The following is a 40,834-nucleotide window of genomic DNA, read 5'->3' as shown; positions in this document are numbered from 1 at the left end:
TCCGGGGCGCGCCCGAGCTCTCTCGCGCCCCCCCCCCCCCCTGCGTCGGAGATCAGGACAGGTTCGGCAGCTGACCCACATTGAGGGTGGCGACGATGCTGGTGAGCGCGGTGCGCATGTCCGGCTCCTCGATGCGCATGAGCACATCGTCGTCGACCTCGGCCAGGTCGATCCCCTCGGTGTTGGCCAGCCGGAACTCGCGTTCCTCCTCGGCCGCCTCGATCACATTGCGGATGAACCGGCCGTTACCGGCCAGGTCGACACCGCGGCGCGGCTGCCCGCTCTGATCGGTGCTCTCCATGTTGTAGAGGTGCCCGCAGGTCTCGATCAGGGTCGACAGCGCCTCCGGTGCCAGCTGCGAATCCCGTCCACCCGCGACGATCTCACCGATTCGGCCGAGCTCCTCCGCGGTGTAGGACGGGAACTGCAGACGCTTGGCGAAGCGGGACGCCAGACCGTCGTTGGCGGCGAGCAACCGGTCGATCTCGCCGTCGTAGCCCGCGATGATCACCACCAGCCGGTCGCGGTCGTTCTCCATGCGGGCCAGCAGAGTGTCCACCGCCTCGCGGCCGAACGCGTCACCGCCGGAGAGACCGGTCTGGATCAGCGTGTACGCCTCGTCGATGAACAGCACGCCGTCCATGGCGCTGTCGATCAGCTTCTCGGACTTGATCGCGGTGCCACCGAGGTTCTGGCTCACGAAGTCGACACGCTTGGCCTCGATCACCTTGTCGGTCTTCAACAGCCCGACACCGCAGTAGATCTTGGCGACCACGCGCGCGATGGTGGTCTTACCGGTACCGGGCGGACCCGTGAAGGCCAGGTGCTGGCCGCGCGACTGGCTCGACAGGCCCTTGCCCGCGCGGATCTTGGCCAGCTGCGCCGAGGACTGCAGCTTGGCCACCTGGTTCTTCACCGACGCCAGACCGACCTGCTTGTCGAGCTGCGCGCGCGCCTCGGCGAGCACGGTCTTGGCGCGGTCCTCGGCGGCGGCCTCGTCCATCGCGGCCAGTGACGGCGCCGAGGTGGGATCCCACTTGTCGGTGCGCGCGTCGATCACCTCGCGGCTGGTGATCACGATCCGGAAGGTGCGGTCGCGCATCGCCGTCGTATTGGCGGTGAAGTCGGGCAGCTGCGAGTAGACCTGCTCGAACAGCTTCTGCGCCTCGGCCTCGTTGCCCGACTCGCGCAGGCACAGGCCGCGGTTGTACATGGCGGTGAACTTGGCCGACGGAATCGGGCCCGCCTCAGCCTGTTCCATCCGCCGGATCGCCTCACCGAACAGCCCGAGCTGCGCGCAGGCGGTGCCGACCATCACATTCGCGCCGGTGGCCAGGTACGGGTCCTTCCAGTCCGCCGAACCGGCGAGCACGGTCATCACATCGGGCCAGCGCTGGGTGTTGTAGTGCAGGATGCCGCGGATGTAGGCGCTGATCCGATCGTCGATCGCCTTGTCCGGATCGTCGAGGCGCCCCGCGCGCAGCTTGGTCAGCTCGTCGAGCACCTGCTCGGCCTGGTCGTAGTCCTTGTCTGCGATCAGCTGCGCGGCCCACGCCAGCCAGATCTCGGTGAGCCCGGCCAGTGGGTAGTCGATGTAGAGCCCGGGCAGGAAGCGCCCCGCCATGGCCCGCGGCGCCAGGCCGAGCCTGCGCTGCTCCCGGCCGAGCGAATCGAGGCTGGTGCGGTGCAGATTGAACAGCACCTCCTTGGTCACCTCGCCTGCCGCCGCGCGGCCCAGCCACGCGTCACACATCGACGAATCCCATTCCGTCGCGCGCTGGAAGGCCAGCTTCGCGTACTCGTCGTCCCGCGCGGACTCCTGACCGTCGATGGACAGACCGAGCGAGAGGACGCCCGCGTCGAAGGCGCGCTGAGCCTGGCGAATATCTGGCATGTGGTGTCGGACCCCGAAATCTTCGTCTGGTGGACAGCTGGTGTTCAATCCGGCGGAAGCACTTCGATCGCGCCGGTTTGCCCTGTCCGTTAGATTAGGTAACGCTGCCGTGTGGTCGCAACGGAAGTAGTCAGCTACGACTGAGAGTTCATCACTGGTGTCGACGTTGTTAGGCAATGAGCCCGAACTATGCCGAGTTTCAGTGATCGGGGGTGATACGCAGCTCGACATCGGCCTGCCCGCCACGGTCCCGATCGCCGGATTCATCGGTGATCTGGTGGCGCTGATCCGATCTCGGGATCCGCAGCTGCCCGCGGGCGACGAGGACTCGGCCCCGGTCCGTGCCCAGCACTGGACCCTGGCCCGGCTCGGGCAGGACCCGCTCGCGCCCAGCCGCACCCTCACCGAGGCCGAGGTCTACGACGGCGAGCTGCTGGTCTTGAGCCCGGTGACCCGCAAGGAGTCGCCCGCGCTGTTCGACGACGTGATCGACGCCGTATCCCGGCTCACCGCAGGCGAGTTCCGCGGGTGGTCCGGCTCGGCGGCGCGCTGGACCGGGCTGGTCCTCGCGACCGTCTCGATCATCGCCGCGCTCGCGCTGCTGGCCGTCTCCCGCGCCGACAGCGATCCGCTGATCCCGGCGTTCGCACTGCTCGGCACCGGCATCGCGGCGTCGGCCGCGGCCGGGATCGCCGTCCGCAAATTCACGGATCCGATTACCGCGAACTGGCTTTCGCTGGACGCGCTGCTGCTGATGTTCGGCGGCGGCGCGCTGGTGGTGCCGGGTCAGCTCGGTGCGGGAAATCTGTTGCTCGGCAGTGTGGTGCTGCTGGTCGCCGCGGTGCTCGGGTATCGGGTCACCGGGATCGGGGCCGGATTGTTCGCCGCCGCGATCACCCTCAGCGTGTTCGGCGCGGTGTCCGGGACGATCTACCTGATCTGGCATCCAGGTCTGGCCAAGCTGTTCGCCGGGGTGCTCGTCGCCGCGGTGATCCTGCTGTCGTCGGTGCCGCGCGTGGCCGCGGTGACGGCCTGGCTGCCGATTCCACCGGTGCCGACCGCGGGCGGGGCGATCGACCCCACCGACCACGAACAGCGCCCGACCATCGAGGGTGTCGGCGCGGTCGGCGCGATCGCGCTGCCGTCGGCGGCCGGGCTCGGTGAACGGGCTCGGATCGCCAACCAGATCCAGACCGGTCTCGTCGTCGCCTGCGCACTGGCCGCGCTGATCGGCGCCGTCGGGGCGGCCGACCCGTTCGGCCCGTTCCACTCCGGTGGTGTCGCCCTCGCCGCGGTCACGGCCATCGTGCTGTGCCTGCGCGGCCGCTCCTACGCCGATCTGGTGCAGGCGGCCACGCTGATCACCGCGGGTGCGCTCACCGTGCTGGCGCTGCTGTCCGGCTTGGGCCTGGGCCACGACGCGCTCGAATTCGTCGCGGTGGCACTGCTGTTGGTGGCGGCGGGTGGTGTCATCGGGTTCGGCGTCATCGGCCCGCACGTCGAGGTGACCCCGGTGACCAGGCGGATGATCGAGATCTTCGAGTACCTGCTGATCATCACGATGGTCCCGCTCGCGCTGTGGGTCATGGATGTGTACTCGACCGCCCGCAACATATGACCCGCGCACCCATGCGACGCGCGCTGCTCCGGCTGACCTGCGCGGCGGCCGTGCTCGGCGCGGCCGCCGGATTCCCGGCGCCGGCCGGGGCCATCGCCCCGCCGCGCATCGATCCCGGCGCGCTCGACGCCGCGCTCGCGCTGAGCGGTAGGCCTGCTCCGCTCGAGCCGACCGAACAGCGCGAACTCTGTGCCGAACCGGTGCTGCGCGGCAGCCCGCCCAGCGAGCCGCCGATGGCGCAACGGGTCCTCGATCTGCCCTCGGCCTGGCAGTTCAGCCGCGGTGCCGGGCAGAAGGTGGCGGTGATCGATACCGGCGTCAACCGGCATCCGCGCCTGCCCGCGCTGCAGGCCGGGGGCGATTACGTCAGCGATACCGACGGCACCGTCGACTGCGACGGGCACGGCACCCTGGTGGCAGGCATCATCGCCGCCCGGCCATCGCCCGACGACGCGTTCGTCGGCGTCGCCCCCGAGGCGGAGATCCTGGCCATCCGTCAGCTCAGCCTCGCCTACGACCGCAAGGACCGGCAGGGTTCGGTCAAGGAGGACGGCGTGCTGCGCGCCGACGGCTACGGCAGTGTGCTGACGCTCGCCGGTGCGGTCGTGCGCGCGGTCGACATGGGCGCGACCGTGATCAACATCTCCGAAGTCGCCTGCACCGCGGCCGGTTCCAATACCGCCGACGGATCGCTCGGCGCCGCCGTGAAGTACGCCTACGACCGCAATGTGGTGGTCGTCGCGGCGGCGGGCAATGTGGAGCAGGGCGGGCCGTGCCAGAACCAGAACGAGGGCAGCGGGTGGAGTTCGGTGACCACCGTCCCGTCGCCGGCGTGGTTCACCCCGTACGTGCTCTCGGTCGGCTCGGTCGACGCCGACGGCAAACCCTCGGCGCTGTCGCTGCGCGGGCCGTGGGTCGGGGCGGCCGCGATCGGCCGCAATATCGTGTCGCTGGACAGCAAGCCCGGCGGCACCGGACTGGTCGACGGCGTGCAGACGATGGACGGCGTGCAGCCGGTCGACGGAACCAGTTTCGCCGCACCGTATGTCGCCGGCTTGGCCGCGCTGATCCGGTCGCGCTATCCGGAACTGACCGCGCAGCAGGTGATCGACCGGATCACCCGCACCGCGCACGCGCCGGGCCGGGGACGTGACGACGCCATCGGCGCCGGTCTGATCGACCCGTTGGCCGCGCTCACCGCGCCGTTGTCCGACGAACCGCCGAGCAAGGGCGCCGATGTCGGCCATCCGATCGCCGCGCCGTACGAGGCGCCGGAACCGGATCCCCGTCCGCGTCAGGTCGCGATCGCCGGATCGCTGACCCTGTTGGCCGCCTTGGGAATCGGCGCCGCGTTCGGTTTTCCGTTCCGCAGGCGCGGTGCCGACCTGAACCAGGAATTCGAGTAGTAGAGGGATCGATGGCAACCGAAGGTTTCGTCCGTCGCCCCCGGATCGCGCCGCCGCGCGCACCGGGCGGTGAAGTCGCGCTCACCCCGCCGCCGGAGATCCAGCGTGCCATTCCGTCACCGCTGATGATGAAGCTGATGCCCGTCATCATGGTGGTCGCGGTGGTCGGCATGATCGCGATGATGGTCTCGATGGGCCGCAATCTGCTGGCCAATCCGATGATGATGATGTTCCCGATGATGATGCTCATGTCGATGGTCGGCATGATGGCGGGCATGCGCGGCGGCGGCCCCAAGCGCGCCGTCGAGCTCAACGAGGAACGCAAGGACTACTTCCGGTATCTCGACCAGGTGCGCAAGGACGTGCGCGGCACCGGCATCAAACAGCTCGAGACCCTCGGCTGGAGCCATCCCGAACCCGCCGACCTGCACTCGCTGATCGGCAGCAGGCGCATGTGGGAGCGTCGCCCCAACGACCCCGACTTCGGGCATGTGCGGGTCGGCGTCGGCAGCCACCGCCTGGCAACCAAGCTGGCCCGGCCCGAAACCGGCCCACTCGAGGATCTGGAGCCGGTCTCGACCGTGGCGCTGCGCCGCTTCGTGCGCACGCATTCGGTGGTGCACGAGTTGCCGACCGCGGTCTCGCTGCGCGCGTTTCCCGCGATCAATATCGGCGGTGACCTCGACGAGGGTCGCGAACTCGTGCGGGCCATGCTGATGGAGCTGACCACCTTCCACGGCCCCGACAATCTCGTCGTCGCCATCGTCTGCGCCGATCCCGACACGAACTGGGCCTGGGCGAAATGGCTTCCGCACGTGCAGCATCCGTCGGTGCGCGACGGACTCGGCTCGGCGCGGATGATGTACACTTCGCTCGGCGAGCTTGAGTCGGCGCTGCAGGCCGAGCTGATGGAACGCGGCCGGTTCATGCGCAACCCGCAGCCGACCCAGGGCAGGCTGCACCTCGTCGTGGTGATCGACGACGGCTACATCAGCGGCAACGAACGCATCATCAGCGAATCCGGCCTCGACTCGGTGACCGTGCTCGACCTGACCGCCCCGGAGAACGGCCTCGCGGCGCGCCGCGGCCTGCAACTGGTGGTCGCCGACGGCGCGGTGTCCGCGCGCAGCGCCGCCGGCGTGGAACGGTTCGCCACCGCCGACGAGGTCAGCGTGGCCGAGGCGGAGGCCTTCGCGCGCGGGCTGGCCCGCTATCGGCTCGCGACGGCCGCGCAGATCGTCAGCCTGGGCGAGGGCACCACCAGCGACCCCGGCCTGATGGCCCTGCTGCGCATTCCCGACGCGGCCCAGATCGACCCGGCCAGGGTGTGGCGCCCGCGCACCGCGCGCGAGCGGCTGCGCGTGCCGATCGGCATCACCCCCGACGGAACGCCGGTCGAGATCGATATCAAGGAGTCGGCCGAGAACGGCATGGGCCCGCACGGCCTGTGCATCGGCGCGACCGGTTCCGGTAAGTCGGAATTCCTGCGCACCCTGGTGCTTTCGCTGGTCACCACGCACTCGCCGGACGCGCTGAACCTGGTCCTCGTCGACTTCAAGGGTGGCGCGACCTTCCTCGGTCTCGACTCCCTGCCGCACGTCGCGGCGACCATCACCAACCTCGAAGACGAGCTCTCGCTGGTCGACCGCATGAAGGACGCGCTGGCCGGTGAGATGAACCGCCGCCAGGAGCTGTTGCGCTCGGCGGGCAACTACGCCAACGTCACCGACTACGAGAAGGCAAGGGCGGCAGGCGTTCCGCTCGATCCGCTGCCCGCGTTGTTCGTCATCGTCGACGAGTTCTCCGAATTGCTCTCGCAGAAGCCGGATTTCGCCGAGTTGTTCGTGATGATCGGCCGCCTGGGCCGCTCGTTGCACGTGCACCTGCTGCTGGCCTCGCAGCGGCTGGAGGAGAACAAGCTGCGCGGCCTGGAGTCGCACCTGTCCTACCGGATCGGTTTGCGAACCTTCTCGGCCAACGAATCCCGCGCTGTCCTCGGCATCACCGATGCCTACCATCTGCCCAGCGTGCCGGGTGCGGGCTACCTGAAAAGCGATGCGTCCGAACCGCTCCGGTTCAACGCCAGCTATGTCTCCGGTTCGTATGTGGCGCCGGTCGGCACGGTCGTCGACGACGACGGCGCGCCGGTGGGCGGCCAGCGACCCGTGGTGTTCACCGCGGCGCCGGTCGAGGTCACCGAGGCCGAGCCCGACCAGGCTGAGGAGGACCCGATTCTGCGCGGCCGGCCGGAGCTGCCGCCGCCACCGCCGAGCGGCCCGGCCAGCGAGGAGGGCATTCCGGATTCGCTGCTCGACGTGGTCGTCAAACGACTGACCGGGCACGGCAGGCCCGCCCATGAGGTGTGGCTGCCGCCGCTGGAGGAGTCGCCGACCGCCGACATGCTGCTGCCCGACCCGGACTGGCGTTCGCCGGTGAACCGGCACGGTCAGCTGTGGATGCCGATCGGTGTCATCGACAAGCCCTACGAGCAGCGCCGCGACGTGCTCACCATCAATCTCGCTGGCGCGCAAGGCAATGTCGCCGTGGTCGGCGGTCCGCAGTCGGGTAAATCCACGACGCTGCGCACGATCATCCTGGCCGCGGCCGCCACGCACACCCCCGAACAGGTCCAGTTCTACTGCCTGGACTTCGGTGGCGGCAGCATGGCCGGTCTGGTCGGTATTCCGCACGTCGGCTCGGTGGCCGGTCGGCTCGACGGCGACCGGGTGCGGCGCACGATCGCCGAACTCACCAGCCTGATGCGCCAGCGTGAGGAGCGATTCGCCGAGCTCGGTATCGAATCGATGGCCGAGTTCCGCAGGCGCAAGTTCTCCGCGCTGGAGGCTCGCCAGATCAACGGCACCACCGCGGCGCCCGGTGACCTGCTCGCCGCCGACCAGTTCGGCGACGTGTTCCTCGTGATCGACGGCTGGGGCGCCATCCGCGAGGAGTTCGACATGCTCGAGCCGCTGATCAACGCCATTGCCACCCAGGGTCTCTCGTTCGGCGTCCACCTGATGATCGGCGCCTCCCGCTGGGCCGAGATCCGGCCCGTGGTCAAGGATCAGATCGGTACCAGGCTCGAGCTGCGCCTCGGCGATCCCGGCGATTCGGAGATGAATCGCAGGACCGCGCACCAGGTTCCGGTCGGCAGGCCCGGCCGCGGTCTGACGGCCGAGCAACTGCACATGCTGATCGCGTTGCCGCGGTTGGATTCCGACTCGGATCCGGCCACCATCGCCGACGGCGTCACCCGAGCCAGGGAAGAGCTCGTCGCGCTCTACCACGGCAGGCGCGCGCCCGAGGTGCGCATGCTGCCGCTGAGCTTCCCGCGCGACCAGGTCGTCGCCACGGCGCGGCAACAGGGTGTCACGCTCGATCGGACCAAGGTCGTCGTCGGACTCGGCGAGTCCGAATTGCAGCCGCTGGTACTGGATTTCGGCGTCGAGCCGCACTTCATGGCCTTCGCCGACGTGGAATGCGGCAAGACCACCCTGCTGCGCAATATCGTGATGAGCATCGCCGAACAGTCCAACGCGTCCGAGGCGCGCGTCATCCTGATCGACTACCGGCGCACCATGCTCGGTGTGCTCGAGGGCGATCAGCTGGCCGGATACTCGACCTCGTCGCAGACGTGCGGGCCGATGATCCAGGAGGTCGCGGCATACCTGGCCAAGCGGATCCCCGGCTCCGACATCACCCAGCAGCAGTTGCGGGAACGCAGCTGGTGGTCGGGCCCGGAGATCTATGTCGTCGTCGACGACTACGACATGGTGGTCACCGGCTCGAGCAACCCGTTCGCCCCGCTGCTGGAGTACCTGCCGCAGGCTCGCGACATCGGCCTGCACCTGGTCGTCACCCGCCGCATCGGCGGTGCGTCGCGCGCGCTCTACGACCCGGTGCTCGGCGCGATGAAGAACCTGTCGGTGCAGACGCTGATCATGAGCGGTTCCCGCGACGAGGGAAAGCTGATCGGCGACGTGCGCCCGAGCAAGATGCCGCCCGGCCGTGGCACCCTGGTTTCCCGCAGCCAGGGCATCGAGCTCGTCCACATCGCCGATCTGCCGCAGTTGTAGGTCAATCCAGCACCGAGGCCGCCGAGACCGGCCGCACGACGCTGGTGACCCGGCCCTGGTGCGGTGGGCACCGGCTCGTGCGGCGCTCGAACAGCGCGCGGGAGGGTCCGGTGGCGGCCGGGCCCGCGATGCGGGTCAGGGTGAAACCGGCCCTGCGGTAGTAGTCGTGCAGTTCGGTGTTGGTCGTCCAGGCGTCTAGACGGACCCATGGACGCTGCTGGTGCAGCGCCACTTCGGTGGCGTGGGCGAGCATGTGGTGGCCGACCTGCCTACCCGCGAAACGCAGGTCGACGATCATGAAATGCACGATGACCGCCTCGGCCAGCTCCCACGGCGACCACAGGCCCGGATCGGCACGCTGGTTGACGGTGATAGTGCCCGCCGGTTCCCCGTCGACCTCGGCGATCCAGGTCTCGCCCGCGTCCAGCGCCCGGCCGACAGCGCCGGCGAAGATCTCGATCGGACGGCCGCGCCCCGCCACAGTCCACTGGTCGGAGCCTCGCGCGGTCAGCCAGGCGGTGCGTTGCACCCGCAGGCGGCAGATCAGCGGTAGGTCGCCCAGGGCGGCCGGACGCATCCGCACGGTCATGGCAATGCGACGGCAGGTCCGGGTGCGATGCCGAGGGTGCGGGCGATGACGGCGGTGCCCGCCGCGTCGCCGAGTTGGTAGGCCAGCCGGTTGCGGCCGGCCAGACAACGATGCCGGGTCGCCCGGGTGACCCGTTCGTGGTTGGCGCCGATGCGCAGGTGGTCGAGCAGGACGGTGCCGGTGGCGACGCCGAGCACGGCCGCCTCCTCGGCGCTGGCCGGTCGTGCTGTCAAGGTGTCTCGATGGGCGGTCTCGCCGTAGCCGCGATCGGCGAGGCGACGGGTCGTGCCTTCGGGAATGTCATGGGGTGAGTCGATACTCGCCGCTTCGGCGAGATCGCGTGGGTAGAAACTCACCTCCCACGACCACGGTTCGTTGTCCAGGTGCTGCACCACGGTGCGGGCCAGCACCCAGGAGTCGACCGGGACGCCGAGCCAGTGCGCGACCTGATCGTCGGCGGGCTCCATCCTGGTGCTGAATTCCTTGGCCGGTTCGCGGTTGGCCGCGCGCGCGATCTCCTCGAAGATGTCGTGCGCCGACCGCGGCCGATCAGGGCGAATGTGGTCGGTGACCACGTTTTCCAGCACTTCCTGGTTTCGCACGATGGTGCCGCGGGAAGTAGCTGTGTAGACGAGGTTTTCAGCGACGAGCACCTGGATCGCGTTGCGCGAGGTGGTGATCGAGACCTGCATCTGCTCGGCCAGTTCGGAATGGCTGGGCAGCCGGTCGCCCGGTTTCCACATGCCCGCGCGGATCTCCTCGCGGAGGAGGTCTGCGATCCGGAGGTAGGTCGGACCGTCCGCCATCATGCTCCTCGGTAGGTCGTGCAGGTAACGAAGTGTACTCGTCAGGGTTACCTACGGCCGAGTAATGCTTGACAGGAAGCTTGCGAGGTTTATTGTAATGAACGTCCTGATCCGGTGCTGTGCGGCGACGACGGCGAGGCAACGTGGCTGGTTCGGAGAGTTCTACGGTCGTAATGGCTTTCCCCGACACATTGCGGTGTGTCGATACCGCCGGGCCGCCGGCGACTACCGGTCTGCTTCCCCTCTCCGACATTCTTGTCCGGGCGTGTCGCGGACATCGGGTGGTGGGAGGACCGCTGCTGTGGTTCGCGCGCGATCTGGCGGTGCTGCACGAGAAGCGGATCGTCGGGCGCGGCGGATTCGTCGACACCGATCCGGTGGTGATGCGTGAGATCGATTGCCGCCGAGCTGAACTGGTGCTCGCCATCGACGACTGGGTGCACCGCGGCGTCCCGCAGCACCGCCTCGGCGCCACCCTGCACACCGAGACGATCGGCGCGGTCATCGACCGCATGGCCGAGTCCTCGGTCCGCGCGCACCACGCCCTGATGACCATGCCCGCCAACGACGAGATGCTGCACTGCGCATGGCATCACCTCGCCGAACTGGCCGACGCCTACGACGACCTGGTCCGCGATGTGATCGCAGGTCGCCGTAGGCTGCCGGAGTGGTGACCGCGGCCTGGTTCAGCCGAAGCGGTGGTGATCGACGCCGAACTCGTCGGCCACCGTCGCCGCCAGCTCCACATACGCCCGCTTGGTCGTCTTGTGCAGGCGGTGCAGGTCGATCTCGGCGCCCTCGGACAGGTGCTCGTCGAACGGGATGATGTGGACAGCGCGGCAGCGGGAGAGGAAGTACTCACGCAGTTGTTGCACACCGACATTCGGGGAACCCTCGCGCGGCAGGTTGATCACCACGACGGCGTTGCGGACCAGGTGGTCGTGCCCGTGCAGCGAGAGCCAGTCCAGCGTCGCCGCCGCACTGCGCGCGCCGTCGATCGCGGCCGAGGAGATCAGCACCAGTGAGTGCGCCAGGTCGAGCACGCCGCTCATCGCCGAGTGCATCAGGCCGGTGCCGCAGTCGGTGAGGATGATGTTGTAGAACCGCTGCAGGATCCGGGCCACCGCCCGGTACTCCTCGTCGTTGAACGACTCCGACGCGGCCGGATCCCGTTCGCTGGCAAGCACTTCCAGCCTGCTCGAACTCTGCGAGGTGTGCCTGCGGACATCGGAGTAGCGCTCGATCGATGGATCGAGGAGCAGGTCGCGCACGGTCGACCGAGTCTGCAGCGCCACCCGCTGGGACAGGGTGCCGAAGTCGGGGTTGGCGTCGACCGCGATCACCCGGTCGCCTCGGATCGAGGCGAAGATCGACCCGAGGCCGGTGGTGGTCGTCGTCTTGCCGACACCACCCTTGAGCGAGAGCACCGCGATCCGGTAGTCACCGCGCACGGGCTGACGGATACGCGCCACCAGCTCCTGCAGGCGCCGCTCCTCGGCGGACATACCCGGGTTGATCGCGCCACCCGAAACATGGTGCACCGCTTTACGCCAGCCACTGCCCGGGGCCTTCTTGACGCGCTTGACGGGCACGTTGTCCAGTGACGGTGGCTGGTAGCCCTGCTGTGGGTTGGTGCCCCAGCCGGGCTGCTGGTACTGGCCGGGCTGCTGGTACTGCCCCGGGGCCTGCTGCTGGTACGGCTGCGCAGTGGGTCCGCCCTGGAACTGCTGGGGCGCAACGTCACCCGGCTGGTACTGCTGGGCGCCGTCGGGGCGCTGGTACTGTGGCGCGGGCGTGCCATCGGGCAGGTACTGCGGCGCGGGGGAACCGTCCGGTTGGTACTGCGGCGCAGGGGAACCATCCGGCTGGTACAGCGGGGAACCGCCGGACTGGAACTGTTGCGGTGCGGCGCCGTCCGGCCGCTGGTGCGCCTGGACGGGAGCGCCATCGGCCTGCTGGTAGTGCCGCGTGGCCGCGCTGTCCGGGCTTTGGTGTGGCGGCGCGGGCGAGCCGTCGGGCTGCGAATAGTGCTGTGGCGGTGTGCCGTCCGGACGGGGGTACCCGGCCTGCTGGTTCAGCGGCGTCGCGGAGCCGTCCGGCTGCTGGTGGAACTGCTGCGCGGAATCACCCGGCTGGAACTGCGCCGGGGCCTGCTGGTACGGCGGAACCGGAGTGCCCGGCAGTGCGAATTCGCCCGAGCGGTAACCGGATTGCTGCGAGTGCGACTGCTGCTCGGGTGTGCCCTGCCAGGTCGGCTGCGCGGAATCGCCACCGGGTGCCTGGTTCCGTGCGGCCTGCACGCGCGGGTCGTCGGGCCGGAACATCTCGGTCTGCGCATCCGGGGCGGACTGGGTGCTAGGGGAGGGATCCCCAGGGATCGAGTTGTATTGCGCCGCATCGTACGTCGGCGTCTGCGAAAAATACGGCGAGTTGTCGGGACCCGGCGCTTGCTGCGGCGGCGCGACCGGCTCACCGGACCGGTAGGGCGAGCCCCGGCCGGTGGATCCCCCTGCGGTGTAAGCAGATCCGGAATCGGTGGACGGCAGCGGAGACGCGTCAGGCGCGTTCGCGGTATCCGGACGGGTACCGCCGGTGGGATCCGTCGGCAGAGCCATACGTGTGGTCGCCTCGGCCGGAGCCTGGGCGGTAGGCGCGGAGCCGTCAGGTGACGGCACGTCCGCGGACGGTCCACTCGTGGGCACGCCGCTATCGGCAGGCGACGGGATGTGCGTCGCCGTGCTCGACGGGGCCGCGGTGTCGGAGGTGGACGGGTTGCTCAGGCGCGCAGGCGGTTCCGGCAGACGCGGGGGAGTCCGCGTGGCGTCCGGTGTGGCCGGGCGGGGGTCTTGGTCGCCGATGATCGCGGGGCCGGTCGCCGCAGGTGCTGCGGACTCGGGCTCATCGAGACTGTGGCGGCCGCTGGCGCCCGCTTGTTCGCGGGACTCCAACGGGTCCGTCGGCGGTTGTGTCTCGGTAGCCGGGGCGGTGGACACGGCGGCGCTGTCGGCCGGGTCCGGCAACCGCCGGGTGGCGCGGCCTTCGGACGGGCGGGCTTCAGCGTCGGGCTGGATCGCCGAGGGTGCGTCGGTGGCGGGATCGCGCAGCTCGGCGGCTGCCTCGTCCGGCATCGACCATGCACCGGCCGACGAGCCGGCGCCGGTCGCAGGGGCATTCGTGCCGGTCGAGAGGTCCGCGCCCGCGGATGCCGGGCCGACGCCGGTCGACGGCGCTGTCGGCTCGACGGGAGAGGTCGGCAGCGGGCCGAGGAGCGGGTCCGCGGCGCCGATCGACGAACTAGCACCGGTCGACGGTGCGGGAGAGTCGATGGCGGCGGTCGGGCCGAGCGGGTCCGCGACGCCGACCGGCGGCTCGGTCGGTGCCGTCAGGCGCGGCGGGGCTTCCGTCGGCCGGGGACGGGCGGGCGGATCCGGCAGCGGTGGGGGAGGGGGGAGGTCGGGGAGCTGTCGCTGGCCGGGGCCGAGCGGGGTGAATCCGTTCGATGGCGGCGCGGGTGTGCGGGTCGGCAGGGCCGGGCCCGAGCGGTCGCCACCCTGGGCGGCGTGCGGGTCGGCGTAGGCAGCGGGGCCGTCGGTCTGGCCGACATACGGCGATGCGCTACTCGGGCCGCCGTGTGGAGCCGGAGCGGCGGTCGGGTCGGCGTAGGCGCCGTCGGGTGAGCCGGTGTGGCCGATGTGCGGTGTCGCGCTGTTCGGGCCGCCGTGCTGAGGGGGCGCGGTGTGCGTGAAAGGAGCGCCGGTCGGGCCCGTGTGGGTCGGCGCTGGGGTGGACGGCCCGGGAATGGGCGACTGAGAAACCGCGGGACCGCTCTCGCTGTACGGCGGCCTGCCCTGCTCCTGCGGCCAGGGTGCCGACGTGCCGGGGCCAACCGACGGTGAGTCGGGCGTCAGCGGGTTCGGGGCGGCCTGCCACCCGGTGTTCGGCTGCTCGCCGTGGATCGGCGGATTCGCCGTCTCGGCACCCCAGCCGGACTGCTGCTGCTCGGCGGGGCGCTGATTCGCGCGTTCGGGCTGCGCCTGCGGTGCCTGCTGCTCGGGCTGCTGGTCCTCGCCCCTGCGGCGGCGGCCGCGCTTGTCCTTCTTGGCATCGTCGTTGCCGCCGCGGCCCATGAAGCGGCGGCGTTTGGGTGCCTCGTCGATCAGATCGTCCTGGGGCAGGTTCTCGACAGGTGCCTCGTAACCGACCTGTGTGACGTCGCTCTCCGACAGCCACGGCGGCAACATGGGGAGGCTGTCGTTGTTGCGGCTCACCGGCGCGCCTCGCTCACCAGGGTCCCCCGATCTGCTCGACCCACATCTGGACGCCGGTGAGTTTACGCGACAACCCGGGAGTCATGGCGGGCGGTCTGGGCGGGCGGTACGCCGGTTCCGGGTGTACGGTTCGGGGCATTTTTGCCTCTGGACACCCGGCCCGGTAAGCTTGAGCGGCGGTGCACCTATGCGCCGACTGTTCGCATGCCAGCGAGCAGCTACGAGGCAATCCAAACTCAGGTTAGAAGCATAACCGGGATCGCGGAGGATATGGCGAAGAAAGACGGGGCCATCGAGGTCGAGGGTCGAGTTGTCGAGCCGCTGCCCAATGCGATGTTCCGGATCGAGCTCGAGAACGGTCACAAGGTTCTCGCGCACATCAGCGGAAAGATGCGGCAGCACTACATTCGCATCCTTCCGGAAGACCGCGTTGTCGTCGAGCTGTCGCCGTACGACCTCTCACGCGGCCGGATTGTCTACCGCTACAAGTGATGCCTGCCTGACGCCGCGAGCCTGACGGCACGCGGCGTCGCATGGTGTTCCGGCCCAGGCCGGAGCGCGCTACAAGACTTCCCCAGTCGTCGGCTGGGGAAAAACTGTGTTCACAGACCCTTGTGGACCAAGGAAAGATTGGACGGACGTGAAGGTTCAGCCGAGCGTCAAGAAGATCTGCGAGAAGTGCAAGGTGATCCGCCGTCACGGCCGGGTCATGGTGATCTGCGACAACCTGCGCCACAAGCAGCGTCAGGGCTGATCCAGCAGCACCGCCGGGCACCGATCGTCTGATCGGACTGACCGAAAAGAAGAACTCCCAGCTCCAGCACGCACGCACGTGTGCGCGCCAACCACCGGTACGGAGGCCGGTGCCCCCACTGTCAAGACGGGGGGACGGACAGGGAGCAGACCTCCGCAACCATTAAGGAACCTGCCACATGGCACGTCTGATGGGCGTCGATCTCCCGCGCGAAAAGCGCATGGAGATCGCGCTGACCTACATTTTCGGAATCGGGCGCACCCGCGCCACCGAGATCCTGGCTCAGACCGGCGTCAGCCCGGACCTGCGCTCGAAGGATCTCAGCGACGACGACCTGACCAAGCTTCGTGACTACATCGAAGCCTCTGACATGAAGGTCGAAGGTGACCTGCGCCGCGAGGTTCAGGCCGATATTCGCCGCAAGATCGAGATCGGCTGCTACCAGGGCATCCGCCACCGTCGTGGCCTGCCCGTTCGTGGTCAGCGCACCAAGACCAACGCGCGTACGCGCAAGGGTCCGAAGAAGACCGTCGCCGGCAAGAAGAAGTAGGGATAGCGTATGCCTCCGAAGAGCCGGGCCGCTGGCCCGAAGAAGACTCAGAAGTCGCGTCGCCGGGATAAGAAGAACATCCCGCACGGCCACGCGCACATCAAGAGCACGTTCAACAACACGATCGTCTCGATCACCGACCCCGAGGGCAATGTCATCTCGTGGGCGTCGTCGGGTCACGTCGGCTTCAAGGGTTCGCGTAAGAGCACCCCGTTCGCCGCGCAGCTCGCCGCCGAGAACGCTGCCCGCAAGGCGCAGGAGAACGGCGTCAAGAAGGTCGACGTGTTCGTGAAGGGCCCGGGTTCGGGCCGCGAGACCGCGATCCGTTCGCTTCAGGCCGCTGGCCTCGAGGTCGGCTCGATCTCCGATGTCACCCCCCAGCCGCACAACGGCTGCCGGCCGCCCAAGCGCCGTCGCGTCTAGCGGGAAAGGAAACAGCTAAAAAATGGCTCGTTATACAGGCCCCATCACCCGCAAGTCGCGTCGTCTGCGCGTCGACCTCGTCGGAGGCGACCAGGCGTTCGAGCGTCGTCCTTACCCGCCCGGCCAGCACGGCCGCGCGCGGATCAAGGAATCCGAGTACCTGATGCAGCTGCAGGAGAAGCAGAAGGCTCGCTTCTCCTACGGCGTCATGGAGAAGCAGTTCCGTCGCTACTACGAAGAGGCCAACCGCCTCAAGGGTAAGACCGGCGACAACCTGCTCCGTCTGCTCGAGTCGCGTCTGGACAACGTCGTGTACCGCGCCGGTCTGGCGCGTACCCGTCGCCAGGCTCGTCAGCTGGTCAGCCACGGTCACTTCACCGTCAACGGTGTCAAGGTGAACGTGCCCAGCTACCAGGTCTCCCAGTACGACATCATCGATGTCAAGGAGAAGTCGCTGCCGACCCTGCCGTTCCAGGTGGCGCGTGAGACCGTCGGCGACCGTCCGGTCCCGGGTTGGCTGCAGGTCGTCCCCGGCCGTCTGCGCATCCTGGTGCACCAGCTGCCCGAGCGCGCGCAGATCGATGTGCCGCTGCAGGAACAGCTCATCGTCGAGTACTACTCGAAGTAAGCGCTTTAGGTGGGTGGCCGCAACAAGCGGCCACCCGCAATCACTGATTAGGCGTCAAATAGCGGACGCCCTGAACAGGAAGTAGATCCTCATGCTGATTTCCCAGCGTCCGACACTGACCGAAGAGGTTGTGGCGGAGAACCGCTCGAAGTTCACCATCGAACCCCTCGAGCCGGGCTTCGGTTACACCCTCGGCAACTCGCTGCGTCGTACCCTGCTGTCCTCCATCCCGGGGGCCGCGGTCACGAGCATCCGCATCGACGGTGTCCTGCACGAGTTCACCACCGTTCCCGGCGTGAAGGAAGATGTCACCGACATCATCCTGAACCTCAAGGGTCTGGTCGTGTCCTCCGAAGAGGACGAGCCGGTCACCATGTACGTGCGTAAGCAGGGCCCCGGCACCGTCACCGCTGGTGACATCGTGCCGCCCGCCGGCGTCGTCGTGCACAACCCGGACATGCACATCGCCACCCTGAACGACAAGGGCAAGCTCGAGATCGAGCTCGTCGTCGAGCGGGGCCGCGGTTACGTGCCCGCCGTGCAGAACAAGGCGACCGGTGCGGAAATCGGCCGGATCCCGGTGGATTCGATCTACTCCCCGGTGCTCAAGGTGACCTACAAGGTCGAGGCCACCCGTGTCGAGCAGCGCACCGACTTCGACCGTCTCATCCTCGACGTGGAGACCAAGAACTCCATCACGGCCCGGGACGCGCTCGCTTCGGCGGGTAAGACCCTGGTCGAGCTCTTCGGCCTGGCCCGTGAGCTCAACGTCGAAGCCGAGGGCATCGAGATCGGCCCCAGCCCGGCCGAGGCGGATCACATCGCCTCCTTCGGTCTGCCGATCGAGGACCTGGACCTCACCGTCCGGTCCTACAACTGCCTCAAGCGCGAGGGTGTGCACACGGTGGGCGAGCTTGTCGCCCGTACCGAGTCGGACCTGCTCGACATCCGCAACTTCGGCCAGAAGTCCATCGACGAGGTCAAGGTCAAGCTGCACGCGCTCGGCCTCTCGCTGAAGGACTCGCCCGCTTCGTTCGACCCGTCCTCCGTGGTGGGTTACGACGCGAGCACCGGCACCTGGAGCGATTCCGGCACCTTCAGTGACACCGACGGCGGCGAGCAGGACTACGCCGAGACCGAACAGCTCTAGATCTTCGGGGGGCACCCCGGACGATCTTTCCCAAGGAGAATCCAATGCCTAAGCCCAAGAAGGGTGCCCGCTTCGGCGGGTCGGCGTCGCACCAGAAGGCGATCTTCGCCAACCTGGCCACGGCGCTTTTCGAGCACGGTCGTATCACGACCACCGAGTCGAAGGCCAAGGCGGTTCGCCCCTACGCCGAGAAGCTCATCACCAAGGCGAAGGGCGGCACGCTGGCCGACCGTCGCGAGGTCATGAAGGTCATCCGCAACAAGGACATCGTGCACGCGCTGTTCGCGGAGATCGGCCCCTCGTTCGAGGGTCGCGAGGGTGGCTACACCCGCATCACCAAGGCGCTGCCGCGCAAGGGTGACAACGCGCCGATGGCCGTCATCGAGCTGGTCCGCGAGAAGACCGTGACCAACGAGGCCGACCGGGCCCGTCGCGTCGCCGCTTCGCAGAAGGCCGAGGCGCCCGCTGCCGAGGAGACCACCGAAGAGGTTGTCGCCGAGGCTCCGGCCGCCGACGAGGCCGCCGAGGACAAGAAGGACGCCTGATTCTCAGGAGTTCGGCCGAGCCCGTCACCCTTCGTGGGTGACGGGCTCGTTCTTTTGCCAGTGACATCAGGTGCGGAGGAAGCGATGGACGACACCGAGCGGGAATCGATCCGGGTGCGGCTCGGGATCAGCTACGACGGCACCGATTTCACCGGCTGGGCGCGTCAGCCCGGCTTGCGCACGGTGCAGGGCACGCTGGAGGACTCGCTGTCGAAGGTGTTCCGTGAGCCGATCCAGCTCACCGTCGCCGGGCGCACCGATGCCGGGGTGCACGCCGAGGGGCAGGTCGCGCACTTCGACACCACCGGCGAACTCGACGCCGACAAGCTGCTGTACCGGATGGCGCGTTTCCTGCCCAAGGACGTGCGCATCACCGAAGTCGCCCCCGCGCCGGCGGATTTCGATGCCCGCTTCTCCGCGATCCGCCGTCACTACGTCTACCGGCTGACCACCGCGCGCTATGGCGCCGCACCGCTGCACGCCCGCAGCGTGGTCGCCGCGAAGCCCGGACTCGACCTCGACGCGATGCGCGCCGCCTCCACGACACTGCTCGGCCTGCACGATTTCGCCGCCTTCTGCCGTCGCCGCGAAGGCGCGACGACCGTGCGTGAGCTGCAACGATTCGACTGGGAACGCGACGGCGAGCTGCTCAACGCCTCGGTCAGCGCCGATGCCTTCTGCTGGTCGATGGTACGCAGTCTGGTCGGTGCGATTCTCGCCGTCGGTGAGGGCCGCCGGACACCCGAGTGGGTCGCGAGCCTGCTGACCGAGACCGAGCGCTCCAGCTCGGTGACGGTCGCGCCCGCCCACGGCCTGAGCCTGGTCGCCGTCGACTACCCAGCCGACGCCGACCTCGCCGCGCGCAATGCCCAGACCAGGGAGACCAGGACACTGCCCGCCGCGGGAGGCTGCTGCGGCGATTAGTCGCTGCGTGGTTGCCGTCCGCGCCGCCCCGGCGGGGATACGATGGCCCGACTCGACGTCAGCGAGAAAGCCGGGCAGATGACAGGTGATTCTGGTGGCCGGGTTCGCCTTGTCCGGCGGATAGCCGTTGTCTTGCTGGTTGTCGCCACGGGGCTGTTCACGCTGACCGCCGTCGTCGCCGGTTACCTGCGCACCGAGGTGCTCGATACCGACCGCTATGTCGACACGATGGCGCCGCTGGCCGATGATCCGGTGGTCCAGAATGCCATCGCTGACGCGTTGACCAGGACCGTCATGGCTCGCATCGATGTCGAGAGCGCGGCGTCCGATCTGCTCGAGTCGATCGGTGACGCCGAGAACCGCGGACCGCTCGCCGCGGCGCTGGTGCGTAGCCTGCCCTCGATGCTGGTGGCCCGATCCGAGGAGCTGGTCAGGGACGCGGCGACCGTCCTCGTGCGTAGCGACGCTTTTCCGCGGCTGTGGAACGCGGCGAACCGGCAGGCGCATCGCGGGCTGGTCGCGGCGCTGACCGGAGTGGACTCCGGTCTCGTTCACGTGGATACCGGCGGCGTCGTGACGATCTCGCTGGATCAGATGCTGGACGAGGTCGGCGACGAGCTGGACAGTCGCGGATTCGCCCTGGCGGACCGGGTCGTCGACCTGCGGTCCGAATTCGTGATCCTCGATTCCGACGAGCTGGCCAAGGCTCAGCGTGCCGTGCGCCTGCTCGACCGAGCGGCGATCGCGCTCGAGATCACCGCGCTCGCCTGCGCGATCGGTGCGGTTTTGTTGGCGGGCAGCGGTTTTCGGCGGCGCGCGATCCTCGGCGTCGCCGCGAGCGTGCTGGTGGCCATGGTCGTGCTCGCGGTGGCGCTGATGATCGCGCGCGGTGTGTATCTGGATCATGTTCCGGCGCAGGTCATCTCGGAGGACGTCGCGCGTACTGTCTTCGACACGCTGCTGCTTCCGTTGCGGGTGAGCATGCGGGTGCTCGCGGTGCTGGGTGCGTTGGTCGCGCTCGGGGCCTTCCTGGCCGGCCCGTCGGCGCCGGCCACCTGGGTGCGCACGACCGCCGACCGGGTGCTGGACCGGCTCCGCCGAGGCGAGCGCGGCCCGGTGTCCGGCTGTGTCGCGGCGAATACCGGCTGGTTGCGGTACGCGGTGCTGATCGTCGCCGCGACGGTGCTCGTGTTCTGGGACTACCCGACCGCGCGGGTGGCGGTGCTGATCGCGGTAGTCGCGGGCGTGGCATTGCTCGCGCTGGAGATCGTCGCCGGACCAGGACGGGTGTTGTCACCGGATCGCTGACTATGGCGTCACCCACGTATGCGCTCGGTACAGCGTGGTTATTTAGGCATCTGCGGCTAAAGTGCGCACTTGAGTTACATAAACTGGTCGACCGTCCAGATGGATGGTCGACCAGCTCGGAAAGGCCGGGGGAGATGCCCGAGGAAACAGCCGATTCGTTCGATGAGTGGGAAGCCGTGATGTCGAACGCATACGTCCCGGTCGCGGTCGAACCGCCGACGGGCATGCGTCGGTTTCGCGGGACGCTCACCTACGGCGCGGTCGACGGCGTCGAGTTCACAATCTTACGGTCCACCGGGCAGCGGGTGAAGCGCACGGAACGGCTGATCTCCCGGTCTGGTGCCGAGATGGTGTACGCCGGGATCTGCCTGGCGGGCACGGGCCGGATACAGCAGGACGGCAGGCTGGCGGAACTACGGCAGGGAGAGATGGTGTTCGTCGACTCCAGGCGCCCGAACTGGTGGGAGTCCGACGGTCACTTCGAGCAGATCGTCGTCCAGGTGCCGGTCCCGGTGCTGGCCGAGCGGGGCGGCTGGTCCGAGCCCGGCACGCCGGCGGCGCTCACCGTCACGTCGGCGTCGGCGGCGAGCGTGGTCACCGAGTACCTGCGCAATGTGACGACCTTGCAGCGGACCCATCCGGAGCAGGCGGCCGAACTGGCCGGGCACAGCATCGGGCTGATCGCCTCGGCGATGGCGCTGACGGCGGGGCAACTGCCCGGTGAACTGGGTGCGAAGCCGCTCGCGCGACAACGGGTGCTGGGATTCATGCGGCGGCGATGTGGCGATCCGGCGCTGACGGTGGACGACATCGCCCGCGGATGTCAGCTCTCTCGCAGCGCGCTCTATCGGGTTTTCGGCGGCGACGACATCGGGGTGCAGGCGCGATTGTGGCGGATGCGGGTGGAGCAGGCCAAGCGTTTGCTGCTCGCGGATCGGTCCCGGTCGCTCACCGTGGTGGCGGCGCAGGCAGGGTTTGCTTCCGAACGGCAGTTTTTTCGGGTCTTTCGCGCGTCGACCGGGATGACGCCCGGCGAATTCCGGATGGATTCGCAAGCTAGACAAGGTAATTAGATATGTGAACAGTGATGTTCGTTATATTTGCCGACATGATGCCGGGCCTGGTGCAACGATCGGGCGATGACGGCGTTCGATGGCTTCCCCGAGGTTTGCTCGACGGAGCAGACCTCGTCGCCGGGAGCGTTCGAATACTGGGAGGAACTGGTCGGCAGGGCGATCACCGAGGTATCGATCGCGCCGACGGTCGACGGCCCGTTCGAGGGGCGTATCAGGTCGGCCGACTTCGGTGAGGTCGCCGTCGGCACCGTGCGGGTGCAGGGGCATGAACTGCGACGCACCCGGCGCCACATTGCCAGGGCCGACGAACTGCACGTCATCGGCAGTGTCGTGCTCGGTGGCGTCGCCGAGGTGGAACACGCGGGCAACCGGGTCGTCCTGACGCCGGGCTCGATGATCTTCTACGACACCGCCCGCCCGATCCTGTGGCGGTCGGACGCCACGATCGAGGACCTGACGATCCGGGTGCCGCGTCAGCGCGTCGTCGATTACCTCGGCGTTCGCGCCGACGCGCTGCCCGCGGGAATGGTGATCGGCGAGGGCGGCGTCGGCTTCACCCTGGCCAGGTACTTCCAGCGGGTCGCCGAATTGCATTGCACCGATCCGCAAGCGGCGGCCGTGCTCACGGGCAGCGGAATTGATCTGGTCGGCGCCGCCGCCGCGATCGCCGTCGGTGCGCGGCCAGGGGATTCGCAAGCGCTGGCCCTGAGTGGTCAGCAGGTCCTGGACTATCTGCGCGCCAACTTCACCGACCCAGGGCTCACGGTCGACCGGATCGCGCAGGCCTGCCGGGTCTCGCGCCGCACGCTGTATCGCCTTGTCGAGGAGTTCGAGGGCGGACTCGGGGCGATGTTGCGCGGCCTGCGGGTGGAGCGGGCGCGGAAGTTGCTGGAATCCGCCGATATCGGATCGATCGCGATGGTCGCCACCGCGTCCGGATTCGCGTCCGAACGTCAGTTCTATCGCGTGTTCCGGGAGGCGACGGGCATGACGCCGGGGGAATACCGGATTGTTGCCCGGCACCAGCCGGTCGCCCGCTGAGCGCGACACGGCGCGGATCGGGCATGCGTGATAAGCATCACAAACGGGCCGAACGCGACCGAATGGTGCGGCCCATATCTCCTGCAAAGGCCGGGGTCGGTTGAATATTTTATGAACGTCGAATATTCCATTCTGAATCATACGGTGGCGATGTATCCACGAATCTGGCAGGCTCTGGCAGCAGGCAACAGGTGATTCGTTGTGACGCCAGTGGTTTGCTGGCCGGTTGGCATGAGAGCGGGGTGGGTGGCGTGGAGTCGTCGGAGCCTCTCGTCGAGCTGCGACTGAACGACGGTCCGGACTTACCGGCGGGCGAGGCCTTCGCGCAGTGGGAGGCGTCGCTGTCGGAAAGTTATGTGCCACTGGCGGTCGACCCCGAACGTGATCAGGCATTCCACGGGTGGATCCTGCGCGGCAGTATGCCCGGCTTCGAATTGTCCACGGTCGGCGCCAGCGGCCAGTGCATCCGGCGCACCAAGAGCGGCATCGCCCGTACCGATGGCGAGTTCCTGTTCGTCAGCATTCTCACCGCGGGTTTCGGCAGGATGTACCAGGACGGGCGCATCGCGGTGGTGCGACCGGGTGACATGGTCTTCTACGACACCACCCGGCCCTATCACTGGGACCTGGACGGCTCGTGGGCGCAGGTCGTGGCCAGGGTTCCGTTGGCTTTGCTCGGCGAACACGTCCCCACCGATCGCAGCGCGCTGCCCACCGCCGTGACGGTGCAGGCCGACAGCCCCGGCGGTATCGTGGCTGGTTTCTTCCGTGACCTGGCCCGGATCCAGCAGAGCGCACCCGAACAGGCCGCGGTGCTGGCCGCGAACGGGGTGAAACTGCTGGCCTCGGCGATCACGCTCGCCGGTGGCTCGGTTCCGTCAGGGACGTCGGCACAAGCGCTGTCGCGGGAACAGGTGCTGTCGTTCATGCGCGCGCGGTGTATCGACGCGGGCCTGACCGTCGACGAGATCGCCCGCGCGTGCCTGGTGTCGCGGCGCAGCCTGTACCGGCTTTTCGACGAGACCGGCGGCGGGCTGAGCACCGTGCTGCGCCGCATGCGCGTGGAATGCGCGCAGGTGCTGCTGATCCGCGATACCAGCCGGTCGACGGCGTCGATCGCACAGGCCTCCGGCTTCGCCTCCGAACGCCATTTCTTCCGTGCTTTCCGGGTGGAGACCGGGATGACTCCCGGCGAATACCGGCTGGTCACGGCAGCAAATTCCGATCGCGGCGAAGCCGGCCGCCATACCGCGTGACCCGACATTACATGGGCGATATGTCCGAATTGGCGTGGCGTACTGTGCGCACGCGGGCTGGATGGCGATCGAGGGAGGGCGCGGGGTGGTGCTGAATCGACGGACGACGGTCAGCGTTCGCACCGGACCCGATCAGCCGGCCCACCGCGTGGTCGAACGGTGGGAACAGCTGATGAGCGAGACCTACATCCCGCTCGCGGTGACGCCCCACGCCACCGAGCGCTTCGGCGGCCGGATCGCCGCAACGGAGTTCGACGGGCTGCTGGTCACCTCGGTGCAGGCCGGCGCGCAGACGGTGCGACGGACGCCGCGGCTGATCGGCGCGGCCGAGGATCGCTACATCCTGGCCAGCATCTACCTGGGCGGGCGCGGTGTCATGCAGCAGGACGGCAGGACCGCGCACGTCGAGGCGGGCAGCATGGTGTTCTATGACAGCGCCCGGCCCTACCGCTGGGAGATCGACGAGGAGTTCGACAAGGTCGTCGTGCAGGTGCCGGTCTCCGCGCTCGACACCGCGGGCGCCCCGCTCGGCACGGTGCCCTCGGCGATCGCGCTCGGCCCCGACCATCCGGCATCGGCGGTCGGCGCGTATTTCCGCGGCCTGGCGCGGGTGCAGCACAACGACTCCGAGGTGGTCGCCGAACTGGCCAGGCACGGCGTCGGGATGATGGCGTCGGCGCTGGCGCTCGCCGCCGGTTCGATACCGCGCGGGCCGTCGGCCGCCGAGCTCACCCGGGCCAGGGTCATCGCGTTCATGCGGCGCCGCTTCGCCGATGCCGACCTCACCGTCGATGCGGTCGCACACCGCTTCGCCATTTCGCGCCGCACCCTCTACCGCCTGTTCGAGGGCGAGGAGAGCCCGGCCCGCCGCTTGCTGCGAATGCGGCTCGAACATGCCTGCGAACTGTTGTGCGATGGGCGGATGCGCTCGATCGAGGAAGTGGCCGCGGCCGCCGGATTCGCCGCGGAACGGCACTTCTACCGCGTATTCCATGCGGAATTCGGCATGGCTCCCGGTGAATACCGCGCCGGTTACCGACTTTGTTCCGGCCTGTGACGGCACAGAACCGAAGATATCCCTTTTCAGACTTCCGTTAGCGGTGCGTGGTTCGGCGTGCGTGTGGAATGCTTAGTACCGGACACGACCTGATGTTCCCGGGAAATTGGTTCTTCCGGGCCTTTGGACAGGAAACAGGCCGGACTTCCGGGGGGATTGGCCGGTTTGGCACGGACGGTCAGTCGAGTGGCACGCTATGACAGTTTATGTCGCCGCCATCTGCGAGAGAGTGAATCGAACACCTTTCACGGAGTGAGCGACAAGGGGTCACGATGGTTGGTCGGGTACGCGTGGCTGCGGTGCAAGCCGAGCCGAAGTGGTTGAACTTGTCTGCCGGAGTCGAACAGGCTATCGAGCTGATCGACGAGGCCGCCGATGGTGGCGCGCGGCTGGTCGCGTTCCCCGAGACATTCCTGCCCGGTTTCCCATGGTGGATGTGGCTCAATTCGGTCGACTGGGGCGAGGAGTTCATCGCGCGCTATCTGGCCAACGCGCTGACCGCCGAAGGGCCGGAGCTGCGGGCGATCGCCTACGCCGCCCGTCGAAAGGGTATTCACGTCTCGATCGGTTTCGCCGAGCGCGCTGGCCGTGAGGTGTTCATGTCCCAGGCGCTCATCGACGTGAAAGGCGAGATCGCGATCGCCCGCAAGGCGGAGCCGACCGGGCTGGAGCGCACCGTCTTCAGCGCCGCCGACGGCAAGCTGCTGGTGCGCGACACCGAACTCGGCCGGATCGGTGTGCTCGGCGGGGCCGACCACATGCGGCCCGCGGTGCGCGCCCGGATGCACGACGAGCGCGAGCAGATCCACATCGCCGCGTGGTCGGGCTTCACCGTGTACTACGGCGAGGGCAAGGAGTGGGGCCCGGAACTCAACACCGCGGCCAGCGTGCGCTATGCGATGGACGGGTCGGCCTATGTGATCGCGCCGGTCGCCGTGGTGCCGGTCGCGGGCTGGGAAGTCGTCGACGCGCGACTGCCGGATCGGCGGCTGTTGCGCGGCGGCGGTGCTGTCTCCCGGATCTTCGGTCCCGGCGGCCTCGAGCTGGCCCCGCCGCTGGTCGAGGGGGAGGAAGGTCTGCTGTTCGCCGATCTGGACATCACCCGTGCGGTGCGGCCGGTCGCGCACAGTGAGTGCACCGAGAACTTCCGGGTGCCGAGTGGCCGTGTCGCGCGGCGGGAACCGGTGCGGGCCGAACTCGCGGGGGCCTGAGGAACCGGGCCGACAGGGTCAGGAACGGACCAGCCGCGCGATCGCGTCGGTCGCCTCTTTGATCTTGGCTTCGGCCTCGGGCCCACCGGCCACCGCCGCGTCGACGACGCAGTGCGAGATGTGGTCCTCGAGCAGGCCCATCGCGACCGCCTGCAGTGCCTTGGTCATCGCGGAGACCTGCGTCAGGATGTCGATGCAGTACTTCTCCTCCTCGACCATCCGCTGCAGGCCGCGGGCCTGGCCCTCGATGCGGCGCAGTCGCTTGAGGTAGTCGTCCTTGGCGGTGATGTAGCCGTGGCCGCCGTGGCCCGCGTGCTCGCCGCCGGTAGCGGTGTCGGGGGTGGGTGCAGTCACCGAAGGTCTCCTCGCCGGCCGGGATGCTCGCCTGCGCGAGCTGATACCCCCCTAGGGTACAGTTTCGGGCCGGAATTGTCAGATAGGACCGTCTGCGCGATCCCGGTGATGCGCGCGACCTGCCCGGACGGGAGAATCACCGGTATGAGTTCGCTTCCCCGGCCCGCCCTCGCCGTCATCGGCGGCAGCGGTTTCTATGACTTCTTCGACAACGACGCCACCCACGTCGAGGTCGACACACCGTACGGCGCGCCGAGCGCGCCCGTCGCGGTCGGCGAGGTCGACGGTCGCGCCGTCGCGTTCCTGCCGCGCCACGGCAAGCAGCACGAGTTCGCGCCGCACACCCTGCCGTACCAGGCCAACATGTGGGCGCTGCGCTCGCTCGGCGTGCGCCGGATCTTCGCGCCGTGTGCCGTCGGCAGCCTGCGCGCCGACTGGGGTCCGGGCACCGTGGCCGTGCCCGAACAGCTGGTCGACCGGACCTCGGGCCGTCCGCAGACCTTCTTCGACGGCGGCGGCGTCCACGTCTCCTTCGCCGACCCCTACTGCAACGAACTGCGCACCGCCGCGGTGAAGTCCGCCGGTCACGACCTGCGGATGGAGGACTCCGGCACGATGGTCGTCGTGCAGGGTCCGCGCTTCTCCACCAGGGCCGAGAGCCGCTGGTTCGCCGGACAGGGCTGGGACCTGGTCAACATGACCGGTCACCCCGAAGCGGTGCTCGCCCGGGAACTCGAGATGTGCTATGCCGCAGTCGCTCTCGTCACCGACCTGGACGCGGGTCTCGGGGAGGGCGACGGCGTGCACGCGGTGAACGTGTTCGCCGAGTTCAAGAAGAACCTCGGCCCGTTCAAGGAGCTCATGCGCCGCGCGGTCGCCGCGGTCGACAGCGAGGAGACTTGCGAGCGCTGCCTCGTGCACGCCGGGGTATCGCTGCCCTTCGAACTGCCCTGATCACGCGGGCGGCGCGGTGACCTGCAGCTGAGCAAGCACGAAGACAGGCTCCGCGCCGTCGCCCGCGGGCAACGGCGACACCTCGATATCGGCGACGAGCCACCCGTCCGGCTCGGCGGCAAGCCGCACGCCGGTCAGCCCGGCACTGGCGGCACAGGCCAGGATCCGCGCGCGAGCTTCGGCGATCCTGGCCCGGTCCTCGGGATGCGGAATCAGCCGCTCGTCCATCACGCGCCAGCGCAGCCCGGGCACCGGCTCGGTGACCCACCGAACCTGGCGGACCTGCGCGGTATCGAGGATGCACAGATACAGGCCGGGCTGGGTGTTCCTGAGCAACTCGAGAGTCGCCGCCTCGAACGACTTGCGTTGCGGGGCAATGCTGTCGGTGACGTCCACCGAGAGGCCACGCCAGGAAAGCCGCTGCGCGTCCGCTCCGTTGCGCGCGGCTACCAGCAGCGAGCGCGGGCCCGCCGCCGAGTGCACGGTCGCCACCCCGGACCACCGGCTGCCCGGCTCGGAGCGGGTCAGGGCGGCGACGATATCCAGGGCGCGATCGAAGCGCTCGATCCGCTGAAACGGCTCGGCGCCGTGGTATTCGACCGGCGCCGACCCGAAATGCAGGCCGAGACCGGCGGGACGGGACCGCACGATCCTGGTGCGCGCGTCGATCTGGAACGGCGCGACCCGAAGCTCCTCGGCAGGCGCCTGCTCACCCACCCACACCTTCACCGCGTGCGCGCGCGACCCCGGCCACACCACGGGCTCGGCCCGCAAGCGCATCTCCGACCACGGATTCCGGGATTTCGGCAGCACCCGCTCGACCGGTGCACCGGAGTCGTGGGCGGCGACGACCATCGGTTGCAGCGCGGCCGGAATCGCCCGCTGATACGACGCCCAGTCCCGCGGGGTGGTGCCCGCGGTCAACATCGACCACGTATCCGGCGCACCGAGCGTCTCCACCAGCTGCCACCGTCCGATGATCACCGTCCTGCCCCCTTCCGTGAGACTGTGCCATCGTGCCCGATCCGCCGTGCGCCGCTGGTGGGGGGTCACGTCCGCATCGATAAGCTCGGGGGATGGACACACCGCTGCGGCTGGAGGTCGTCGTCGCCAGTACCCGTCCCGAGCGGTTCGCGCCCGTGGTGGCCGACTGGTTTCTCGGGATGGTCGCCGAGCGGCCGGAATTCGAGGTGGGCGTGCTCGACTTGCTCGACATCGCGTTACCCGTCGATCTCACCGAGACACCCGAGGTCGACGCGTTCCGGGCCAGGCTGGCCGCCGCCGACGCGTTCGCGGTCGTCACCTCCGAGTACAACCACGGCTATCCGGCGTCCCTGAAAACGGCACTGGACAGCGCCAAACACGAATGGCGGGCCAAGCCGATCGGTTTCGTCTCCTACGGCGGGCTCTCGGGCGGCTTGCGCGCGGTCGAGCAGCTGCGGCAGGTGGTCGCGGAACTGCACATGGTCTCGGTGCGCGAGTCGGTGAGCTTCGCCCAGGCCAAACGCCGATTCGACGCACAGGGCGCGACCGACGACCACGCCGCGATCGATGCGAGTGCCAGGATGCTCGGCCAAATGGCTTGGTGGGGGCGGACTCTGCGCGTTGCCCGAGCCGCGGACCCTTATCCCGGCTGAGCGCTCAGCTGTCTGCTCGGGCGGCCCGCGCGAGCAGTGCTTCCGGCAGCTCGACACGGCATTTTCGTGCAATCCGGCCGCTGCCGGTCAGTTTTCTGACTCCACAGCGGCGAACTGCACGAAAATGCCGACCGGTCAGGCGTTCGCCATCGAGCGCTGGCCGCGCGGCTGGCCGATGTACGTCGCCTCACGCGGGATCGACACCAGGGTGAGGTTGACCCTGGTCGTTCCCGTGCGCAGCACCACCCGGTTACCGATCGCGCCCGGCTGGTAGATCTCCAGATCGGGACGGGAGGCGGGCCAGCCGTTCGGATCGCCGGTCAGATAGATCGTGGTGACACCGGCATGCGGAGCGGGCGCCAGCACACCGTCGACGACGGTGGCGGTGAAACCCGCGTCGGACTGGTGTGTTTCGACCGCGATGGTCAGCCGCTCCGGGTTACCGACGGTGCTCACCAGCTGCTCCCAGGCCTGCGCCCGGTCGGTGCGCACGAGCACCCGCTCGCCGACCGCCAGCGCGCGGAACACCAGCTGCTGAGCCAGATACAGCTCGCCCGCCACATAGACCGAGGAGATACCGGCACCGATGATCCTGGCGGCGACGCCGTTGCCCTCGTCGTCGGAACCGAGCAGCTGACCGCAGCCCGCCGACGGCAGGTGCAGCGCCCCGATGACATCGATCGGGTACTCGGTGGTCGGCACGGTGTCGTCCACCCCGGGCACCGCGATCGGCAGATGCGCGAGCAGCGCGTCCCGGTGCCTGCCGTTCATCGACACCATGCCCTTGGTCGTCGACTTCTCCGGCAGCTCACGCGCGGTCAATCGCCATGCGGCGCCGACACTCACCGATTCGGCGTCGCTACCGGGACGCAGCCGCACGGCGACCGTCGTGCCGCGCGAGGGCGCGACCCACAGCTGCGCGAGCAGATCCGAACCCAGCTGCTTGGGATCGACCGCGCTACCGATATTGACCGTGTTGCCGATCTCCGCGTACTTCCACCGCTGGGTGAGCGTGCGCGGGTCGAGGCCGGAAGTGATCTGCTGCACGGCCTTACGGATCTCGGGCGCGGTGAGAATGCGGGCGCTGCAGTCGGCGTCCTCGAGCGTGCGCATGATCCGCTGGGTCGCGATGGTGACCGCGCGCGAAGCGCCGTCGGTGCCGCCGCCGCGCCGGGCCGTCGCATCGGGGCAGGCCACCGCGTCGAAGCTGATCGCGAGCCAGACCGTGCGATGCGCGGTGGCAGGCAGCGGGCCGAGCAGCGATTCGTAGATCGCGCCCGCGGGCGTGCCGGAGCGGCTGCGGTGGCCATGGCTGATGATGTCGATGCCGCTGAGCAGGATGTCGTGCTGGTTGAGGCAGGCGGCCAGCTCGGGCAGTGGGAGCAGGTGGGAGGCGTGCACGGCGTTGCGGGCGATCCTGGTCAGCCCGCCCTTGGGCGGCAGCACCTCGACCACGGTGACCACGCGGCTGCCGTCCCAGTACAGGCCGAGCGAACGGCCGTCGGTGTCACGGAAGTCGACGGTGTCGCCGAGGGTGTAGTCGCGCTTGCCCGTGTAGCGGCGGATCGTGCTCAGCCAGTCGAGGAGGGTCCGCTTGCCGATCGGGATCAGCGGGACCAGCGCGACGACGACCGCGATGCCGAGTGCGGGGAAGGGTCCGAGGCCACACACCAGCGCGACGACTCCGGCGGTCACACCGAGACTCTGCGCGATGAGTAGGTGCGGCAGCGAGATACGACCGAACAGTGGACGTGGACCCGCACCAGTGAACTCGGCCATTGGTTCCTCCCCCGAATGTGAACAAGTGCTGCGGGGAACTGTACTGTGTTGCCCGGACAAGAGCACTGTTCGGGGGAGGAACCATGCCTTCAAAACCCACTACGCGCTGGCAGGTCAGCGGTTACCGCTTCCTGGTGCGGCGGATGGAGCACGCCCTGGTGCGCCGGGACGTGCGCATGCTGCACGATCCGATGCGCGCCCAGACCCGTGCGTACGCGGTCGGTTTGGTGCTCGGCCTGGTCGTCCTCGCTGGTTGTGGCATCCTCGCGTTGCTGCGCCCGCAGGACAAGATCGGCGACTCCAAGATCCTGATCGGCAAGGAATCCGGCGGCGTCTATGTCGTGATCGAGAATGTCGTGCATCCCGCGCTCAACCTGGCCTCGGCCCGGCTGGCCGCCGGTGAGGCGCCGGAGGCCGTCATCGTCAAGGAATCCGAGCTCGGCAAGAAGCCGCGCGGGCAGCTGATCGGCATCCCCGGCGCGCCGACCTCGTTCCGCTACGACAAGGACGGCAAGGGCCGTCAGTGGTCGGTGTGTGACCAGCTCAAGGCCGACGGCAGCACGGACCTGACAACCTCTGTGCTGGCCGGTTCGCCCGATCTGGGCGACAAGGCGTCGAAGATGGACGCGGGCAAGGCGCTGCTGGTGCAGGGCAAAGATGCCACGTACCTCGTCTACGAGGGAAAGCGCGCCAGGGTGAACCAGAGCGACCCCGCCGTCGCCAAGGCACTCGGGATCGTCGGCGAGACACCCCGCGCGATCGGTGAGGGTCTGCTCAACGCGATCCCCGAGGTGCTGCCGATCATCGCACCGACCATCGACAATCCGGGCGGAACACCGTCCTACAGTGTCAGCGGGCACAAGATCGGTGACGTCGTCCAGGTCTTCAACTCGCCGAACCAGAACTTTGTGGTACTGCAGGATGGGCTCCAGCCGGTCACCGCGCTGACCGCCCAGATCATCAGGAACTCGTACAACACGATCATGACGGGCACGACTATCCAGTCGACCGAGCACACCTACGCGAATGTCTCCAGCGCGTTGAAGGTGGCGTCGTACCCGAAGGACCGCCCGACCCTGGTCACGGCCAAGGATCAGCCGGTCAGCTGCCTGACCTGGAAGCCGATCTCCGGTGCCACCGACAATGCCGACGGCACCGCCCGCGCCGAACTCTCGGTGCTCACCGGTATCGCGATGCCCATCCCGGACGACGCCAAGATGGTGAACCTGGCCCAGGCCGACGGGTCGAAGGCCAACGTCGACTCCGTCTACATCCCGCCCGCGACCGGCGCCTACGTCCAGACCACCGGCATCGAACCCGACAGCCGCCGCAAGGACAGCCTGTTCTACATCGCCGACACCGGCGTCCGTTTCGGCATCAAGAACGCCGACGCGGTCAAGGCGCTCGGTTTCGAGAACGTACAGGCCGAACCGGCGCCGTGGCCGATCGTCGGCCTGCTCGCGGGTGGTCCGAGCCTCGGCCGCGAGGACGCCATGGTCGCCCACGACGGTGTCGCCCCTGACCCGTCGCCGGCCAAGCAGCCGGTCGCGACGATCAGCCCCTCCGCCAACTAGCCCGGCGGAGCCTGCGACCGTTCCCGGAGTTCGGCCACCTCGGTGCGCAGCGAACGGACCTCGTCGACCAGTTCGGCGAGGGTCCGTTCGGCGCGGTCCGCCGCGTCGTCGACCGTCTTGAGCTGCTCGACGACCCAGCTGGTCATCGTGCCGATGGCGAACGAGATCAGGCCGATGCCGAGGGTCATCAGGACCAGCGACACCAGCCTGCCCTCGCTGGTCACCGGGTAGACATCGCCGTAGCCGACGGTCGTCACCGAGACAGCCGACCACCACAGGGCATCACCGAAGGTCTTGATCTTGCTGTCGGGTGCGCCGTATTCGGCGTCGAAGAAGGCCAGGCTCGACAGCAGCAGGATCAGCAGCGAACTGGTACCGACGAAGGTGACCAGCCGGGTGCGTGGCTTCGTCGCCCGGTTGAGGGTGTCGAGCAGCAGCAGCAGCGCGGCGCGCAGCAGACGCAGCGGGCGAAACGGCGGCACCAGCACGACGAGCAGGTCCAGCGGATGCTTGCGGACGAAGCGCGTGCGATCGGAGGACAAGCGCAGCCGGATCGCGAAGTCCGCCGCGAAGACCGCCCAGATGCTGATATCGGCCCACAGCAGCCCGGTGTCCAGGGTCGGCGAGGCATCGGTGTCGAGCACTCGCCAGGCGTACAGCAGCAGGAACAGCACGGCCAGCACCATCATCGGCAGGTTGGTCGTTCGTTCCCACCGCTGCCTGCGGGTCGGCGGGCGCGTCGCGGCGGGTTCGGTGGTCAACGGATCCATGCAGCTACCTGGTTTGACGGGTCGGTACCCGAGGACGGTACCGCGTCCGCCGTTGCCGCGAGTCAGGTGTCTTCGCGCACTCCGAAACGACGCCGGATCGGGAACGACGCGAGCATGCCGAGTACGAACACCAGACCGACCACGCCCGCTCCGATCAACCCCACGTTCCGGGCTGTGTTGTCCGGCACCGGCGCCGGCGCGGGCACGGCGAGCTGCACCTGCTCGGCCGGTGACGGCCGTTTCGGTGGCAGCGGACCGGTGACCTGGGCGGTGAGCGCGGCGATCGGGTCGACGCTGCCGTAGCCGATATACTGGTTCCAGCCCTCGGCGGGCGCGTGCGCGGTCGCCTGGACCCGCTTCATCACCTCTTTGGCGCTGAGTTCCGGGAAACGCGCACGGACCAGCGCGACCACCCCGGACACCAGCGGCGTCGCGAAACTGGTTCCGCTGATCGGGGCGGTCGCGCCCTGCTGATTGACTGTCCCCGTCGCGGTTCCAGCGCCACGCGGGCTCAGCGAGGTCATGTTCTCGCCGGGCGCAGCGACACTGAGCCACGGTCCGGCGACCGTGAACTTCGACGGTGCGCCGTTCGCGTCGATCGAGCCGACGGCGAGCACATAGTCGTCCCAGCGGGCCGGGCTGACCATCATCGCGGTCTTGCTCCACGGGTCGGCGTTCGGTTCGAGCGGGTCGATCACGGTGTTCGCGGTCTTGCAGGTATCCGAATTACCCGCGGCGACAACAGGAACCGCGTTCTTCACCTCGACCGCGTACTGCAACGCCGCGCCGACGGCACTGTCGTTGACGCCCTTGTTGGTGCCGCACCACACCTCGGAGACATTGATCACGCTCGCACCCATATCGGCGGCGCGCCGGATGGCCGAGGCCATGGTGTTCAAGTTGCCGTATCCGTCGGGCAGGTCCTCCGGGGCCTTGTTCCGATTGGCCCCTTCCTTCTGATACATCTTGCTGGTCTGCCGGATGGTGAGGATGCGAGCCTCCGGTGCGACCCCGGCGAAACCCTGTCCGGGAACCTGGGTCGCGGCGATCAGGCCGGCCACAAAGGTGCCGTGCGCGTCGCAATCCTCAGCACCGTCACCGGAGTTGGCGACGAAATCGCCACCGGCGATCATGTCGGGCAGCCGGTCGTGTCTGCTCACTCCGGTGTCGATCACCGCGACCAGCTGACCGGCCCCGCGGGAGAACTCCCAGGCCCTGGCCAGATCGAGCGATCGTTGCGCATCCGGGACGGCGGGACCGTCGCCACCGGTCGCCACCGTGGTGCACACCGCGTTCGACCCGACTTCGGTCTTCTCGGGCGGCGCGGCCGGATCACCCGCGGGCAGGTTCGCGGGATCGGCCGCGGGCGGACGATCGGCCGAAGCCGGTGCGGCCCCGAGCCCGAACGACGCGCCGACACCGAGCGCCACGGCCGCCGCCGCGACGCGCAGGCTCGCGTTCACAGCCCGCGGACGAGGGAGTAGAGCTCGGCGACCCAGAACACCAGCGGCAGCACCGCGGCGACGAACGCGTACTCGAGCAGTTCGACAGCCCGGCGCATCGGCGGTGTCGCCTGCTGGTTCGGCACGATCAGGCCGATCACCAGCGCGGCGATCAGGATGGCCAGCGCGGCACCGAAAACCACCAGCGGCTGGCGCATTTCGAGCGAGACACCGATCAGCAGGATCAGCACGATCGCCGCGCCGCCCGCGATGAGCACGATGGCTTGCTCGGCGCCCGCGTAGGTGCGGCTGCGGAACATCAGCACGACCGCGCAGACCAGCGTGAGCGCGATGCCGGGCCAGTAGGCGTCGTCGGCGCCGGCGTCGACGGCCAGCAGCGCGCCGGCGACGGTGACCAGCGTGGTCGCGGTGACCAGGCCGGCGAGGTAGTTACGAGCCCGCTCCGACCTGGCGCGCAGCGCGTCGAGGGTCGGCAGGGCGCGGTGGTCGTCCGGGTCGTCCTCGGTCGGGTCGATCGGGGTGCCGGGGGAGGGAACCGGCGGCAGCGGCAGCTTCGCCAGCAGCATGGACACGCGCGGCGCGAGCGACAGCCCGGCCAGCCCGAGCGCGGCGACGACCGCGCCGACGGCCTTGATCGGCTGCTCGGTGAGCAGCCCGACGATCGCCGCGGGAATCACGAACACCGACACCGTCGCGGCACCGATGAACAGGGCGAGACCGACCCCGGTGACCCGCCAGGCCAGCACCGCGGTCGCGCCGAACAGCGTCGCGCCCAGCAGCAGATGGGCCCAGCTGTAATGGTCGGGGACCAGCAGCATTCCGCCGGCGAACGCGGTCGGCAGCGCGCAGCCGCCCAGGACCAGCGCGGCGGAGGTGTCGCCGTACATGCGGCTCATGACCGTGCCCGCGACGACGCACAGGATGGCGACGAACAGCGCCAGCGAACCGGTCACCCAGAACGGCAGCGCGTCGGGTGCGGCGAGCAGGCCGAAGCAGCCGACCAGCATGGTCAGCGCGGCGAGGATCGAACCGGTGACGCGGGCCGTCTTCGGCGTCCAGCTCCGGTAGTGCTCGGCGTCGGCGATCGCGACGTTGTACATGATGTCGTCGAACAGCGGCGTCGGCGCGGTGTGCGAGGCGCTCTCCAGCATGAGGAGCTCGCCGTCGCGAACGCCCTGCTCGCCGAGACTGAGCGAGTTCGAGAACGGGGGATGCCCGATGCGGGCAAGCACCCATTCGGCGGGCTCGTAGCGCTCGCCCTCGTTGTCGAAGGTGTTGGAACGACTGTGCTGAGCGACCATGTCGACCACGCTCGGAATGACAAGCGCGACCGGCACATCGACCGGAATCGCCATGTCGACCTGTGTGTGCTTGGCCAGGATCGTCACCCTTGCCAGGTCCGGTGCGCGAACGATACCGCGCGCGGAATCCTCTTCAACATGATCGAGTCGCGCGTGCGTCAAAACTCCCCCAACTCCGTCTCTACCTCGGTTTTCCGCTCGACCGCTCAGACGGTCGACAGTTTGCGGAACTCACCGTTCGGACAGCAGAATGCCTGACGAACCATACGACATGTCGGCCGCGACCTCTACACTGAGCCCGTCGCGAGGACAGACAGCGAGTAGTCAAGCAGGGGGAGTCTTCGACCATGAGCACCGTCAGGTTCCAGCGCCGTGCCCGGCGCGAGATGCCGCGCACGCCAGGCGGCGAGGTCACGCTGCAGCCGCCGCCCGAGATCCCCCGGATCACGCCGGGCAACCTGCTGATGAAGCTGATGCCCGTCGTCATGGTGGTCGGCATGGTCGGCATGATGGCGCTGATGTTCACGCAGGGTGGCAGCAGCATGATGCGCAACCCGATGTCGATGATGTTCCCGCTGATGATGATCATGTCGATGGTCACCATGTTCGGCCAGGGTGGCGGCAAGGGCGCCAAGGCCTCTGAGGCCAACGAGGACCGCAAGGACTACCTGCGCTACCTCGACCAGGTCCGCAACGACGTCGACGAGACCGCCAAGCAGCAGCGCGCCGCCGTCGAGTGGAGCCACCCGGAACCCGGCCTGATCTGGATGCTCGCGGGCACCAGCCGCATGTGGGAACGCCGCTCCGGCGACAAGGACTTCTGTCACGCCCGCATCGGCCTCGGCGGTCAGCGCCTGGCCACCCGCCTGGTCGCCCCCGAGACCGGCCCGGTCGAGGAACTGGAACCGATCGCCGCCGTCTCGCTGCGCCGCTTCGTCCGCGCGCATTCGACGGTCCCCGACCTGCCCACCGCGATCGCGGTGAAGGGTTTCGGCACCATCGCCCTCGACGGCGACCGTGCCCAGGCCCGCGATATGACCCGCGCGATGCTGTTGCAGCTGTGCATGTTCCAGGCCCCCGACCAGGTGCTCGTCGCCGTGGTCTGCGGCCCCGACACCGCGCGCGAGTGGGAGTGGACCAAATGGCTCCCGCACACCCAGCACCCCGACGTGACCGACGGCATCGGCACCCAGCGCATGTTCTACGGCTCCATCCGCGAAGCGCTGAGCAGCCTGCACCCGCTGCTCGGCAACCGCGTGCGCTACTCGCGTAACCAGCCGAACAACCCGAACCTGGTGCACGTCGTGATCGTCGTCGACGGCGGCCTGCTCGAAGCCGAGGACGACCAGCTCCGCGAATCCGGCTTCGAGGGCGTCACCATCATCGACCTGTGCAATTACGCACCCCGCCTTGCTGTTTCGCGCGGCATCAAGATGGTCGTCGAGGACGGCGAATGCCTCGGTCGCGGCGCCACCGGCAACCAGGAACGCTTCGCCACCATCGACCGCGTCAGCGCCGAGCAGGCCCAGCAGGCCGCCCGCCGCCTCGCCCCCTACCGCGCCGCCACCCAGCGCAGCAGCGATGTCGAAACCGACGACAACGAGACCATCTCCACCTGGTCGCAGCTGATGAGCCTCGGCGACATCGGCAACTTCAACCCCGCCAGCGCCTGGCGCCCGCGCTACGGCCGCGAACGACTGCGCGTCGCCTTCGGTGTCGGCGCCGACGGCAACCCCGTCGAACTCGACATCAAGGAAGCCGCCGAGAACGGCATGGGCCCGCACGGCCTGTGCATCGGCGCAACCGGTTCCGGTAAATCCGAGTTCCTGCGCACCCTCGTGCTCAGCCTGCTCGCCACCCACTCACCCGACCAGCTCAACCTGGTCCTGGTCGACTTCAAGGGTGGCGCGACCTTCCTCGGCCTCGACGGCGTCCCGCACGTCGCCGCGGTCATCACCAACCTCGAAGACGAGGCCGACCTCGTCGACCGTATGAAAGACGCGCTGGCAGGCGAGATGAACCGCCGCCAGGAAGTCCTGCGCCAAGCGGGCAACTTCGCCAACGTCTCCGAATACGAGAAGGCCCGCGCCGCGGGCGCCGACCTCGACCCGCTACCCGCGCTGTTCGTCGTGCTCGACGAGTTCTCCGAACTCCTCACCCAGCACCCCGATTTCGCCGAACTGTTCGTGATGATCGGCCGCCTCGGCCGCTCACTGCACGTCCACCTCCTGCTCGCCTCGCAGCGCCTGGAAGAGGGCAAGCTCAAGGGCCTGGAATCCCACCTGTCCTACCGCATCGGCCTGAAGACCTTCTCCGCCAACGAGTCCCGCCAGGTCCTCGGCGTCCCCGACGCCTACAACCTCCCGAACTCCCCCGGCGGCGGCTACCTCAAGGCCGACTCCGGCGAGATCCAGCGCTTCCAGGCCTCCTACGTCTCCGGCACCTACGTCGGCGGCGGCCCCCAGCGCGAGGTCACCAGCGCAGGCATCGTCGGCGGCGAAATCGACGTCAACGCCCGCCCCTTCAGCGCCAACCACGTCGGCTTCCGCACCTCCGACCGAGTCCCGGTCCCCGTCGAATCGACCTACGAGCCCGAGTCCCCCAGCGACGACGGCGAACAGATGTCGAACCTGAACATGCTGGTCTCCCGCATCAGCGGCCACGGCCGCCCCGCCCACGAGATCTGGCTGCCGCCCCTCGACGAGGCACCGACCCTGGACCAGCTGATCCCGCGCTCGATCATCACCGGCGAGTACTCCGCCGCCGCCACCCTGCGCGCACCGATCGGCATCGTCGACCGGCCGTACGACCAGCGCCGCGACCCGATGATGCTGGACCTCTCGGGTTCCCGCGGCCACGTCGCGATCGTCGGTGGCCCGCAGTCGGGCAAGTCGACGGCCCTGCGTTCCCTCGTGATGGCCATGTCGATGACCCACACCGCCGAGCAGGTGCAGTTCTACTGTCTGGACTTCGGTGGTGGCACCCTGTCCAGCCTGGAAGGACTGCCGCACGTCGGCTCGGTCGCCAACCGGCTGGACCCGGACAAGGTCCGGCGCACGGTCGCCGAGATGAGCACCCTGGTCCGTCAGCGCGAACAGCGCTTCCACCAGCTGGGCATCGAGTCCATGGTCGAGTACCGCCGCCTTCGCGCGATGGACCCCAACAGCAGCCCCGCCGCGGCCGGCGCCCACGCCGACACCTACGGTGACGCCTTCCTGGTCATCGACGGCTTCGGCACGATCCGCCAGGACTACGAGGCACTCGAGCAACAGATCACCAACCTTGCCCTGCAAGGACTTTCCTACGGCGTCCACGTCGTCATCGCTCTGTCCCGGTGGATGGAAGCGCGCCCTGCCCTGAAGGACCAGATCGCCACGCGCATCGAACTCCGGCTCGGCGACCCGATGGACTCCGACATCGGCCGCAAGTTCGCCGCGCTTGTGCCCCAGGGTCGTCCGGGGCGTGGTATCACGCCTGATGCTCTGCACATGCTGATGGCACTGCCACGCGTCGATGGCAGCTCCGATCCGCTCGACCTCAGTGTCGGTGTCGCCAACGCGGTCGAACTGATCGCCCAGCGCACCCCCGGTCGCCCCGCCCCCGGCACTCGCACCCTGCCGGACCTGCTGGACCGCGGGGATCTGCTGCGCGCGATGCGCAACTGGCCTGCCGAGATCGACCGGTCGCGGCCGAACATGCAGCTGCCGATCGGCGTCAACGAGTCAGAGCTGGCGCCCGTCATGCTCAACCTGGCCGATACCCCGCACTTCCTGGTCTTCGGTGACAGTGAGTGCGGCAAGACCGCACTGCTCAGGGGTATCGCCCAGGGCATCGTCGAGTCGAATACCCCGGCGCAGGCCAAGGTCATTCTCGGCGATTACCGGCGAACCTTGCTGGGCACCATCGAGACCAACCACCTGGCCGGCTATGCGCCCTCGGCAGAGGTCCTCACCCCGTTCATCCAACAGGTCGTCGGGATTCTGAAGTCCCGGATGCCAGGTGCCAACATCACCCAGCAGGAGCTGCGTGCTCGTTCCTGGTGGACGGGCCCGGAGCTGTATCTGATCATCGACGACTACGACTTGGTGGTCACCACGTCGGGCAATCCGCTGTCGCCGCTGGTCGAGTTCATCCCGCACGCCAAGGACATCGGCTTCCACCTGATCATCGCCCGCCGATCCGGTGGCGCGTCCCGTGCGCTCTACGAGCCCGTCGTATCCCGTATGCGCGATGTCGGGTGCATCGGTCTGGTGATGAGCGGTAGCCGAGACGAAGGTCAGCTGTTCGGCACCGTGCGCGCCAGCGCAATGCCGCCCGGCCGAGGCACCTTGGTCACGCGGAACGCGATCGACCTGGTGCAGCTGGCATGGTCGCCGGCTTTGTGACCGACATCGACGTCGTGGGGGGCGCGGAGCGCCACGG

32 protein-coding genes are annotated in these 40,834 nt (G+C 68.6%); 22 read left to right on the top strand and 10 right to left on the bottom strand.

What is annotated here, in order from left to right; all coding sequences use genetic code 11:
* Nucleotides 1-52: 52 nt before the first annotated feature.
* Nucleotides 53-1,894, bottom strand: a complete 1,842-nt coding sequence (gene eccA / locus ACFWPJ_RS00560; RefSeq protein WP_378845544.1) for a type VII secretion AAA-ATPase EccA — start codon at nucleotides 1,892-1,894, stop codon at nucleotides 53-55.
* Nucleotides 1,895-2,051: 157 nt separating this feature from the next.
* Here eccA and eccD (ACFWPJ_RS00555) point away from each other — a divergent pair, with 157 nt between their 5' ends.
* Genes eccD (ACFWPJ_RS00555) through eccCa (ACFWPJ_RS00545) form a run of 3 tightly spaced genes read left to right on the top strand, consistent with a single transcriptional unit; the run spans nucleotide 2,052 to nucleotide 8,994 of the window.
* Nucleotides 2,052-3,512, top strand: coding sequence for a type VII secretion integral membrane protein EccD (gene eccD / locus ACFWPJ_RS00555; RefSeq protein WP_378845543.1), 1,461 nt, complete (start codon nucleotides 2,052-2,054; stop codon nucleotides 3,510-3,512).
* 11 nt (nucleotides 3,513-3,523) lie between these two features.
* A complete protein-coding gene (gene mycP / locus ACFWPJ_RS00550; RefSeq protein ID WP_378845541.1) occupies nucleotides 3,524-4,918 on the top strand; it encodes a type VII secretion-associated serine protease mycosin in 1,395 nt (464 codons plus the stop codon).
* 11 nt (nucleotides 4,919-4,929) lie between these two features.
* Nucleotides 4,930-8,994 carry a type VII secretion protein EccCa gene (gene eccCa / locus ACFWPJ_RS00545; RefSeq protein WP_378845539.1) on the top strand — a complete coding sequence of 1,355 codons (4,065 nt, stop codon included), beginning with the start codon at nucleotides 4,930-4,932 and terminating at the stop codon, nucleotides 8,992-8,994.
* Nucleotide 8,995: 1 nt separating this feature from the next.
* On the opposite strand, the gene ACFWPJ_RS00540 is transcribed toward eccCa (ACFWPJ_RS00545), so the two are convergent.
* Nucleotides 8,996-9,583, bottom strand: a complete 588-nt coding sequence (locus ACFWPJ_RS00540; RefSeq protein ID WP_378845537.1) for a GNAT family N-acetyltransferase — start codon at nucleotides 9,581-9,583, stop codon at nucleotides 8,996-8,998.
* A complete protein-coding gene (locus tag ACFWPJ_RS00535; RefSeq protein WP_378845535.1) occupies nucleotides 9,580-10,389 on the bottom strand; it encodes a GntR family transcriptional regulator in 810 nt (269 codons plus the stop codon). Before ACFWPJ_RS00535 ends, ACFWPJ_RS00540 begins: the two co-directional genes overlap by 4 nt.
* Before the next feature lie 284 nt (nucleotides 10,390-10,673).
* On the opposite strand from ACFWPJ_RS00535, the gene ACFWPJ_RS00530 reads away from it, so the two are divergent.
* Complete coding sequence (locus tag ACFWPJ_RS00530; RefSeq protein WP_378845533.1) at nucleotides 10,674-11,063, top strand: DUF4254 domain-containing protein; 390 nt, start codon at nucleotides 10,674-10,676, stop codon at nucleotides 11,061-11,063.
* Between the two features lie 12 nt (nucleotides 11,064-11,075).
* On the opposite strand, the gene ACFWPJ_RS00525 is transcribed toward ACFWPJ_RS00530, so the two are convergent.
* The gene (locus tag ACFWPJ_RS00525; protein ID WP_378845532.1) at nucleotides 11,076-14,657 is read right to left on the bottom strand and encodes an AAA family ATPase; all 3,582 of its coding nucleotides are present in this window, start codon (nucleotides 14,655-14,657) and stop codon (nucleotides 11,076-11,078) included.
* 270 nt (nucleotides 14,658-14,927) lie between these two features.
* Between ACFWPJ_RS00525 and infA the strand changes: the two genes are divergently transcribed.
* The 14 genes from infA (at nucleotide 14,928) to ACFWPJ_RS00455 (ending at nucleotide 26,580) form a co-directional block, all read left to right on the top strand.
* Complete coding sequence (infA, locus tag ACFWPJ_RS00520) at nucleotides 14,928-15,149, top strand: translation initiation factor IF-1 (RefSeq protein ID WP_003418601.1); 222 nt, start codon at nucleotides 14,928-14,930, stop codon at nucleotides 15,147-15,149.
* A 148-nt stretch (nucleotides 15,150-15,297) separates the two neighbouring features.
* On the top strand, nucleotides 15,298-15,411 hold the full coding sequence (gene rpmJ, locus ACFWPJ_RS00515; protein WP_011207363.1) for a 50S ribosomal protein L36: 114 nt from the start codon (nucleotides 15,298-15,300) through the stop codon (nucleotides 15,409-15,411).
* A 178-nt stretch (nucleotides 15,412-15,589) separates the two neighbouring features.
* Nucleotides 15,590-15,961 (top strand): 30S ribosomal protein S13, encoded by a 372-nt coding sequence (rpsM, locus tag ACFWPJ_RS00510; protein ID WP_355271363.1) that lies wholly within the window; start codon nucleotides 15,590-15,592, stop codon nucleotides 15,959-15,961.
* A 9-nt stretch (nucleotides 15,962-15,970) separates the two neighbouring features.
* On the top strand, nucleotides 15,971-16,384 hold the full coding sequence (gene rpsK / locus ACFWPJ_RS00505) for a 30S ribosomal protein S11 (protein WP_019045110.1): 414 nt from the start codon (nucleotides 15,971-15,973) through the stop codon (nucleotides 16,382-16,384).
* A gap of 22 nt (nucleotides 16,385-16,406) precedes the next feature.
* Nucleotides 16,407-17,012, top strand: a complete 606-nt coding sequence (gene rpsD / locus ACFWPJ_RS00500; RefSeq protein ID WP_378845530.1) for a 30S ribosomal protein S4 — start codon at nucleotides 16,407-16,409, stop codon at nucleotides 17,010-17,012.
* A gap of 91 nt (nucleotides 17,013-17,103) precedes the next feature.
* Nucleotides 17,104-18,162 carry a DNA-directed RNA polymerase subunit alpha gene (locus ACFWPJ_RS00495; protein WP_022567324.1) on the top strand — a complete coding sequence of 353 codons (1,059 nt, stop codon included), beginning with the start codon at nucleotides 17,104-17,106 and terminating at the stop codon, nucleotides 18,160-18,162.
* 44 nt (nucleotides 18,163-18,206) lie between these two features.
* Complete coding sequence (gene rplQ / locus ACFWPJ_RS00490) at nucleotides 18,207-18,707, top strand: 50S ribosomal protein L17 (RefSeq protein WP_378845528.1); 501 nt, start codon at nucleotides 18,207-18,209, stop codon at nucleotides 18,705-18,707.
* Between the two features lie 84 nt (nucleotides 18,708-18,791).
* Nucleotides 18,792-19,631: a tRNA pseudouridine(38-40) synthase TruA gene (gene truA / locus ACFWPJ_RS00485; RefSeq protein WP_378845526.1), complete on the top strand. Its 840-nt coding sequence runs from the start codon at nucleotides 18,792-18,794 to the stop codon at nucleotides 19,629-19,631.
* Between the two features lie 78 nt (nucleotides 19,632-19,709).
* Nucleotides 19,710-20,939: a hypothetical protein gene (locus tag ACFWPJ_RS00480; RefSeq protein WP_378845525.1), complete on the top strand. Its 1,230-nt coding sequence runs from the start codon at nucleotides 19,710-19,712 to the stop codon at nucleotides 20,937-20,939.
* Nucleotides 20,940-21,073: 134 nt separating this feature from the next.
* The gene (locus ACFWPJ_RS00475; RefSeq protein WP_378845523.1) at nucleotides 21,074-22,012 is read left to right on the top strand and encodes an AraC family transcriptional regulator; all 939 of its coding nucleotides are present in this window, start codon (nucleotides 21,074-21,076) and stop codon (nucleotides 22,010-22,012) included.
* Nucleotides 22,013-22,078: 66 nt separating this feature from the next.
* Complete coding sequence (locus ACFWPJ_RS00470; protein WP_378845521.1) at nucleotides 22,079-23,056, top strand: helix-turn-helix domain-containing protein; 978 nt, start codon at nucleotides 22,079-22,081, stop codon at nucleotides 23,054-23,056.
* A 251-nt stretch (nucleotides 23,057-23,307) separates the two neighbouring features.
* A complete protein-coding gene (locus ACFWPJ_RS00465; RefSeq protein ID WP_378845519.1) occupies nucleotides 23,308-24,312 on the top strand; it encodes a helix-turn-helix domain-containing protein in 1,005 nt (334 codons plus the stop codon).
* A 61-nt stretch (nucleotides 24,313-24,373) separates the two neighbouring features.
* A complete protein-coding gene (locus tag ACFWPJ_RS00460; RefSeq protein ID WP_378845517.1) occupies nucleotides 24,374-25,369 on the top strand; it encodes a helix-turn-helix domain-containing protein in 996 nt (331 codons plus the stop codon).
* Between the two features lie 272 nt (nucleotides 25,370-25,641).
* Nucleotides 25,642-26,580, top strand: a complete 939-nt coding sequence (locus ACFWPJ_RS00455; protein ID WP_378845515.1) for a nitrilase-related carbon-nitrogen hydrolase — start codon at nucleotides 25,642-25,644, stop codon at nucleotides 26,578-26,580.
* Nucleotides 26,581-26,598: 18 nt separating this feature from the next.
* Here the strand turns inward: ACFWPJ_RS00455 and ACFWPJ_RS00450 are convergent, their stop codons facing one another.
* The gene (locus ACFWPJ_RS00450; RefSeq protein ID WP_378845513.1) at nucleotides 26,599-26,934 is read right to left on the bottom strand and encodes a metal-sensitive transcriptional regulator; all 336 of its coding nucleotides are present in this window, start codon (nucleotides 26,932-26,934) and stop codon (nucleotides 26,599-26,601) included.
* A gap of 144 nt (nucleotides 26,935-27,078) precedes the next feature.
* Here ACFWPJ_RS00450 and ACFWPJ_RS00445 point away from each other — a divergent pair, with 144 nt between their 5' ends.
* On the top strand, nucleotides 27,079-27,888 hold the full coding sequence (locus tag ACFWPJ_RS00445; RefSeq protein ID WP_378845511.1) for an S-methyl-5'-thioadenosine phosphorylase: 810 nt from the start codon (nucleotides 27,079-27,081) through the stop codon (nucleotides 27,886-27,888).
* On the opposite strand, the gene ACFWPJ_RS00440 is transcribed toward ACFWPJ_RS00445, so the two are convergent.
* Nucleotides 27,889-28,872 carry a GAF domain-containing protein gene (locus tag ACFWPJ_RS00440; protein WP_378845510.1) on the bottom strand — a complete coding sequence of 328 codons (984 nt, stop codon included), beginning with the start codon at nucleotides 28,870-28,872 and terminating at the stop codon, nucleotides 27,889-27,891.
* 92 nt (nucleotides 28,873-28,964) lie between these two features.
* Between ACFWPJ_RS00440 and ACFWPJ_RS00435 the strand changes: the two genes are divergently transcribed.
* Nucleotides 28,965-29,525, top strand: coding sequence for an NADPH-dependent FMN reductase (locus tag ACFWPJ_RS00435; RefSeq protein WP_378845508.1), 561 nt, complete (start codon nucleotides 28,965-28,967; stop codon nucleotides 29,523-29,525).
* A gap of 135 nt (nucleotides 29,526-29,660) precedes the next feature.
* Here the strand turns inward: ACFWPJ_RS00435 and eccE are convergent, their stop codons facing one another.
* A complete protein-coding gene (eccE, locus tag ACFWPJ_RS00430; RefSeq protein WP_378845506.1) occupies nucleotides 29,661-31,304 on the bottom strand; it encodes a type VII secretion protein EccE in 1,644 nt (547 codons plus the stop codon).
* An 83-nt stretch (nucleotides 31,305-31,387) separates the two neighbouring features.
* On the opposite strand from eccE, the gene eccB reads away from it, so the two are divergent.
* On the top strand, nucleotides 31,388-32,878 hold the full coding sequence (gene eccB / locus ACFWPJ_RS00425) for a type VII secretion protein EccB (protein ID WP_378845505.1): 1,491 nt from the start codon (nucleotides 31,388-31,390) through the stop codon (nucleotides 32,876-32,878).
* On the opposite strand, the gene ACFWPJ_RS00420 is transcribed toward eccB, so the two are convergent.
* From ACFWPJ_RS00420 to eccD (ACFWPJ_RS00410), 3 genes are all read right to left on the bottom strand, one after another.
* Nucleotides 32,875-33,648, bottom strand: a complete 774-nt coding sequence (locus ACFWPJ_RS00420) for a potassium channel family protein (protein ID WP_378845503.1) — start codon at nucleotides 33,646-33,648, stop codon at nucleotides 32,875-32,877. The genes eccB and ACFWPJ_RS00420 overlap by 4 nt on opposite strands.
* Before the next feature lie 62 nt (nucleotides 33,649-33,710).
* Entirely contained in the window at nucleotides 33,711-35,111 is a 1,401-nt protein-coding gene (gene mycP, locus ACFWPJ_RS00415; RefSeq protein ID WP_378845501.1) for a type VII secretion-associated serine protease mycosin, read from the bottom strand.
* A complete protein-coding gene (gene eccD, locus ACFWPJ_RS00410; protein WP_378845500.1) occupies nucleotides 35,108-36,574 on the bottom strand; it encodes a type VII secretion integral membrane protein EccD in 1,467 nt (488 codons plus the stop codon). The genes mycP (ACFWPJ_RS00415) and eccD (ACFWPJ_RS00410) overlap by 4 nt, the downstream gene beginning before the upstream one ends.
* Nucleotides 36,575-36,759: 185 nt before the next feature.
* On the opposite strand from eccD (ACFWPJ_RS00410), the gene eccCa (ACFWPJ_RS00405) reads away from it, so the two are divergent.
* Nucleotides 36,760-40,797, top strand: coding sequence for a type VII secretion protein EccCa (eccCa, locus tag ACFWPJ_RS00405; protein ID WP_378845498.1), 4,038 nt, complete (start codon nucleotides 36,760-36,762; stop codon nucleotides 40,795-40,797).
* Nucleotides 40,798-40,834 lie beyond the last annotated feature (37 nt).

The sequence above is a fragment of the Nocardia sp. NPDC058497 genome (genome assembly GCF_042720195.1).
GTDB lineage: Bacteria > Actinomycetota > Actinomycetes > Mycobacteriales > Mycobacteriaceae > Nocardia.
Note: the sequence above shows the minus strand (reverse complement) of the source record. Positions and strands in the feature narration are given on the sequence as shown.

Coding starts and splice junctions, on each gene's coding strand:
- ACFWPJ_RS00435 (WP_378845508.1), top strand. CDS start 28,965: ATGGACACACCGCTGCGGCTGGAGGTCGTCGTCGCCAGTACCCGTCCC.
- rpsK (WP_019045110.1), top strand. CDS start 15,971: ATGCCTCCGAAGAGCCGGGCCGCTGGCCCGAAGAAGACTCAGAAGTCG.
- truA (WP_378845526.1), top strand. CDS start 18,792: ATGGACGACACCGAGCGGGAATCGATCCGGGTGCGGCTCGGGATCAGC.
- ACFWPJ_RS00460 (WP_378845517.1), top strand. CDS start 24,374: ATGGCGATCGAGGGAGGGCGCGGGGTGGTGCTGAATCGACGGACGACG.
- eccCa (WP_378845498.1), top strand. CDS start 36,760: ATGAGCACCGTCAGGTTCCAGCGCCGTGCCCGGCGCGAGATGCCGCGC.
- ACFWPJ_RS00495 (WP_022567324.1), top strand. CDS start 17,104: ATGCTGATTTCCCAGCGTCCGACACTGACCGAAGAGGTTGTGGCGGAG.
- rplQ (WP_378845528.1), top strand. CDS start 18,207: ATGCCTAAGCCCAAGAAGGGTGCCCGCTTCGGCGGGTCGGCGTCGCAC.
- ACFWPJ_RS00470 (WP_378845521.1), top strand. CDS start 22,079: ATGACGGCGTTCGATGGCTTCCCCGAGGTTTGCTCGACGGAGCAGACC.
- eccE (WP_378845506.1), bottom strand. CDS start 31,304: ATGGCCGAGTTCACTGGTGCGGGTCCACGTCCACTGTTCGGTCGTATC.
- mycP (WP_378845541.1), top strand. CDS start 3,524: ATGCGACGCGCGCTGCTCCGGCTGACCTGCGCGGCGGCCGTGCTCGGC.
- ACFWPJ_RS00475 (WP_378845523.1), top strand. CDS start 21,074: ATGCCCGAGGAAACAGCCGATTCGTTCGATGAGTGGGAAGCCGTGATG.
- infA (WP_003418601.1), top strand. CDS start 14,928: ATGGCGAAGAAAGACGGGGCCATCGAGGTCGAGGGTCGAGTTGTCGAG.
- ACFWPJ_RS00540 (WP_378845537.1), bottom strand. CDS start 9,583: ATGACCGTGCGGATGCGTCCGGCCGCCCTGGGCGACCTACCGCTGATC.
- eccCa (WP_378845539.1), top strand. CDS start 4,930: ATGGCAACCGAAGGTTTCGTCCGTCGCCCCCGGATCGCGCCGCCGCGC.
- rpsM (WP_355271363.1), top strand. CDS start 15,590: ATGGCACGTCTGATGGGCGTCGATCTCCCGCGCGAAAAGCGCATGGAG.
- ACFWPJ_RS00535 (WP_378845535.1), bottom strand. CDS start 10,389: ATGGCGGACGGTCCGACCTACCTCCGGATCGCAGACCTCCTCCGCGAG.
- eccA (WP_378845544.1), bottom strand. CDS start 1,894: ATGCCAGATATTCGCCAGGCTCAGCGCGCCTTCGACGCGGGCGTCCTC.
- rpsD (WP_378845530.1), top strand. CDS start 16,407: ATGGCTCGTTATACAGGCCCCATCACCCGCAAGTCGCGTCGTCTGCGC.
- ACFWPJ_RS00445 (WP_378845511.1), top strand. CDS start 27,079: ATGAGTTCGCTTCCCCGGCCCGCCCTCGCCGTCATCGGCGGCAGCGGT.
- ACFWPJ_RS00420 (WP_378845503.1), bottom strand. CDS start 33,648: ATGGATCCGTTGACCACCGAACCCGCCGCGACGCGCCCGCCGACCCGC.
- ACFWPJ_RS00480 (WP_378845525.1), top strand. CDS start 19,710: ATGACAGGTGATTCTGGTGGCCGGGTTCGCCTTGTCCGGCGGATAGCC.
- eccB (WP_378845505.1), top strand. CDS start 31,388: ATGCCTTCAAAACCCACTACGCGCTGGCAGGTCAGCGGTTACCGCTTC.
- ACFWPJ_RS00455 (WP_378845515.1), top strand. CDS start 25,642: ATGGTTGGTCGGGTACGCGTGGCTGCGGTGCAAGCCGAGCCGAAGTGG.